This window comes from Cupriavidus taiwanensis LMG 19424 (assembly GCF_000069785.1).
Lineage (GTDB): Bacteria > Pseudomonadota > Gammaproteobacteria > Burkholderiales > Burkholderiaceae > Cupriavidus > Cupriavidus taiwanensis.
This window is the reverse complement of sequence record NC_010528.1, coordinates 844600-902081: the sequence shown is the minus strand read 5'-3', so window position 1 is coordinate 902081 and position 57482 is coordinate 844600. Positions and strand designations below refer to the sequence as shown.

The following is a 57482-nucleotide window of genomic DNA, read 5'->3' as shown; positions in this document are numbered from 1 at the left end:
GATGCGGCTGTGCGCCACCGGCCAGCCCTGCTCGCGCGCGGCGCGCAGCAGCGGCTGGGTGTTGCGGATGGCCTCGGGAATATTGCCGCCGCCGAACACTGCCGGATCGGCAAAGCCGTTGACGAAGTCGATGATCAGCAGGCCATACGGCGCCTTGAGTTCCATCGAAGCGCCGAAGCCCTGGCGCTGGTAGGTCTGCACTGCGTCATCCATGGCGCGAATCCTTGTAGAGCGATGCGGCGGGAGCCGGGTGCCCGTCCATCACCTTGCCGCGCACCACCACCGGCTCGCCGTCGAGGCTGACGGTGCAGTGGCGCACGGGAATATCGATATGGCAGGCGGTGGTGCGGCTGCCGCCGGCTTCGTTGTTGGGGCCGAACGAGCACAGGAAGTTGCCTTCATACGCGCGCGCGTCCATGCCGATGGTGGCTTCGCGGTCGTACATCGCCAGCGCCGACCAGCTCGCGCGCGGCTGCAGGCCCCAGCCGATATGCGACATCGCATACGCTTCCGGGTCGTTGAACGAGGCCATGTAGTCGGCCAGCAGCTCGGCATCGACGCCGCCTTCGATGCGGCGCACGTAGCCGGCCTCGACCGTGATGCGGATCGGTGCCTGCAGGTAGGACTTCATCGGCAGCAGGATGTCGCCGCGGTCCAGCACGATGGTGCCATCGGTGCCGCCCTCGTCGGGCCAGGTCAGCACGAAGCCGCTCGGCCAGTGGTCCCAGCGTCCGGGCTCGTCGACAAAGCCATACTCGCTGATCGCGGGGAACTCGCCCAGGCGGCAGCGCAGGTCCATGCCGGCGTCGGACACGATATGCATCTCGCGCGCCTTGCCCAGCCGCTGCGTGGCGGCCTTGACGCGGGCGCGGTCGGCCTCGGTCGGCACCAGCCGCGCCAGCACCTCGGGGGGCTCCACCGCCAGCAGGATCCTGGTGCCACCGGACAGGATCTCGTGCTGCTCGGGCGAGAACAGCAGCGTCATCAGGTCCAGCACCAGATCGCTCGCCTTCAACGCGGCAATTGCCGCGGGATTGCCGGTCAGCGGGGTGGTGCCCAGGTAGGCCAGCGCATCGCGGCTGAGCGCCTTCTCGCCGTTGACCGGCGGCAGGTCGAGCCGGTTGACGATGGCGCCCATCGACTGCGCCGCCACCATCGCCGTGCGCAATGTCTGCGGATGCGTGGCGGCGCCGGTCAGCACCGTGACGGTCTGTCCCGGCTGCAGCTTCGACAGCGTCAGCACTTGCTTCCACGCTGCCGTCAGGTCGTAATCGCTTACGGGCATGTTCGCTCCATATCCATCAATTCAGCGTTCAATTCAGCGGCGCGCCGAGGAAATCGCCGAAGGCGCGGTAGAAGCCGGCCTCGTCGTCCCACGGGATCATGTGGCCGGCACCGGCAACGTGCGCGACCAGCAATGACGGCAGCAGCGCGCGCATCTCCTGCACGTCTTCCGCGCGGATGACGTCGCCGCGGCCGGCGGTCATCAGCAGCGCCGGCACGGCCAGATGCGGCAGGTCGGCGTGGATATCGTCGTCATGGAAGCCGTTGAAGCTGGCCAGGACCGCGCGCTCGTCGCAGGTATGCAGCCATTGCGCGCGCAGGCGCAGCTGGTCTTCGGTCCAGGTCGGGCAGAAGCGGCGCATGCCTTCGGCGTCGATGCCCTGCTGCGCCAGCCGGATCGAATCGATGTACCACGGCAGTTGCGACGGATAAGCACGGCGCCCCGGGCCCGATACCGGCGGATCGACCAGCACCAGCCGCGTCAGGCCCGCGGGCTTGCCGCGGGCGGCGCGGATGCCGATGCGCGCGCCCATCGAATGGCCAACCACGGCATAGCGCTGCAGTCCAAGCGCCGCGGCAAAGGCGACCACGTCGGCGGCCTGCGCATCGAGGCCGTAGTCCAGCTCGGGGCCGGCCTGCGACAGGCCGCGGCCGCGCACGTCGAGCACATAGGTATCGAACTGCTGCCCGAAATGCTCGCCGACAAAGCCCCAGGTGACCGCCGGGCTGGTGATGCCCGGCACGATGATCACGGCATCGCGCTGCGCGCGCGCACCCGCCTGCCCGCCATAGCGCAGGTAGTGCTGGCGGATGCCGTTGGCGTGGACGTTGGCGCCGTAGAGAAAGGTGCTGTCTGCCATGGCCCGCTCCTTCAGTACGCGCCCGACAGCAGCGCGCCGGCGCCCGGCACCACCGGCTCCAGCCCCAGGCGCTTGAGCAGCGCATAGGTGGTGGCCACGGCGGCGGTGACGACCGGCTTGCCGGTCATGGCCTCGACCTTCGCTATCGCAGGCAGCGACGGCATCTGCACGCAGGCGGACAGCACGATCACGTCGGCATCGGCGGTGTTCATCTGCGCGACGATCTCCGGCAGCTTTGCGGGATCATGGCGGCCGACTTCCAGGTTGTCGGGGATCTCCAGCGCGCGGTAGTCCACGACTTCGTAGCCTTCGTTGCGGATGTAGTCGACCACCAGCTCGGTCAGCGGCTTCATGTACGGCGCCACCACGGCGATGCGCTTGGCGCCCATCACCTTGAGCGCATCGACCAGCGCGCCGGCGCTGGTGATCACCGGCGCGTCGCCGCCGTTCTCGGCGGTATGCGCCTGCAGGCGCTGCTCGGAGACGCGGTGGTAGCCGTGGCCCATCGCCATGATCGCCACCAGGCAGGCGTAGCCAAGCACGTCGACACGGGCGTCGCTCAGCTCCACCGCGCAGCGGTCGGATTCGGCGTCCATCGCGGCCAGCTCTTCCTTGACCACCTTTTTCATGCGCATCCGGCTCGAATGGAAGGTAAAGCGCTCCGGGCGCACCAGCTGGCGCGCGGCCAGCATCGCCGGGATCTCGGTTTCCATGGTGGTGTTGGAGCTCGGCACGATCTGGCCGATTCGGAAAACTTTCTGCACTGTCGACTCCGTCATCTGTTTGTCTGCCCTGGGTTGCGCTGTGGTCGCGCTGTCGGTTGGTCCGCCTGCATCGGCCCGGGGGCCGGCACGCTGCGATTGATTGTAGTGTACACACTTTATATAGGCAAACAGATTCTGCACCGGGCGCGATTCACTCGTTCAGTGCATACTGAATCAATGAATCCCCGTTTTTGCGCATTATTTCGCCATTTCAGCGCATCATTGCCAATTCATCACAACCAGATAAGGGTTTTCCATAGGATCCCGAGATTTCGCCTTTACCTTGATATTTTGAGTGTGTACACTCGTTTTCAACGGTCGGCCGCGTGGCCGCCCCAGCCCCCATCGACCTTGTGTCATTGCCAGGAGAAATAACGTGCAAGGCAAACCGCGAATCGCAGTTGTCGGCGCCGGACTCGGAGGGACGGCCGCGGCCGCCCTGCTGCAGCGAGCCGGATTCCAAGTCAGGCTGTATGAGCAGGCACCGGCGTTCTCGCGCCTGGGCGCGGGCATCCATGTCGGGCCCAACGTGATGAAGATCATGCGGCGCATCGGCATCGAGGACGCGCTCAATGACATGGGCTGCCACCCCGACTACTGGTACAGCCGCGACGGCCTCACCGGCGAAGTGATCGCGCAGATCCCGCTGGGCGACTATGCGGTGCGCCACTACGGCGCCAGCTACCTGACCGTGCACCGCGGCGACTTCCACAAGCTGCTGACCGACGCCGTCGCGCCCGGCACGCTGTTTTTCAACAAGAAGCTGGAAAGCGTCACCGACCAGGGCGATGTGGTGCAGTTGCGCTTCACCGACGGCACCGTCGAAGAGGCCGATATCGTGATCGGGGCCGACGGCGTCAACTCGCGCATCCGCGAGACCCTGCTGGGCGCCGAGCCGCCCAAGTACACCGGCTACGTCGCGCACCGCGCGGTGTTCCCGATCTCGCGCGTCAAGGGCTACACGCACGAGCGCTGCACCAAGTGGTGGACCGATGACCGCCACATGATGGTCTACTTCGACACCAGCAAGCTTGACGAGATCTACTACGTCACCGGCGTGCCCGAGCCCGAATGGGACATGAGCAAGAGCTGGGTGCCGAGCAGCATCGAAGAGATGCGCGCGGCCTTCGACGGCTGGCATGAAGGCGTGCAATCGCTGATCGAAGGCACGGTCGAAGTGACCAAGTGGCCGCTGCTGGAGCGCGACCCGCTGCCGCTGTGGAGCCGGGGCCGCCTGGTGCTCCTGGGCGACGCCTGCCACCCGATGAAGCCGCATATGGCGCAGGGCGCCGCGATGGCGATCGAGGATGCCGCCATGCTGACGCGCTGCTTCACCGAAGCCGGCACCGACGACTACGCCGCCGCCTTCGCGCTGTACGAGGCCAACCGCGCCGAGCGCGCCGGCAAGGTCCAGCTGGTTTCGCACAACAACACCTGGCTGCGCAGCAACGAGAACCCGGACTGGTGTTTCGGCTACGATGTGTTCAACGTGCCGCTGGTGTCGGCCGGGAGCAAGCCGCTGTCCGAAGCCGCCTGATCGCCTGACCGCCCTGCCCGCCGCCGCTCCTCGCCAAGGAAGGGGCGCGGCGCCGCGATGCGTGATGTTCAAACCGCCCCCAAGCCCCCGATGAACACGCCCCGCCCCCTGACCCTGCAGGTCAACCACGCCCAGCACACGCTGGACGTGGCGCCTGACACGCCGCTGCTCTACATCCTGCGCAACGACCTGTGCTGCAACGGGCCCAAGTACGGTTGCGGCCTGGGCCAGTGCGGCGCCTGCACGGTGCTGGTGGATGGCCTGCCGGCGCGTTCGTGCGTGCTGCCGGTGAAGGCCGCGGTGGGCCACGCGGTGACCACGCTCGAGGGCCTGGGCACGGCACAGCATCCCGACCCCGTGCAGCAGGCGTTTATCGAAGAACAGGCCGCGCAATGCGGCTACTGCCTGAACGGCATGATCCTGACCGCCAAGGCGCTGCTGGCACGCAATCCCGACCCCGACGAAGCCCAGATCCGCGAAGCCTTGCGCTTCAACCTGTGCCGTTGCGGCACGCATGTGGAAATCGTGCGGGCGGTCAGGCGCGCCGCGGTGCTGCAGCGGCAGGCCACGCAAGGGGCGGCGTCGTGAGCGCGGGCATCGTGCAAGCCGCCACGCAGGCGACGGCACTGGCCACCGCCCTGCCGCCGCACGCCGCCGATTGCCTGGTGGCCCATGTACTGACGCCGCCGGGCCTGCGCTGGGTGGGCGGCGAGCCGCTCGCGGCGCGCCTGCTGCACGCCGAGCGCGACGCCGCGCTGGCGCTGCCGGGCATCCGCGCGGTGGTGGTCCGCAACAACTTTGCCGGCGTGGCCGCGGTCTCGGCCGCCCAGGCCGCCGATGCGGCGCGGGCCTTGCGGGCGCGCTGGTCTGCTCCGCCGCGCGCCGACGCCACGCCCGCGGCGCGCCACACGCTGGCGCAGCGCGGCGATGCCGCCGATGCGCTCGAACACGCCCGCGCACGCCACACGCAGCACTACCAATGGCCGCTGGCAGGCACCCGCGACGATGCCTGCTGCACCGTTGTCGCCCACTGGCGCGACGGCACGCTGACCGTATGGCTGCCCGCCACGCGCCCCGGCGCTTTGCGCGCCGAGCTTGCTGCGCTGCTGGGCATTGCGCCAGCGCATGTGCAACTGGTCTGCTGGCAAGCGCCAGACGACCGCGCCGACCCCGCGCTGCTGGCGCCGCACGCTGCCGCCGACGCGGCGCTGCTGGCCCACGCCACCGGCCAGCCGGTGGTGCGCCGGCTGCGCGCCGCCGAGGTGGGCCTGGCCGATGCCGCGCTCGATATCCGCGTCGATAGCGCGCGCACCGGTGCCACCGTCGACGCCTATGCCGCCACGCTGGCGGGCGCCACGGCGCCGTCGTCACCGCTGGCGCTGTGGCTGACCCATACGCCGGCGCCGGTGGCGGACAGCATCGATGCGGGCCATGGCGGCGACGCTGCGCTACCGCCGTATGGCATCCCGCATGTCGAACTCGCCGTGTCCGGCGACCCGGCTGCATTTGCGGCCGCGCCGCTGACGGCAGCCCGCGCGCAGGTGTTCGCGCGCGAATCCCATCTCGACGAGCTTGCGGCTGCCAGCGACGCCGACCCGGTAGCGCTGCGCCTCGCGCACCTGGACGACCCGCGCGGCGCCGCGCTGGTGCGGCAGGTGGCCGAGCGCGCCGGCTGGCGCCCGGGCGCGCCGCACGCCAACCCCGCCGCGGGCAACGTGCGGCACGGCCGCGGCTTTGCCTACGCCCGCACCATCGATCACGACGCCGGCCAGAGCTGGTCGGCTTGGGTCGCGGAAGTGGAGGTCGACGGCAGCACCGGCGAGCTGGCGGTCACGCGCGTCACGGTCGGGCATGACAGCGAATCGCTGCCGCCACCGCAAGCCGCCGCGACGACGCGTTCGATCGAGCGGGACGTCGCCGCAACCGCGCTGCAGCTGACCGCCGCCACACCGGCGTTCGACACCTGGCCGGCCGACGCGCGTGTTGCTGGCGAAGCCTTGCCTGCCGTGCCGGCCCAGGCCCTGCCGGAAGTGCGGCTGGCCGGCACGCTGGCCACGCACGATGCATTGGCTGCCGGTCCCACGGACTCGATGCCGGCAGCCGCAGCCGTCGCCAATGCCATCTTCGACGCCACCGGCGTGCGCCTGCGCACGCCACCGTTCAGCGCCGAACGCATCCGCCTGGCACTGGCGGAGGCCAATTCCGGCAACAAGCGCAAGAAGCGCGGCTGGATCGCGGCAGCGGCCGCCGCCGCGGCCGGCGTGTGCGCCACGCTGTTGCCCTGGCGCGCACCGATCGCGCCGGTGGCGCCGCCCGAACCCGGCTTCTATTCCGCCGCCACGCTCGAACGCGGCCGCCTGGTGGCCGCCGCCGGCGACTGCGCGGTCTGCCATACCGCGCCGGGCGGCGTGAAGAACGCCGGCGGCCTGCCGCTGGAAACGCCCTTCGGCACGGTCTACAGCACCAACATCACGCCGGATGTGCAGACCGGCATCGGCAACTGGTCGTTCGCCGCCTTCGAGCGCGCCATGCGCGAAGGCATCCACCGCGACGGGCGGCGCCTGTATCCCGCGTTCCCGTACACCGCCTTCGCCAGGATCAGCGACGGCGACATGCAGGCCCTGTACGCGTACCTGATGTCGGCGGAGCCGGTCACATCCACCGTGCCGCCCACGCAGCTCGCGTTCCCGTTCAACGTTCGCCCGCTGCTGGCCGGCTGGAACCTGCTGTTCCATCGCAATGAACGCTTTACGCCGGACCCGACGCGCTCGGCGCAGTGGAATCGCGGCGCCTACCTGGCCGAAGGGCTGGGCCACTGCAGCGCCTGCCATTCGCCGCGCAATGCGCTGGGCGCGGAGCAAGGCGGCCGCCGCTACCTGACCGGCGGCAGCGCCGAAGGCTGGGAAGCGCCGGCGCTGACCGCGCTGTCGCAGGCGCCCGTGCCATGGACCGAGGCGGCGCTGTTCACCTACCTGCGCGGCGGCTATGCGCCGCACCATGGCGCCGCGGCGGGACCGATGGCGCCCGTGGTGGAAGAGCTCGCGCAGTTGCCCGAGGACGACGTGCGCGCGATCGCGCATTACGTGGCGTCGTTCGGCGCGCCCGCACCAGCGCCGTCGGTACTGGCGGCCCAGGCGGCGCAGGTCGAACAACGCAGCCAGCAGGCCGCGCGCACGCTGGGCGGTCCCGCCGAGCGCCTGTACCAGAGCGCCTGCGCGGTCTGCCACCAGTCAGACCAGGGCATTGCGCAGTTCGGCGTCAAGCCTTCGCTGGCGCTCAATACCAACCTGCACAGCAAGCTGCCGGACAACGTGATCCAGGTGCTGCTGCGCGGCATGCCGGCACCGCCCAACAGCGAACTGGGCGCGATGCCGGCCTATGCCGACACGCTCGACGACCAGCAGATCGCGCAACTGGCGCAGTACCTGCGCGCGCGCTTTGCGCCCGACAAACCCGCATGGCAGGACCTGGAGAACACCGTCGCGCGGCTGCGCGCGGCACCTGCCCACTGAACCACCGGAACACCGCGCGCGCCGCCGGCGGCGCCTTGCGCATCCGCGCCAGGCCCGTGGCATGGCCGTACCTGCCCGGCGCAGGACCCGCGCGGGAAAACCCCGAGGAGAGAAACCGCAATTCGGCCTTGCCCGCCAGTTTCATGTAGCTTACGCTGAACGATCATGTAGTGCGCACTACATGAGTGCCAGCGGGCACGCAGCGGTGCCTCCCCGCACAAGGATGGCGCGCCCCCAGCGGCGGACAAGAACACAAAACCATAAGACCGGCCCATTACATCACCGGACGCGCTGGCGCGGGGCTTGCATAGATCCGCCAGACCCACCGGGACACCGGGCCTGACCAAACCAAGGGTAGACAACCAGGAGTGACTATGTCGTATCAGACCCAGAAAGCTGTTGCAGGCGTGCTACCGGGTTAGTTCTAGCCTCGCCAGGTGGAAGCCATCGCCCCCGCCGCATCCCGCAGCAGCCGGCATCACGTGCCGGCCTGTTTCGATCTACGCGTGCTTCCGAGTTCCAGAACCAGCCTATAAAGACAGGTAGACCAACATGTCGTCATCCATTTCATCCATGGCCACCACGACCATCCCGGACGCAACGCTGGGCTCGGCGCCCCAGCCCAGCGCGCGCGCAGCGTCGTCGCCCCCCATCTCGATCGAGCAGGGCATCCGCGCGGCCGGCGTCGGCCGCTTCCAGTATCGGCTGTTCGTCATATTCGGCCTGGTCTGGCTTGCCGACGCGATGCAGGTGCTGTCGATCGGCTTCACCGCGCCGTCGATTGCGGCAACCTTCGGCATCCCGGTGCCGACGGCGCTGCAGACCGGCACCATGTTCTTCGTCGGCATGCTGATCGGCGCGTTCGTGTTCGGCCGGCTGGCCGACCGCATCGGCCGCCGCCCGGTGCTGATGATGGCGGTGATCATCGACGCCATCTGCGGCGTGGCGTCGGCCTTCGCGCCGGACTTCCAGTGGCTGCTGCTGCTGCGCTTCCTGACCGGCATCGGCGTCGGCGGCACCTTGCCGGTCGACTACACCATGATGGCCGAATTCCTGCCGTCGGACCGGCGCGGCCGCTGGCTGGTGTTGCTGGAGTCGTTCTGGGCGGTCGGCACCATCCTGCTGGCCATCCTGGCACTGATCGCGGTGTCGCGCGGCAATGACGCGTGGCGGCTGATCTTCCTGGTCACCGGCATCCCGGCGCTGGTCGGCGTGGTGTTCCGCTTCTTCGTGCCCGAGTCGCCGCTCTACCTGAACAAATCGGGACGCTCGGACGAGGCCCGGGCGGTGCTGCAGCGGGTGGCCGCGGCCAATCGCGTATCGGTGGAGATCGGCGCGCTGCAGCCGCAGAAGATGGAGCGCAAATCGGTGTTCGCGCTGTTCGCGGCCGGCTGCCGGCGCCGCACCATCTGCCTGCTTGCCGCCTGGATGCTGATCTCGATCGCCTACTACGGGGTCTTCGTCTATCTGCCGGTGAAGCTGGCGGGCCAGGGCTTCGGCTTCATGCGCGGCCAGGTATTCCTGATCGTGCTCGCGCTGGTGCAGCTGCCCGGCTTCGCGCTGGCCGCGCACGGCGTCGAGCGCTGGGGCCGCAAGCCGACCCTGATCGGCTTCCTGCTGCTGAGCGCGGCGGGCTGCATGCTGTACAGCCTGGGCCAGTCCGCGGCGCTGGTGATCGGCTCGACGCTGCTGATGAGCTTCTCGCTGCTCGGCACCTGGGGCGCGCTGTACGCCTTCACGCCAGAGGTGTATCCGACTGACCTGCGCGCCAGCGGCATGGGCACCGCGGGGGCGATGGCGCGTTTCGGCGGCCTGTTCGCGCCTTCGATCATCGCGCCGATCATGGCCAGCCAGTTCACGCTGGCGCTGGCGCTGCTGTCGACGTTCCTGGCCGTGGCGGCGCTGGCGATCTTCCTGGTCGATATCGAGTCGAAGGACCGCGCGCTCGACTAGCCGAAGGCGCCACGGGGCAAGCGCGGGGCAAACGCGGGGCCGCTGCCGGGCGCGGCGGCCCGCTTCCATTACAATCCGGCTGCAACGGCGCGGCGCGCGAGCCCCAACCGGCCTCGCGCGCGCGCTTCACTCGCCATCCCGCCGAGCCCTCGCCGCCAGCCATGAAACAAGACCCGCGCTTTCCCAACCTCTTCATCCTCGACCACCCGCTGATCCAGCACAAGCTCTCGCACATGCGCGACAAGGAAACGTCGACGCGCACGTTCCGCGAGCTGCTGCGCGAGATCACGCTGCTGATGGGCTACGAGATCACCCGCAACCTGCCGCTGACCACGCGCCGCATCGAAACCCCGCTGGTCGAGCTGGACGCGCCGGTGATCGCCGGCAAGAAGCTGACCATCGTGCCGGTGCTGCGCGCGGGGGTGGGCATGAGCGATGGGCTGGTCGAGCTGATCCCGTCGGCGCGCATCGGCCATATCGGCGTGTACCGCGACGAGCAGCATCGCCCGGTGGAATACCTGGTGCGCCTGCCGGCGCTGGAAGACCGCAGCTTCATCCTGTGCGATCCGATGGTCGCCACCGGCTATTCGGCCGCGCACGCGGTGGAAGTGCTCAAGCGCCGCGGCGTCAAGGACGAGGCCATTACCTTCGTCGCGCTGGTGGCCGCCCCCGAGGGCGTGGAAGTGTTCCAGAAGGCGCATCCGGGCGTGAAGCTGTTCGTCGCCTCGCTCGACAGCCACCTGGATGCCGATGCGTATATCGTGCCCGGCCTGGGCGATGCGGGCGACCGGCTGTTCGGCACCAAGAACTGACGGCACGAACGCGGGCTGGCCGGCGCTTGACCGGCCTCAATAGCCCGCCCGATGCGGCTCCCTAAACTGGCGGCAAGCCGGCGCGACCGCGCCGCCTGCCAGCGTCCACACATAAAGGGAGCCACACATGGAAGCCTTCAAGATCCTGTTCAGTACCAGCACCGGGCTGATGAGCCTGGGCGTGATCGTCTTCATCATCGGCATGGGCTGGTTCTTCGCCCGCCTGTTCGCGCGCAAGATGCGCGAGGATGCTGACGCAGCGAAAGCGCGCGACGCGGCGCAGCGGCGCTGAGCCCAGGCGGAACGCCCTTACTTCTTCTTCCCCAGCAAACTCCCCAGCACGCCGCGGATCAGCTCGCGCCCGACCTGCGAGCCGACCGTGCGCGCTGCCGACTTGGCCATCGATTCCAGGATCGAATCGCCGCGGCCGCTCTTGCCGGTGCCCTTGGTCAGCGTGCCGAAGATCTCGCCGGCAGTGCCGAGCCAGCCGCTGTCCTGCTCGCCCGCCGGCTGCCCGGCCTGCGCTCCGCCCGCGCCCTTGCCGCCATTCGCCACCGTCGGCACGCTGCCGCGCAGCTTTTCATAGGCGGATTCGCGGTCGACGGTCTTCTCATAGGTGCCCGCCACCAGCGAGTTCGCGATCAGCTGCTTGCGCTCGTCCTCGGTCGCGGGGCCGATGCGGCTGCCGGGCGCCACCACCCAGGCGCGCTCGGTGACGCACGGCGTGCCCTTGGCATCGAGGAACGACACCAGCGCTTCGCCCACGCCGAGTTCGCCGATGGCGGTTTCCAGGTCCAGCTTCGGGTTGGCGCGCATGGTGGTGGCCGCCACCTTGACCGCCTTCTGGTCGCGCGGGGTGAAGGCGCGCAGCGCGTGCTGCACACGGTTGCCGAGTTGCCCCAGCACCGTATCCGGGATATCGACCGGGTTCTGCGTGACGAAGTACACGCCGACGCCCTTGGAACGCACCAGGCGCACCACCTGCTCGATCTTGTCGAGCAGCGCCTTGGGCGCATCGTTGAACAGCAGGTGGGCCTCGTCGAAGAAGAACACCAGCTTGGGCTTGTCGAGGTCGCCGGCTTCGGGAAGCTTCTCGAACAGTTCGGACAGCATCCACAGCAGGAAGGTCGCGTACAGCCGCGACGAGTTCATCAGCTTGTCGGCGGCCAGGATATTGACCACGCCCTGGCCCTTGTCGGTCTGGATGAAGTCCTCCAGGTTCAGCATGGGCTCGCCGAAGAAGACATCCCCGCCCTGCGATTCCAGCGCGATCAGCCCGCGCTGGATCGCGCCGATCGAGGCCGCCGAGATATTGCCGTATTCGGTGGTGAACTGGCCGGCGTTGTCACCGACGTACTGCAGCATCGCGCGCAGGTCCTTGGCGTCGAGCAGCAGCAGGCCGTTGGCGTCGGCAATGCGGAACACCAGGTTCAGCACGCCCTGCTGGGTGTCGTTCAGCTCGAGCATGCGCGACAGCAGCAGCGGCCCCATGTGCGAAACCGTGGCGCGCACCGGGTGCCCTTTCTCGCCGAACACATCCCACAGCGTGGTGGGGCAGCCGCCCCAGACCGGCTCGGGCAGGTTCAGGTCGGCCAGCCGCTGCTTGAGCTTGTCCGACGGCTGCCCGGCTGCTTGTGATATGCCGGTCAGGTCACCTTTGACATCCGCCATGAACACCGGCACCCCCAGGCGGGAGAAGCCCTGCGCCAGCGTCTGCAGCGTGACCGTCTTGCCGGTGCCGGTGGCGCCGGTGATCAGCCCGTGCCGGTTGCCCATCTGCGGCAGCAGCACCAGTTCATGTTCGGCATTCTTGGCGATGAGGATGGGGTCGGCCATGATGTTCCTGGATTGCATGAGGGTCGGTTGGTGGCCGATCCGGGCGCCGATCGGAAGACGAGCGGGCGTCGGTCGGGTCCGGGCGGCGCAGGCAGGTCCGCGTGATAAAATCCTGGGCTGATTATAGCCAGCCGCCAGGCATATCCGTCACCTGGCGCGCGCTGCCCGCCCGCCTTGCGGATGCCGCCGCGGCGCCCTGGCTACCCCGCACAACATCACCGCAGATCACCGCATTCCGCTTCGGAGAGAATCATGGCCGGTCACTCGAAATGGGCCAATATCAAACACAAGAAAGCCGCCGCCGACGCCAAGCGCGGCAAGATCTGGACCCGCCTGATCAAGGAAATCACCGTGGCCGCCAAGCTCGGGGGCGGCGATCCCGACTCCAACCCGCGCCTGCGCCTGTCCATGGACAAGGCCATGGACGCCAACATGCCCAAGGACAACATCCAGCGCGCGATCCAGCGCGGCGTGGGTGGCCTGGAAGGCGTGAACTATGAAGAAATCCGCTACGAAGGCTACGGCCTGAGCGGCGCGGCGATCATCGTCGACTGCCTGACCGACAACCGCACCCGCACCGTGGCCGAAGTGCGCCACGCCTTCTCCAAGCACGGCGGCAACATGGGCACCGAGGGTTCGGTGGCATTCATGTTCACGCACTGCGGCCAGTTCCTGTTTGCCCCGGGCACGCCCGAAGACAAGCTGATGGACGCCGCGCTCGAAGCCGGCGCCGACGATGTGGTCACCAATGACGACGGCTCGATCGAAGTCACCTGCCCGCCCAACGATTTTTCGGCGGTCAAGGCGGCGCTGGAAGGCGCCGGCTTCAAGGCGGAAGTCGCCGACGTGGTGATGAAGCCGCAGAACGAAGTCAGCTTCAGCGGCGACGACGCGGCCAAGATGCAGAAACTGCTCGACGCCCTGGAAAACCTGGACGACGTGCAGGAAGTCTTCACCAACGCGGTCATCGAAGACTAAAACGGTATCAAGCTCCCCAACGGCGGCAGCCCGGCTCACAGGACCCAGCTGCCGCCTCTTTGCATGCGTTTCTTTTCTGGCAGTGGATCATGAAAGTATTGGTTGTCGGCTCGGGTGGACGTGAACACGCGCTGGCCTGGAAATTGGCCCAGTCGCCCAAGGTGCAGGTGGTGTACGTCGCGCCGGGCAACGGCGGAACCGCGCTCGACAAGCGCCTGCAGAATGTTCCGCTGACCGATCCCGAGGTCATCGCGGCGTTTGCCGAGCGCGAGGGCGTGGCCTTCACCGTGGTCGGCCCCGAGGCCCCGCTGGCCGCCGGCATCGTGGACATCTTCCGCGCCAAGGGGCTGCGCATCTTCGGCCCCACCCAGGCCGCCGCGCAGCTGGAGTCGTCCAAGGATTTCGCCAAGGCCTTCATGCAGCGCCACGGCATCCCCACCGCCGCCTACCAGACCTTTGCCGACGCCGCCCAGGCCCACGCCTATATCGACGCGCAGGGCGCGCCGATCGTGATCAAGGCCGACGGCCTGGCCGCAGGCAAGGGCGTGGTGGTGGCGATGACGCTGGAAGAAGCGCACCAGGCCGTCGACATGATGCTCGACGGCAACAAGCTGGGCGACGCCGGCGCGCGCGTGGTGATCGAAGAGTTCCTTGACGGCGAGGAAGCCAGCTTCATCGTGCTGGTCGACGGCAAGAACGTGCTGGCGCTGGCCACCAGCCAGGACCACAAGCGCCTGCTCGACGCCGACGCCGGCCCCAATACCGGCGGCATGGGCGCGTATTCGCCGGCGCCGGTGGTCACGCCCGCGCTGCACGCCCGCGCGCTGCGCGAGATCATCCTGCCGACGGTGCGCGGCATGGAAAAGGACGGCATCCCGTACACCGGCTTCCTGTACGCCGGCCTGATGATCGACAAGGACGGCAACCCGAAGACGCTGGAGTTCAATTGCCGCATGGGCGATCCGGAAACCCAGCCGATCCTGGCGCGCCTGAAGACCGACCTGGTCGACGTGATGGAAGCCGCCGTCTCCGGCAAGCTCGACAGCATCGAACTGGACTGGGACCGCCGCACCGCGCTGGGCGTGGTGATGGCCGCCCACGGCTACCCGGACGCCCCCCGCAAGGGCGATGCCATCACCGGCATCCCGGCCGAAACCGACGACAGCGTGACCTTCCACGCCGGCACCACGCTCAAGGACGGCACCCTGCTGACCTCGGGCGGGCGCGTGCTGTGCGTGGTCGGCCTGGCCGACACCGTCAAGGCCGCGCAGCGCGCCGCCTATGCCGCGGTCGAGCAGATTCGCTTCGACGGCATGCAGTACCGCACCGACATCGGCTACCGCGCCATCAAGCGCTGACAGGCCTGCGCCGGTGCCGGGCGACCGGTTCCGGCGACCGGTTCCGGCAACAAACAGGCCGCCCAGCCGGTACAATCGTGACAATGCTGTGACGCAAACGGCAGCCGACGGGCTGCCGGACTGCCATCCGGCCGGTCCATTCGTCGGTTTATCCGATTCAGCCCACCATGATCGATTCCCAGGCAGTCCGTGCCTATCTGCTCGGTCTGCAAGACCGCATCACCGATGCCATCGGTGCCATCGACGGCCAGCCGTTCCTGACCGACGCCTGGGAGAAGCCGCCCACCGAACGCCTGCGCGGCAGTGGCCGCACCCGCATCCTGGAAGGCGGCGCGGTGATGGAGCGCGCCGGCGTGGGCTTTTCGCACGTCAGCGGCGACACCCTGCCGCCATCGGCCACGGCCAACCGCCCGGAACTGGCGGGGCGCAGCTTCGAGGCCATGGGCGTGTCGCTGGTGTTCCATCCGCGCAACCCACATGTGCCCACCGTGCATATGAACGTGCGCTGCTTCCTGGCGCTCAAGCCCGGCACGGAACCGGTCTGGTGGTTCGGCGGCGGCATGGACCTGACGCCGTACTACGGCAACGCCGGTGACTGCACCCACTTCCACCGCACCTGCCGGCAGGCGCTGGCGCCCTATGGCGACGAACTCTATCCGCGCTTCAAGCAGTGGTGCGACGAGTATTTCTTCCTGAAGCACCGCAACGAGGCACGCGGCATCGGCGGGATCTTCTTCGACGACTTCTCGGCGCTCGGCTTCGAGCGCAGCTTCGCCATGATGCAGGCGGTCGGCGATGCCTTCCTGGACGCCTACCTGCCCATCCTGCAGGGCCGCAAGGACACGCCCTACGGCGAGCGCGAGCGCGAGTTCCAGGCCTACCGGCGCGGGCGCTACGTCGAATTCAACCTGGTGTTCGACCGCGGCACGCTGTTCGGCCTGCAATCGGGCGGGCGCACCGAATCCATCCTGATGTCGATGCCGCCGCTGGCGGCCTGGCGTTATGACTGGCAACCGGAGCCGGGCAGCCCCGAAGCGGCGCTGTACACCGATTTCCTGCCGGCGCGCGACTGGGCCTGACGGCTGATCCATGGCCCATCCCGAGCCCCCCCGCATGCCCGCCGACGCGGGCGCCCCGCCACAGGCCGGCGCCGCCCGCCCCTACCGCCTGGGTATCCTGGGCGGCACCTTCGATCCGCCCCACGTCGGCCACCTGGCGCTGGCGCGGCTGTGCATCGACCATCTGGGCCTGGACGAGCTGGTGTGGATTCCCACCGGCCAGTCCTGGCAGAAGGGCGACGACGTGACGCCGGCCGCCGACCGCCTGGCGATGACCGAACTGGCCGCGGCGGCGCTCGGCGACAGCGGCGCCCGGGTCCGTGTCAGCCGCATGGAAGTAGATCGCGCCGGGCCCAGCTACACCATCGACACGGTGCGCCAGCTGCGCGACGAATACGGACCCGAGGCCTCGCTGTGCTGGCTGATGGGCGCCGACCAGCTGCTGCGCCTGCACACCTGGCACGGCTGGCAGGAACTGTTCGCGCACGTGCACTTGTGCACCGCGACACGGCCGCGCTTTGCCCTGTCGGCGCTTGAGGGTCCGGTGCTGGCCGCGCTGGCCGAGCGCCAGGCCGACACGCACCTGATACAATGCACGCCCTCCGGCCGGATGTGGATCGACCAGACGCTCGCCGTCGACCTCTCTTCCACCCATCTGCGCCAGCGGCTGGCGGCCGGCCAGCCGGCAGATGACCAACTGCCGCCCGGCGTGGCACACTACATTGCCAGCCACGGGCTGTACCGCAACGCCCCGGCCCGGGCATGACCAGGGCCGCACCGTCCGCGGCGCCCACCCCCAAACCGATCTGAGCTGAACAAGAAGACACCCATGGATATTCGTAAACTGCAACGCGCCATCGTCGACGGCCTCGAGGATGTCAAAGCGCAGGACATCAAGGTGTACGACACCAGCCACCTGACGGAACTGTTCGACCGGGTGGTGATTGCCAGCGGGACATCCAACCGGCAGACCAAGGCGCTGGCAGCGTCGGTGCGGGATACGGTGAAGGAAGCGGGCGGCCATATCGTCGCGGTCGAGGGCCTGGAAACCGGCGAATGGGTGCTGGTGGACTGCGGCGATGCCGTGGTCCACATCCTGCAGCCGCAACTGCGCCTGTACTACAACCTGGAAGAGATCTGGGGCGACAAGCCGGTGCGCATGAAGCTGGCCACCGGCGCGCGCAGCCTGGCCAAGGCCAGCGAGCCCATCGACGAGGACGAGGACGAGGCCCCGGTGCGCACCGTGCGCCGTGCCAGCAACCTGCGCCCGGCGCTGGCGCGCCTGCCCGAAGGCATGAAGGAGCCGTCGCCGCCGATGGGCCACGAGGACACCGACGCGGACGCCATCGCCACCATGCGCAAGCCGGCCCGCAAGGCCGCCGCCAAGACCCCGGCCAGCAAGACCGCCGGCACCCGCGCCGCCGCGCCGCGCAAGACCGCTGCCGGCACCACCGCGCGCAAGACGGCGACCAAGACCGCCACCAAGACTGCCACCAAGACCGCGGCCAGGAAGGCGCCCGCCAAGACCGGCGCAGCCAGTCCGGCCGCGCGCAAGCGCGCCACCCGCTCGGCCTGAGCCCGTGCGCGGCCGTTCGGCGAGTCCGGGGGCTGCGCCGCATCACCACGACGTCTGACCCATGCAACTGGTGATCGTGGCCGTCGGCCACAAGATGCCCGGCTGGATCGAAACCGGCTTCAGCGAGTACGCCAAGCGCATGCCGCCCGAGCTGCGCATCGAGCTGCGCGAGGTCAAGCCCGAAACCCGCTCTTCGAGCAATAACGCCGCCACCGTGATGCAGCGCGAGGCCGCGCGCATCGAAGCGGTTCTGGGCAGCCTGTCGAAGCAGTGCCGCATCGTCGCGCTGGACGAGCGCGGGCGCGACTTCACCACGGTGCAACTGGCCGCGCAGCTGACCGACTGGCAGCGCGAGGGCGGCGACGTGGCCTTCCTGATCGGCGGCGCCGACGGGCTCGATCCCGCGCTCAAGGCCCGCGCCAGCACCCTGATCCGGCTCTCCAGCCTGACCCTGCCGCACGGCATGGTGCGCGTGCTGCTGGCCGAGCAGCTGTACCGCGCGTGGTCCGTCACGCAGAACCACCCCTACCATCGGGCCTGATTCCACTGATTTCCGGCCATCGCCGGAAGGCCCCCCGCCGCGATGCCCGACACCCTGCACGACTACCTCTACCTCGCCTCGCAGAGCCCGCGCCGCCGCGAGCTGCTGACCCAGCTCGGCGTGCGCTACGAACTGTTGCTGGCCGACGACGCCGAAGACGCCGAAGCGCTTGAAGCCGTGCTGCCCGGCGAGACCCCCGACGACTACGTCCAGCGCGTGTGCGCGCTCAAGGCCGAAGCCGCGCTGCGCCGCCGCGAACGCCGCGCGCTGCCGGATGCGCCGGTGCTGACTTCGGACACCACGGTCTGCCTCGGCGGCCGCATCCTCGGCAAACCCGCCGACGGCGCCGACGCCGCGGCCATGCTGGGCGCGCTGGCGGGCACTACCCACCGCGTGCTGACCGCGGTGACGGTGGTATCGACCACCGGCATGCGCCACGCGCTGTCGGTTTCCGAAGTCACCTTCCGCCCGCTGCAGCCCGCCGAGATCGAGCGCTACGTGGCCAGCGGCGAGCCGCTGGGCAAGGCCGGCGCCTACGGCATCCAGGGCCGCGCCGCCGAGTTCGTGGCGCGGATTGCAGGCAGCTATTCAGGTATCATGGGCTTGCCCTTGTTTGAGACGGCCGCGTTACTTCGCCAGGCCCGCTTGCGGTTCTGAGCGCCGCGGCCGGCCAACCGTATTCAGCCGCTTGCCGGGTCCGAGTATCTGGCCCGAGTATCTGGCCTAAGTATCCGGCGCGCTTATCCTGCCGATCACCCCGCCGGGGCCACCGGCGACGCGTTTCACCCGCTATGACTGAAGACATACTCGTCAACATCACGCCCCAAGAGACCCGCGTCGCCATCGTGCAGCAGGCCGCCGTCCAGGAACTGCATGTCGAACGCACGCTCACGCGCGGGCTGGTCGGCAACATCTACCTGGGCAAGGTGGTGCGCGTGCTGCCCGGCATGCAGTCGGCCTTTATCGACATCGGGCTGGAGCGCGCCGCCTTCCTGCACGTGGCCGACATCTGGCATCCGCGCGATCCGGACCGCAACAACGCCACGCCGCAGCTCGCCATCGAGAAGACCCTGTTCGAGGGCCAGGCGCTGATGGTGCAGGTGATCAAGGACCCGATCGGCACCAAGGGCGCACGGCTGTCGACCCAGGTCAGCATCGCCGGACGCACGCTGGTGTACCTGCCGCAGGATCCGCATATCGGCATCTCGCAGCGCATCGAAGGCGAGGTCGACCGCGAGGCGCTGCGCAGCCGGGTGCAGGGGCTGGTGCCAGCCGACGAGCGCGGCGGTTTTATCGTGCGCACCATCGCCGAGGAAGCGACCGACGAGGAACTCGGCAACGACATCGCCTACCTGCGCAAGATCTGGGGCGCGATCCGCCAGAACGCCACTACCCTGCCCGCGCCCAACCTGCTCTACCAGGACCTGAACCTGGCCCAGCGCGTGCTGCGCGACTTCATCAACGACGCCACCGGCGTGATCCAGATCGACTCGCGCGAGAACTACCAGATGCTGCTGGAGTTCGCCAAGGAGTACACGCCGGCGGTGCTGCCGCGGCTGTCGCACTACACCGGCGAGCGGCCGATCTTCGACCTGTTCAATATCGATGCCGAGATCGAGAAGGCGCTGTCGCGCCGGGTCGACCTGAAGTCCGGCGGCTACCTGATGATCGACCAGACCGAGGCGATGACGACCATCGACGTCAACACCGGCGGTTACGTGGGCGCGCGCAACTTCGACGACACCATCTTCAAGACCAACCTGGAGGCGGCCCACACCATCGCGCGCCAGCTGCGGCTGCGCAACCTCGGCGGCATCATCATCATCGACTTCATCGACATGGAGAATGCCGAGCACCGCGACGCGGTGCTGTCCGAGCTCAAGCGCGCGCTGTCGCGCGACCGCACCCGCATCACCGTCAACAGCTTCTCGCAGCTGGGCCTGGTCGAGATGACGCGCAAGCGCACGCGCGAGTCGCTGGCGCATGTGCTGTGCGAACAATGCCCGGTATGCCAGGGCAAGGGCCAGGTCAAGACCCCGCGCACGGTCTGCTACGACATCCTGCGCGAGATCATGCGCGAATCGCGCCAGTTCAATCCGCGCGAGTTCCGCATCCTGGCGTCGCAGGAAGTGATCGACCTGTTCCTGGAAGAGGAAAGCCAGCACCTGGCGATGCTGGGCGACTTCATCGGCAAGCCGATTTCGCTGCAGGTGGAATCGACCTTCCACCAGGAGCAGTACGACATCATCCTGATGTGACTCATCAGGAAATTTCACACCATCTCAATAAATTCCCGCCAGCCTAAGACAGGCAACGGTTTTTACCGTCATCCCGTCTCATGGCGTATCATCCGACGTAGCTGTAACGCACTGCAAATTGGTAGCTGGATTGGAAGCTACGCTTCGGAACATCGCGATGGCGAAACGGGAATCCAAGGTTCTGTCGGATGTTCAGTTGCGGCACTGGATCGCCGAGGGCTCACCCGTTGCCAAGAGCGATGGCGACGGACTGACCTTCACCCTGTCCGCTGCTGACGCGGCCTCCTGGGTGCTGCGCTTCAGCCACGGGGGACGGCGGCATGAGCTGACGCTGGGCAGCTATCCCGACCTGTCGCTCGGCGGCGCGCAAGCTGGCCGCCGCCCGGCGGGTCGAGGTCCAGCAAGGCATCAACCCGGCGACGGCGAAGCGCAACGAAAAATCGCGCAAGATCTGGTCGGTCCGCCAGCTCGCGAAGAACTATCGGGAGCTCACCCTGCCCGCTTTGGCCACCAGCACGCAACGCAGCTATGAGCGCGACCTGAAGCGGATCGAAGCCGCCATCGGGGCGGTGCCAGTCACCGAGGTCGACGCAGGCGATATCGTCGACGTGATCGAGCGGAACCATGCACTGGGATGGGTGGAAGCGCAAATGCTGCTCGTGACCCTGAAAGTGCTATTCAAGCACGCGGCGGGCCGCAAGCTGATCAAGGCCAACCCGTGCAGCGGCGTTCAGCTATCCGCGCTGCGTGGAGAGCGCACCGCGCCCAAGAAACGCCTGATGTTGTCGGGGGCGGAGATCCATGCCGTCATGACGGCCAAGATGAGCCGGGAAAATGCCTTGGCCCTGCGTGTGTTGCTGGCGACGGGCGTGCGGGTGTCAGAACTTTACACAGCGCAATGGCAGCACATCGACCTTGACGCCGGCAACTGGCACCTCCCCAGAGCAAGACCGGGCCCGAGATGGACATTCCTCTGGCGCCCACCGTCGTCGATGGTTACGGGAGCTACGGGTTCTGGCGGGTGGATCTCCGTTTGTGCTCCCCGGCAGACGAACGTCCAACGGCCACGGACATATCAGCAAGGACACGCTGGCAGCGGCAATCGCCTTCTGGATGACCGAGCACAAGCCGCCAGTACGCCGATTCACGCCGCATGACCTGCGCAGCACATTGCGCAGCTACATGAAGCCGATCGTCGTCGACCGGGATGTCGCCGAAATGTTGCGGAACCACAAGCTGCAGGGTGTCGAGGGTATATACGACCGGCATACCTACTACCAGGAACGGCGGGATGCGCCAGTGACACGCCTCTTCTTGGGCTAGAAACGAGTATCGGCGAACAGTTCTTCCGGTCCAGGTCTTGGACCATGTCGTAGTTCAGCCCTTGTCTTCGTACTGACCCTAACGCGCGCCACGCGTGGCGTGTCCCGGCTTGGCGAACATGGCGCGAGCCTGTTCCTCAGACTTGGCCTACAACCCCGGCGCCGTGCGGCGCAGATGGTGCAGGAACTCGTGGCCGATCACAAAGTGGAACGGCTTCGTGGAATTGGCGCTGAAGTAGATGGTCTTCGGATCGCTGCGCAGTGCGATGCCGTCGAAGTTCCGCCGGGGGGTCGATGCCCCCGTACCGACAAACGGCACTCGGATTCCAAAGAGTCGTGCCATTGCTGGACCCACTGCTCGTGCTCCTCCAGCAGGTGGTACGAAGGCCTGGGCTTGTTGCCGGGCAAAAGGAATGCCGGCACCCGCACGGTCGTTTTCGAGAGCATGACGCAGCGCATCGACGCTGACTGCCTCTTGGTCAGGATTCTCATCTTCAACCGCAATCCTTCGCCGGGCAGAGCCGGCTTCCTCGTGGAGCGTAGCACATCGACCCCCACCCTAGGTCGGCGGAGGCCATGCGGGCCTTGGGCTGGGCGCGGCCAACGAACGAATCCCACGCGCCCGCGTCGCGGATGGCGACCAGCGTCGACGGGCTCGGAAGTTTACCTCCCTCCTATGTCAATCAAGGGGCCAGCCAAGGCGCGGGCGATCCACAAGGTACAAAGCATGATGCCGATCCCGCCCCACTCGTCCCCAATCACGATGCGATACAACGCATAGAGGAATGCTGCCATGCCTATGATGAGGATCAGGATCAAACGGGCCAGCTTAATCATAATGGGATGCCTCCCAACACCTTCGCGTGGCCAGCAAATCATGTCCGGCCTAGTCGAGTCATGGACGAGAACCGATTGGAAACGGCCACTCCGCTGCCGGCGCATTCGTCGCCAATTTCTTGGAAGGTTTTTCAGTTTGTCTCGAGTAATCTCCGCTGAGATCGACACACTCTGTGGCTACCGCCTTACGGCGACCGGAGGCCTTTTTTTGTGCCGCTTGTACTTGCCTCTCATCTTCCTCAAGCATCGCGATTTTCTCTCTCAAACCTTTGAGAAGCAGCTTGTGAAGCATCAAGACGTCGGCTTCATCAATCGCGACATATAGGGCAGATTGCCTTTCGGCACTCTTGTCCTTTGCGATATTGATGCGAATTGTGGTGGTCCCTGTCCACGTCTCATCGCTCATTGAGAATTCGTACGTGCCGACCCCCTCATAAGAGGGATCTTCCAGGGATTTGCCTTCTGGCCCTCTAAAGAATCGCATTTGCGCCCCTCAAAATAGTGGCAGATATATTATTTTCCAACCCATTTCAATCTTTCCTTAAAGCGCTGGATTGATTTTCGCGCATCATTGATTCGTCGAATATCTTCCTTCGAATACTGTTTTCCATCTGCAATCTCAGTCCGTGCTCGTGCGTACAGAGATTCTGCTATTGCCAATACCTCGTCTGGCGGGGTACCGCGAAGACGGTCCTGAAACCTTTTGACGGCCTGCTTTTTCATTGCTTCCCCCTCAATCTACGCCCTCGCTCGGGACATAGACTTTGGACCTAAACGTATTGGTAACAGAATAGGTAGTAGTCGTCGTGTGAGCTATACACCAGATGGTTGAAGGCTAGGCGGGGACCAAAGGGCTTACATCGACTGCTGCATGCCATGCGATATTCGGGCTCTTTTGTGTGCTTTTCAGCACTGCAGTCTTTAATTTTGCTGTAAGTCAGCCACTTAGGTTACCGTGTGGGACCTAATAGCCGTAAGGCTGGCCTCGCAGCTACAACCCGCCCGCACCTGCGCCCGCGTACGCGTGGCGGCGTCATGCGCGACATGGGCAGGCTAGATGACGCCCGCCAGTTGGGCGAGCGGGGACACGCCTTTCAGCCGCGGGACTTCCGCCCATGCACGCTGCTTGGCGCCGTACATATGGAACTGGGTAACTTTGACGAGGGCCGGAATTGGTATGTTCAAGCTGAGGAGCGTGGCGCTAGCGCGCGAACCATTGACTCAGAACTGCGAGGCATCTTTATACGAGGTGACAAGATCAAGCGCGAGGCTATGAAGGCTTTCCTGCTGGCACAAGATCCGAACCGATATCGCTGGGTGCATGACAAGAGGTAGCTGACAAAGGGCCCCTGAACGACTTCCCCTCGGTGCCAGGCTTCCTTTCTTACAATCGCTCTTCGCGCGGCAAGCCACCAGCATTAACTGATGGCTAGTTGGCGCTTCGCGACCCGAAGCGGCCGCCCGCCGAAATCCATCACTTCGACCGTTTTCGGACCCGTTGCGGTCGTTCCCTCAGACAAGATCTTCTGCCCGAAATTGAGCGGTCGAATTTAGAGCCGCATCGCTAGAAGGCGAGAATGCCTTGAGTTATGCAAGCCCAAGAACGAACCATCAGGAAAGATACTGGCCGACTCCTGCTGTGCATCCACTTGCGACGGGAGATCAACGAGTAGGTCTGTGAGCGCCAGGCTGGGCGTTTCGATGGCCGTTGAGATCGCTTTCAGCACGGACAGGTCAACTCCCACAACTGGGAAGTCCCAGAGGAGATATCGACCCCCCCAAACGGATCGGTACTGACACCGAAACTTCGGCCCTCGTGTTCGAACACCAGAAACTCAGTTTCGACGGGTTGTGCTTCAAAGCCTTCTGCGACGGCGGCGCCCGGCAGGCGCATCAGACGCTCAGCGGCTTGGGGTAGACCCATCGCACGCAACCATGCGCCGTAGTTCTCGCGCATTACTTGTTCCCGGCTGAACGGCAAATCGGCAGTCTCACCGTCCTCGCCGTTGGGGTCAACGACAGACAGCGCGGAGGGAGCCCACGAGTTCTCGCGAAGGCAGGAATAGACTACATACCCGTTGCTAGGTGGTGGTTGCAGGTAGCCCATCCATGGATCAACTTGCTCCTTCAGCGCGCCTTTGAGAACGGATTTGATCGCAGTTGGGTCGTTCGCCTTCTGTGTGAAGCTCCCTTTCGATTCAATCAAAACCGTCTTGTTGTTGTCTGCAAATAGAAAGTCGGCCATGGCCTCGCCCTTGTGCATGACGCCAAGGCTTCCGGCTGGCAGCGACTCGACATGAGAACGTAAATGCGCAGTGAATTTCAAGCCCAGACGGTGCCCATACAAGATCGCCAGCCCTTGGGCAACTCGGCCCGAGAGGCTCGTCAAGGACACATCATTTAGCGCTTTCGATGCTCCGACCTTGAGTTCAATTGGCGGCTTGGAGAAGTCAATCAGATGGGAAAATTGAAGCAAGAAGCCGAGGCCGGGCATCGTCAAATTGCGCCGGTCGAGATAGTCAGCCCTGACAACTGCATGTGCCAAACTCCAGCCACTGAACGTCAAATTGGGTAGCTTTGTCGTTAGCTTGCAGAAGTCCGGTGAATTGGGTAGGCGTGCCTTCTTAACGCCTGACTCCTTCCACTCGTAAACCTCTATAGATGTATTACCTAGCGATGATCTGCAAAAATTCAGAATGTCTCCCATTAACATGGATTCCTCTCCAGACTGTTTTCGTAATACGTTATTATACGAGCCATCATCTCGACAATCCGCCCTGAAACCGCAGCTCGAATGGAGCGCCGAGCGAATCCACAGCGCTCGTAGACAGCGGCGGATTCGCATTGCACAGCGATTCGCACCGTAACGGCTTGGTAAATTCCTAAAAGGCGACCCTCTGATTGTCGATCCAGGATCACCGCGAAACATCCTGTACCTCGCAGCCGATTCAGGTCGCAAGCGCGAAGCTTGCTGCCGATCTCGCGCGATTGAACGATGCTATCTCGCGCACGTTCGAGGTCATCTGCAATCGAGAAGCTGCGCGCCTGACCGACGAAATGACCATGGACGGCACCCACGATTCCGAGGCCGTCGACGCTGGCGCGTGGGATTTGTTCGTCGGCGCAGGCCATGGCTCACGCCTCGCGGCGCCGCGCCGAGCGCCCGTGGTGATGTTCCGGTCAGGAACGGCGTCGGAAGATTCGGCGGATGCGGCTGTCGGTGGCGTCGACTTATCCCAGGGGGGATCAAGAACTCGTAGGGAGGAGTCAAGGTTTCGCCAGTCGGGCTTTCGGGGGACAAGCTGTCGCCATCACTGCCCGCGTCCTGCGCTCCTTCCCGGCACACCGTCGGGCCATGATTGAGCCGGTCGGCACGTTTGCGAAGCTTCCGCCGGAGGTACAGGCGCGATTTCAGCGCGAGCACGGCCAGGGCCGTACCGATGCAAAATCGGTTCATGGTGGTGATGTGATCAATCTGGTTGCTGCTAACCACGATGTAGATACCGAGGCCAACTGAAGTAGCACGCTGCACCTTCAGGCAGTTCCGTGCCGAGCTGGGATCGCGGTTACCGGCGCCCAAGAGATCGCCGAGGCGGCTTCGATCTCGTGGAATCGTTGATTTTCCGATTCGAGTCAACAATGTCGAAGTCCCGCTGACCGCATGTTTGCCAGCGCGTCGTGATCACTGATAGTTCACGAACGAACCGACCAACGACGAACCTACCGAAGGGACGAGACGAGGGACGGCCGCTGCATCACCATCCATTCGGAGTATGGGCGGTATGGGGCTCATCAAGTACGATACATCCACAAGGCGAAAGCCGGTGAAACGGGTCACATGAGTCCGCAGGTTGCAATATTTACGGGGAGGGGAAAATGAAAATGAAGACCACTATTATGCTTGGTGCGGTAGCCATTCTGACTGCCTGCGCAAGTCCTAAAAAACTAGTCGCCACAGGTGGCAGCAGGGCCGACGGGACGGTCAAAATGTCTTACGAATATGGCCTTTTTGAGACCCCCCAAGTGAATACGTTACAGGGTGCCGCGACAGCCAAACAACGATGCGCAGCTTGGGGCTATAAGGAAGCAGAGCCATTTGGCGGCGCAACGAAGAAGTGTATTAACTCCTCAAGCAGCGGTTGCAACCGTTGGATGGTTACAATCGAATACCAATGCACTGGCACCCCGATTGCGTCGAGGTAATACATACATTCTTCACAGGGGGTGATGATGTCTACGATTCCGACAGATATCCGAGATAGGATTCTTGCGAAGGCTAGGGTGGATTGGCCTGATGATTTTGAAATGCAGAAATACACTGTGGATAAGCAGATCGCTGCATATGCCGAGTTGCAGCAACTTCGCAATGAATTGGGTGAAAATGTCTTTGCCATTCCGATATTTCAAAGTTCGACTGCGGCTTGGCCCTATGATTTCGAAATGGAGCTTCACACAGTCAAAAATCAGTTAGACGCCGGCATCAGATTCTTCCAGTACGAATCTAATGAAATTCCTGCGGATATTTTGGAACAAATCAAGACAAGGTGTATGTCAGAATGGCCGGACGATCATGAAATGAAGCTGTATACTCTCGAAAAGCAGATCGAGGCTTGGAAGCAGCTTAATTCAATTTAAATCCGGGATTCAGCAACCACATCGGACCGACGCAAATTCAAAAGCGCTCGACAGCCCCCGCATCCGCCATTAAGTCAGCCATGCCGACCTCAAAGGGAATCCGCCAGCTTTTTCAATGTGAGGATGGCTGGCGCGTTGCCTCCTAGTTCCACTCTCCCGAGATAACTGGGACCGACCTCGGCTGTCACTCCCCCAGAGGTCGGGGACCCTGCCTCTGGCTGGTCCTGGACCGGCTTTTGAAAGCTATCAGGACGCCGCGCATCGTGCCAGCAACGTCGACGGTGAAGCACGGTTATGCCTGGCCACGGAACGTCCTAGCCTGCAACGCCGTCACTGCCCTTTGCGACCATTTGGCATTGAATCATCCGGCGCCAGCGACCGCTTGCACAGGAACGCCGGAACCTCATAACCATCGTCCAGACTGGACATTTCCAAGACGTGGCGACGTACGCGAAACCGCATGCCATTCTCGCCATAGACGCACATGGTGACGTAATCTGCGTCCTCCAGCCTGCGGGTTCTCGCTCGATCAAGATAAACGATTACCTTCCAGGCCACCCACACGCCGACCAGCACCAGCGTAATCGTGCCGACGACAATGATGACTGTACCGTGCATAGCCATGCTCCGTTCAGCGTAACGACCTTAAGCGACAAAGAGCGACGGCAAACCCCAAAGCATCCACGTGGGCAGACCTCCCTCGGTGCGAGCCAACCACGCCTAAGTGTATTCGAGAACTAGAGTCTCCCCGCGGTCGGTGGCACTCCCGGCTGTGCCCGTAGCGCCTCATACAATTGAGCCGGTCCGAGCAGAATATCCTTCAGTCCTTCGCGTACGCGCTCCGATCCCAGTGCCTGCGTACTCATGGCTGTGTGAGCTTCGAATGCATCAATGATGGCCTGCATCAGCGCGTCCTTCAGGTCGGGCGAATTGGCAAACTGCTCCTTGCTGTTGCTGGCCGCCTGCTGGACCAATGTCGGGTTTTCCAGCAGCTTGCCTTTGATCACGCCATTCACGTACGTCAACTGGTCATCGTCAGTCAGTTCGCCTTCGAAAAGGCCATTGACCTTATGGATAATTTCTTGCAACAACTCCTTCTGTTTTTCCTGCACGGCGCCACTTCCCACGCCATCCATTGGCGGCAGCTTCGGCGCTTCCCCTTGGCTCAGGGGTAGCGTCTGCTGGCCGGTATGGCGCAGCTTGTGGTGCGTCAGCACAACCTTAGACAGGTCCACGGTGTCGCGTTCGCGCCCAAAGTCGAGCAGCGGGATCAGGCGCTTGTAGAACAGGAAGCGCTTCTCAATGTCGGTGTTGCCGTAGTCGAAGATCTGCGACAGGAAGGCGTACAGGCGGCTGTAAGCGCCCATGTCGTTGCGAAACAGCACCAACGTTTCCATCGTCTCGCGGGCCGCCTCGGCCGCCTTGTCGTCGTGGCGGGACTGGGCGTCGATGCGGTCCTGCTGCGCCGTCTTGTAGCGCCTGAGCAGGCGGTCGGCCACGGGCGCGATAGCGGTGCTGAGTTGTGCCTGGGTGCCTTTCGGATCCATCTCGACCTTCACCACGCGCGCCACCTCAAAGTCGTCGTAGTGGCCTGCGGCATCCAGTTTGGCGCGCAGGTCGTAGACCAGATGCGGATCGGTGGTGGCCTCCAACTCGGCGGTCGCGTAGTAGGTCTTGAACGCCTTCAGGATCTCCTGCGCATCGTTGACGAAGTCGAGGATGTAGGTCGTATCCTTGCCGGGGTAGGCCCGGTTCAGGCGCGACAGGGTTTGCACCGCCTGGATGCCACCGAGCATCTTGTCGACGTACATGCCGCACAGCAGCGGCTGGTCAAATCCCGTCTGGAATTTGTTGGCGACCAGCAGCAGATGGTAGCCCGGATCGGCGAAGGCTTCGCGGATGTCCTTGCCCTTCAGACCGGGATTCAGGTCCTTGCTGTGCTCGCTGACCGGCTCAGCGAAACTCTCCGGGTCTTCCACCTCCCCGGAAAAGGCCACCAGCACGCCCAGCGGATAATTCATCCTCTCGATGTAGGCGCGGATGGCCTTCTGCCAGCGCACCGCCTCCTTGCGGCTGCCGACCACGACCATCGCCTTTGCCTTGCCGTCCAGCAGCGGCTGCACATTCTCGCGGTAGTGCTCCACCACTACCTGCACCTTCTGGGCGATGTTGTACGGATGTAGCCGCACCCATTGCATGATGCCCTTCATCGCGGTGCTACGCTCGACTTCCTTCTCGTCATATTCCTGGCCATCGTGGGCCAGCTTGAAAGCGAGCTTGTAGGTCGTGTAGTTCTTCAGCACGTCGAGGATAAAACCCTCCTCGATGGCCTGGCGCATCGAATAGCTGTGGAAGGGCTGCGGCAGCCCGTCCGGGCCGGGACGGCCGAAGAGTTCAAGCGTCTTCTGCTTGGGCGTGGCGGTGAAGGCTACGTAGGTCAGGCCGTTGCCGCCCTTGCCACCGCTGCGCGCCTCCATCTGCACGGCAAGCAGCCCCTCGGTGTCGATCTCGCCGCCATCCTGCAGCGCGACCCACTCCTCGGCCGACAGCAACTGCTTGAGCTTGGCCGCCGATTCGCCGGTCTGCGAGCTGTGCGCCTCATCGGCAATCACCGCAAAGCGCTTGCCCTCGGTGGCCGCCAGTTCCTGCACCGCCTGCAATGCAAAGGGAAAGGTCTGGATGGTGCAGACGATGATCTTCTTACCGTCCTTCAGCGCCTGCCCCAGTTGCGCGCTCTTGCTGCCGCTCTCGCTGGTGATGCTCTCTACCACGCCGGTGGTGCGCCCGAAGTCGAAGATGGCCTCCTGCAACTGGGCGTCGAGCACGGTGCGGTCCGACACGACCAGCACGCTGTCGAAGAGCTTCCGGTGGCTGGCATCGTGCAGATCGGCCAGGAAGTGGGCGGTCCAGGCGATGGAGTTAGTCTTGCCGGAGCCGGCGGAGTGCTGAATCAGGTAGCGCCCGCCAGGTCCCTGCGCCAGCACGTCGGCGACGATGCGGCGGGTGGCATCGAGCTGGTGGTAGCGCGGGAAGATGACCGACTTCGGCTGCTTCTGGTTGTCACGCTTGTTGATCAGGTAGCGATGCAGAATATCGAGCCAGCTGTCGCGCCGCCAGACTTCCTCCCACAGATAGGCGGTGGCAAACCCGTCCGGGTTCGGCGCATTGCCCTTGCCGCCCTGGTTGCCGCGGTTGAACGGCAGGAAATTCGTCCCAGCACCGGCCAGCCGCGTGGTCATCATCACCTCGGCCTGGCTTACCGCAAAATGCACCAGTGCGCCACCGGGAAAGGACAGCAGCGGCTCCGCCATGCCCCCCTTGGGCTGCGGGTGACGATCGAAGCGGTACTGATCGACGGCGTCCAGCACGCCCTGCGTGAAGTCGGACTTCAGTTCCGCCGTGGCCACGGCGATGCCGTTCAGAAAAAGCACCAGGTCCAGCGCGTCCTGCGGGTTGTTCGGCGAATGACGCACCTGCCGCACCACGCGCAACCGGTTGGCGGCGTAGTGCTGCTGGATGACCGGGTTGATCGCCAGCGCGGGCCGGAACTGCGCTACCGTCAGCGCCTCCTTCAGGCCCAGCATCTCGACCCCGCGCCGCAGCACGTCGAGGGTGCCGCGCTCGTTCAGGCTCTTGCGCACGCGCTCGGCCAGCCGCTCCTTCAGCGCCGGGCCATGAGTCTTGGATAGGCGCTGCCAGGCGTCAAGCTGGGTGGCTTCGATCCAGGCCAGCAGATCAGGCAGGTAGAGGGCGCTGGCGCGGTCGTAGTGGGCGGTGTCGCCTTCTGCATAGAGCCAGCCGTCGGCGGCCAGGTGCTGGCAGATTTCAGTCTCGAAATGGTGTTCCTGGTGTAGGGTGCTCATCGGAAGGCGAGGCGATTATTGTCGGCTGGGCGCGACGCGATTAGTTTTCGTTGTAGCTGCGCTCGATGAGTGGCTTGGCGCGTTCGAGGTCGGCGGGCGTACGCAGATACACCTCCAGATCGCCCGTACCCCAGTGGCCAACCTGGCTGACGTCCCGACTAAAGCCCTCTTCGAGGGCAACGGTGGCCGGATCCAGCTTGAGAGTGAGCACTAGCCGTTGCGGATAGACGAGCACGCAGGCGAAGTTCTTCAGGCGCTTGAAGGCAGTGTAGAGTTTCAGCTGTTTCTCTTGTACGTCATCGCCTAGCGAGGCCATATAACCCTTGGTCTCTGCGTAGAGGTCCCGAAGCTGCGGCGAAGCCAGTTCCAACTGCTCCATCAGCGATTTGTCCTTGCCGCCCGGTTTTACCGAAGCGGAATCGGCGGCCGACTCGGCAGTGGCGCCCCCAACAGTGTCGGCATTGCTCTTCGCCGTCGTAGCATCGGGCACGCTGTTGGCGTTCACCAGTTCCAGCAACAGAAGATCGTCACCAAACATTTTGTAGCGAAGCAGCTCGATATTGCGGGGAATCTGCTGCACTGCGTACTGGTCGTATCGCGTGAAATCCGCGGCAATGCAAAGCAGGCGCGTGCCGGCCCATTCGATTCGCTCGGCAACATCCTTGCCCAGCTTTTCCATCACCAGCCAGCGAAACTCGGCCTGGTGGTCGAGCAGCCAGTCCAGATAGAACAGCCCCTGGTTGATGACGTTCTCCTTGCTGTCCCGCTTGTACTCGATGATGACCGGGCAGTTGTTTTCATCGAGACCAAGGGAATCGATGCGGCCCTTATGGGTCTTGCCCGTGGCGTACTCGCTGGCAAGAAAGCGCACGCCAAGGAAAGTAGACATCTGCGACTCGATCAGCGTCTGCAGATGGCGCTCCAGGGCGGCTGCATGGCCGGGAAGTTCTAAGGCTGCGCCGTTGCTCAGGCGGAAGAGTTGGATGTCGCTCATGCGGCCAAAGTGTCGGGGACGGCGTTGCGGACGTCGATTTTGCCGGTGACAGCGGCAGTAATTAGCGCAGTGCGGCGCGCCTTAAGCAAATCAATGGATTTATTGGCAGCAAGCGACAGCCGTTCGAGTCTATCTAGTTCAGCATTCAAAAAATCCATGATCGCGGCTTGCTCTTCCGCAGGAGGAAGCGGGACAAGAAGGTCCATAATGACCGATTGCCCGATGTTCAGCATGGAACTGCTCGCGCCCGTTGCACCAAGCTCAATTTGGCCCCGAGCCTCACCCGTAGCAAGGTATGCTGCCAGAAACTCCGGCGTGCACTTAGCTTGGTCCAGCCGCAGCCGATAGAGCTTGTCACACAAAAGCAACCGGTGAAAATCCTTTGGTACAACGGCCGCACTGCCTACCAACTCACGGGTATTCGCCCTAGAGATGAGTAAATCACCTTTACGTAATGAATATTCCGGAAATGGCTCCAGTTCAGGAGGCAACTTCTTATTTTCTGCGGCATCGAACACGCCGCCGTTCACGCATCCCACCTTCAATACACCCCATTCGTTTTCCCCTTCGGCGGGGTAGTTTTCGCACTGGGGACTCCATCCTTGCTCAATCGAGCTTGTGAGCCATTTAACCCTTTTGGCCTGCCAATGGATTGGAATCTCACCAAGCCAGTCGGCGCCAACACTCTTGATTTGCACCTTCGGCTCAAGACCGCGCGTTACGATCCGAGAAATCGTCGCCTGCCGCTTCTCAGCCAGCAGAACAAGCAGCTTATCCTGCTCGGATATCAAGGTGTCGATCTTGCTGGTTTCGCTGTAGAGAAAGGTGACAATGGCGTTCTGCTCCGAGAGAGGGGGAAAAGCAATGGCAAAGTCGCGAGCAAAATCCTCGGGAACTCGCTTCTGACCACCGGCGCCGTACATGGCACCCTCCCCAAGTTTTCGGAAGGGAATAGAACAAAAGAGCCAGTGCAAGTACTCACTGCAGGTCACATCAGATCGCGGCCGCGCGACAATCAACTCCGTGGTCCCAAAACCAACTCCGCCGAGCAAGCCCCGCATGACCGCGCCTTTACCATTTTCAAAGCAAGGCGTGATTTTGGCAAAGGCGACGTCGCCCTCGTGGAAATAGGTATAGCCAGTCTCTACCTGTGAGACCTGGCGTACCTGCTCCAAAACGAGTGAGCCCTCTTCACCTATCGCATCCATCGGAAGGAAGGAAACAAGCGTGTCTCGATCGAGGTGACTAACTTCCGATTTTGATGGATTGAACTCCGCGGCAAATCGAAGGCGCCGGACCTGCCAATGTGCCGGCATATCGCCCAACCAGTCAATGCCGCTATCGCGGTAAGCCGCATATCGCTGGAGACTCATTCCGCCAACTCCTCCAGCATGCGCATGATATTTACCGACACTGCCTTCAATTCCTCATCGATGGTGTGCAGATCGCGCGGTGGTTCGAACACATAGAAATGACGGTTGAACGGAATCTCGTAGCCGACCTTGCTCTTGTCGTCGTCGACCCACGCATCGGGTGCATGGGGCAACACCTCGCGCACAAAGTAGGCGTCGATCTCCTCGTCAAGCGGCACGTTTTCCGTATCCCGTAGCGAGCTGTCCGCCTGCGGCTTGCCCTTCTGCTTGCCCTTCACGCCAAGCATCAATTGCCCGTTCTCGTCGCGCAGCGGCCGCTCCACCGTGATGGTCGTGTAGCCGAACTCCTCGTTGCGGAAGATTCGCGAAATCGGCGCGAGCTTGACCCGCCCGCCAACTGGCGCTTCCGGCGGCTGCGCGGTGGCCGCCACCACGTAGCGCCCAACCTCCTTGCCGTCCGCATCCAGCACCGTCGCCGTCTCGGCCTCGACGAAGTCGCCGAACAGCCGCGTCACCATCGCGATCTGCTCGTCGTTCATTTCCTTGCGCTTGCTGCCCAGGCTCTTGCGCATCTTCTGCCAAAAGCTGGAAGCGTCGATCAGCTGCACCCAGCCCTTGCGGTCCTCCGGCTTCTTGTTGGACAGGATCCAGACGTAGGTCGCGATGCCGGTGTTGTAGAACATGTCGGTGGGCAGGCCGACGATCGCTTCCACCAGGTCGTTCTCCAGCACGTAGCGGCGGATCTCGCTCTCGCCGCTGCCGGCGCCGCCGGTGAAGAGGGGCGAGCCGTTGAGCACGATGCCGAAGCGGCTGCCGCCGTCGGCGGCCGGGCGCATCTTGCTGAGCAGGTGCATCAGGAACAGCATCGAGCCGTCCGACACGCGCGGCAGCCCGGGGCCAAAGCGGCCGTCAAAGCCGCGCTGTTCGTGCTCCTGGCGCACGGCCTTCTCGACCTTCTTCCATTCCACGCCGAAGGGCGGATTGGACAGCATGTAGTCGAACTTGCGGGCGCCGTGGCCATCATCCGACAGCGTGTTGCCGGCGACGATGTTGCCCACGTCCTGGCCCTTGATCAGCATATCGGCCTTGCAGATGGCGTAGGACTCGTCGTTCAGCTCCTGGCCGTACATGGTCAGGCGCGCGGACGGATTGTGCTCACGCAGGAATTCGTCTGCCACCGACAGCATGCCGCCGGTGCCCGCGGTGGGATCGTAGATGGTGCGCACCACGGCGTTGCCGGCGGTGAGCACGTCGCTGTCCTCGATGAAGATCAGGTTCACCATCAACCGGATCACCTCGCGCGGGGTGAAGTGCTCACCGGCGGTCTCGTTGGAGATTTCGGCGAACTTGCGGATCAGTTCCTCGAACACGAGACCCATCTGGGCGTTGTCGACCGTGTCGGGGTGCAAATCGATGTTGGCGAACTTCTCAGTGACCAGATACAGCAAGTTGGCCTTGGCCAGCCGCTCGACCTGCATGTGGAAGTCGAAACGCTCGAAAATGTCGCGCGCCGACGCCGAGAAGCCCTGGAGGTAGCTGTACAGGTTCTGGCGGATGTGGTCTTGGTCGCCCAGCAGCTTGACCAGGTCCAGCGGCGAAACGTTGTAGAACGACTGCTTCGCCTTGCGCTGCAGGAACGGGTCGGGGTTTATGCCGGCCTGCGTCTTGGCCTCGAACTCCGCCAGCACGGCGGGCTTGGTGATTGCGAGCACGCAATCTAGGCGGCGCAGCACGGTGAACGGCAGGATCACGCGGCCGTATTCGGATTGCTTGTAATTGCCGCGCAACAGATCGGCGACGGACCAGATGAAGGACGACAGGGCTTGGTGGTTCATAAGGCGGAATCGGGGCGACCGTGACAAACGCCGATCGCAATGCAGCGAAATAGCGTGAATGTTATGTGTCCGACAGACGTTTGGGTAGCGAGCAGGCAACGTCCGGCGTAAATGGCAATAATCGTTCGCACTGTCGCGTGCGCGTAACACGGGTCCGGCCCATTTCAGGCAGGCACGCCACTTTCAGACCGAAAGGCTGTCCTGCATGTACCAGAAAATAGACAACTGCCCTAATATTACAGTTTGTCACAATTTCGGTAATTGTGAACAGCGAGGCATATATGGGTGCTCAGCGCCGTATGTTCCTCTGTGCGAGCTGGACGACAACGTAGAGAGTCACGGGGACGTATCACTCCGCCTCTCTAACTGGCCCCCAAGTCACTTTTTCATACGCCCATGACGACCGATTTTTTTGCCCTGCTTTCCGATGTGCTTCACTGGGGCATCGGCGGACTGCTGCTGCTGGCGCTTGCCGGCTTCGTCATGCAATTTCTCCGGCCAGCCTTGCGGACGCGCCGTGAATTGGGGCATGCCTTGGAGCGACTGGAGCAACTGAAGGCTCAGGGCCCGGTACTGGATCTGGATCGCGTGGCGAGCGACGCGATGCTGAGCCCCACCCTGCGCCACTGCTGGAACGAGTACCGCGACACCCTGCACGGGCAAAAGCAAGCCACGGCCACCGGCATGATGGAAGTGGCGCGTTGGCGCGCCACCGCGATGGCGAATGGCTTCTTCACGGAACAGGCGCTGGTCGAGTCGCCGCTGCGCTCGGAGTTCTACAAGCACCTTCCCGGTATCCTGACCGGCCTGGGCATCATCGGCACGTTCTCCGGGCTCATCCTTGGCCTGCAGAATTTCCATGTCTCGGACGATGCCGCCGCCGTGCGCGGCAGCCTGGAATCGCTGATCTACAGCGTCGGCGGCGCCTTTATGGTTTCCGGGGTCGCTATCTTTCTCGCCATGGCGGTCACGACCGTGGAGAAGATGATGCTGAACGGCCGCTACACGCAAGTCGAAGCGCTATGCGGCCTGATCGATAGCTTGTTCGACTCCGGCGCCGGAGAGGAATACCTGCAACGTCTGGTCGAGGCGTCCGAAACATCCGCCACGCAGGCGATGCAGATGAAGGAGTCGCTCGTCACGGACCTGAAGCAGGTGCTCAGCGAACTGACGCAGCAGCAGATTGCGACCATTACCTCGACCAGCGCCCAGCTGGGGCAATCGATTACGCACAGTCTGTCGGAGGGCCTTGCCGAGCCGCTGCAGCGCATCTCCCATGCGGTGGAATCGGTGGGCAACAGTCAGGGCGAAGGTGTCAGCAAGCTGCTGATGGACGTATTGGCAAATTTCACGGCGCAGATGGAGGGCATGTTCGGCACGCAGATGCGCGGCATGAATGACATGCTCGTGCAGACCGCCAACACCATCCAGACGGCCTCGCTGCGCTTCGAGCGCCTGGCCGAGCAGATCCAGGACGCCGGCACCGGCGCGGCCGACGCCATGGCCAAGCGCATGGACGAGGCGCTGCAGCAGATGCAGGCCCGGCAGGCCGAGGCCAACGACCAGATGCGGGCCTTCGTCGAAGAGCTCAGGCGAAACGTGGCCAACGGCCAAAGCGAGTCCGCCGAGCTCACGCGCAGCATGATGCGGGACCTCAGCGAAAGCACCGGCGCCCTCGTCAGGAGCTTGCAGGACCAAGCGCACGCGGCATATCAGGCGCACGCACAGCGTCAGGCCGACATGGAAGCGCAGAACGGCAGACTGGTCGCGCAACAGGCCGAGCAGCTTGCCGGCCTGACCACGGCGGTCAACGAGAGTAGCGAAGCGATGCGCCAGACCGTGGCGCGCCTCGAAGCGGCCACGAACGCGAACGTCGAGCGCATGGGTCTGGGCGCGGAGCGCCTGCAGCTGGCGGCGAATCGTCTCGGCGACAACCTCGACGCGATGCGCGCGGCCAGCGAAGGCATGGTCGGTGCCACCGGCAAGCTCGACCAGTCCGCGCGTACGCTCGATACCGCACTACTCGCCACCCAGCAGGCGCTGGGCGAGCAAAAGGCAGTGCGCGATGCCGTGACCGCCATGGTCAGCGCCTTGCGCGACACCGTCGAGAATGCGAAGCGGGAAGCCGGCCTGACCTCGGAACTGGTCGGCAAGCTGGAAGCCGCTTCCCGGCAACTTGCGCAAGCCCAGGATGATGCGGCCAACTACCTTGAGGAAGTCAACGATGTGCTGACGGGAGCACATGGTGCGTTCGCGCAGCAGGTCGAGGCAACGCTGCGCCATGGCAACAAGGTCTTCCACGAAGAACTGGCGCAGGCCACATCGCTGCTCAAGGGCGCGATTCAGGACCTCGCCGACGTGCTCGACACCGTTCCGACCCCGGCATGAGGGACGACTAAGACATGCTTGGCGTAAAAATGGCGCCCCGCCGGCGGGGGCGGGAGGAAGGCGAAAAGCCCTTCTGGATCTCGTTCTCCGACCTGATGACGGCCCTGATGGTACTCTTCCTCGTGGCGCTCAGCGTGGCGCTGCTCGCCGTGACCAAAAAGATCTCCGATGACGAACGCGAGGAGAAAGCACGCGCTGAGCAGATCAGCGGACTGATGACCGAGGTCAGGAAGGTGGCCGAGCAGTTCCCGGGCGTGCGGGTGATCGACCGCACCATCGACTTCGGCCCGCGGGGACGGTTCGAGCGCGAGGGACAGAACACACTCTCCGCGCAACAGCGGGCGCTGGTGCGCGACTTCACGCCCAGGCTGCTGGAGCAGTTGCGGACCACCGAGGCTGGCCGCCACTGGTTCAAGCGTGCCGTGGTCGAGGGCTATGCCAGCCAGACCGGCAAGTACCTGTTCAACCTGAACCTGAGCCTGGAGCGCAGCTCGCGCGTGATCTGCGAACTGCTGCGCGAGCCGCCCGCCGGCGACACGCGACTGTCCGATGCCGACCGCCAGCTGGTCGCCACGCGCTTCTTCGTGGGTGGCGCATCGTTCAATTCCCTGCGCGCGACCGCCGAGGACAGCCGCCGCATCGAGTTCAAGCTCGAGTTCAAGACCCGCCAGGAACGGCAGGAGGAACTTGCCCAGCCGGCGCCCGCCGCAGACACAGCCGCCCTGTTGCTGGCGCTCGACCCGAAAGAACGATGCCCTATCGCCGACCGATAGACGCGCTGCAGGCCCGCCTCGCAGAAGCCATGTCCGAGGCGCAAGTGTTTCGTGCGCTCGAATGGGGCCACCCGCGCGCCATGACGCAGGCGCTGCGTGAGCTCCGCCATGGCCTGGTCGACGTCGGCGAGGTCGCCCCGTCAAAGGATCAGGTCCAGGCATCGCTGCGGCGCTTCGGCGCGACTCAGCGCGTGGAGAACTTCACGGAACTGAAGTACGTGTGCCACGGCATCACGGTGCCCGTTGGCGACGAGCGCTGGCGAGTGATCGACAATGGGCCGCTCTTCAACCGGCTTCTCACCCTGGTGGACGAGCAGCAGGGGCGGCCGAAGCAATACCGGCGCTGCTATCAGGGCCTGTTGCATGGATTTTTCGGGTTTGACCGCCGCGCCAGTGCCGCCTCGCCAGCCCAGGTCAACTGGACCACGCTGCGCGGCTTTCTCGACAGCCGGCTGGACCGCCTGGTGCAGAGCGCGAACCGGCGCGGGCTCTGCCCCACCTGGCTGGGCGCCCTCGTCGACCATCGCAATCTGCTGACGGACAACCCGTGCCGCCGCTATGCCGACGCGCTGATACAGGGCAACACCGACGAACTGCGCAAGGTCTGCGCCGACCTTGGGATCGCCAATAGTTCCTGGGTGTGGGACGAAGCGCTCATGGCCTACGTGCGGACGGTCTGCGAGGCCGAGGACCGCGCGTTCCACGATCGCTTGTCGGGGGTGCTGCAACTGGTCAACGGCCGCTTGGATCTGAAACTCCCCGAGACGCTGGCGAAGCGGGCAACGGCAATGACCGTGGTGCGCTACGCGCGCTGTGGCGAGCGGCCCGAGCACCAATCCCTGCGCGATACCTGCCTTGCGCGGATCGGCAATCCCTGGATGCAGCGCGTAGCCTGGGATGCCGCCGTGGGCGACGAGCCTGCACGCAAGATGGTCGAAGGCTGGATCAAGCGCCGCCTGATCCGCGATTTCTTCGAACATCTGGCGGCCGATGGCACGGCCGATCGCCGACGCCTCGAATACTGGCTGAAGTGGGAGCCGCAGATCTCGCAGATGTGGTTCGTGCTCGGGCGGGATGCCTGGCGCGACCGCAGTGCCACGTTCCAGGCCCTGCGCAAGCGCATGGAAGGCCAGGCGCGGGAGTTGGTCGACAGTGACGACGGCAATAACGCCTTCATCATGCAAATCGGCGATCTGATTGCCATCGAGTTCGGCAAGACCAACAATGCATGCTTTGTCTACCATGCTGCCAATTTCAAGGCGGACCTCGACGCACCGCGCTTTGACACCAACCGGGACCTCAAGCAACGCCTGAATGGCGAGCGCCTGACTCACAACGGCGCCTGGGAATGGAAATTCGACGAGTCCCTGAAATCGATGCTGCGATCTACTCCATCTCCACAACGGCAGCAACCGGCCACCGACATCCGATCCGGCGCGTCCCCCTCCCTTAGCGCCGCCGACTTCCGCGAAATCGCCAAGCTGTGCGCGGACAACAGTGTCGGCTGGGAGGATAACCGGCGCCACGGCGGCGCCCTCTGGATTCTGCTCACCGAGCCCAAGCGGGTGCCTCGCCTTTCGGTCATGCTGCGCAGCCTCGGCTTTAACTACAAGGAAGGCAGGGGTTTCTGGATCAAGGGATAAAGCACACGGAACCCACCATGTTTGGCGCACTCTTTGGCAAGACCAGACCAACGCCGGCGCCGGCGACCCATCGCACCCCAGCTGTCAGCACGACTGCCGAGGGCCTGCGTTACCCGTCGCCCGTCGACTCGGCCGAAGCCTGGCTGGCAAACCCGTTCGCTGTAGCCGAGCACCAGGACCTTGGTGCTCGGCTGGCCCAGCTGCACCAGGAAGGGTTGGGCCGGTGCGAAGGGGCGGCGTTTCTGCTGCCCTGGCACGACGTCTATGCGCTGCTTCGCCACCCCGACCTGTCCAGTTACCGCAATCCGCTCGGGATTCCCGCGGACACGAACGCACGCCCGCGCCTGAGCAGTCGTGGCGCAATTGCGGACGCCGGCTTTTCGATCCTGCTGGACGAATGGGTGGACCCGCAGGGGCGGCCACTTCAGCCCTCGCCCAAGCTGATCGGGCGTAGCCTGCACGCCGGCGCGACCGTGTCGCTGCTGCCGCCGCCCGTAGCCGCCCTACTCGACCAGATCGAGGGCTTCCATGCCACGCCGGCGGCCGAGCGCACGCAGCCGTTCAAGGAGCGGGCATTCGGCAACGTGCGCCGGCTCGCCACGGCAATCGGCTGTCCCGTTTCCGACTACGTCGCGCGCACGGTCATCCTAACGCCCGAACGTCTGCAGCTCGCGCTCGCGCGACGCGGCGAGGGCGAGGCGAGCGTCACGGAAGTCGTCCCCGGCTTCGACGACGCGCCGCCCCAGTGGCTCGCCGCGTTCGACCGCCTGCCGCTGCAGGACAGCTACGACGTTCCCGACGGTCCCTCGCTGGTGCGCGTGGTGCTGACACCCGACGTGAAGGCCGTGCTCGCCGAGGTCAAGCGCATGCCCGGCCGTCGCGTCGCAGGCCGTCGCGCTGAGGCATTCGTGCGCAATCCGTTTGCCCTGCTCGGTGAACACTCCCACGCCGTACTCGATGCCGACCAGTTCGAGCAAAGCCTGAGCGCGGCGGGCATTCGCTTCAAGCGGTTCACGCCGCACGCCGTACGGGCGGAGTCGGGCCAGCTGACGGCGGTCATGCTGCTGATCGAGGAAATTGGCGAGGCGGCGTCGCCGGCCAGTGACGCGCTCACCCTGACGTTCGCCACGCCTGACGAACTGGCCCGCTTCACCGGCAAGCTGGGCCGCTGCCTCGACGATGGCTCGCAATGTGTGACTTGGGGGCCGCAAGAACTGGAGATCCTGGGCGACACCCCTGCCGACCTGGCCACGCTCGAGACCTGGCTACGCGAATGGCACCAGCCCGCGCTGTGGACGGCGGCGGAAGTGCTGGATCTGAGCCACTATTCGGAGCGCATCGAGGACATCGGCACGGAAAAGCCCGTGGTGGTTCCGGTCATTGCCAGGCAGGACGAAGACGGCGGCTGGTTCGAAGACAATGCCGCCGCGGGGCTTCGGATCGATACGGGGGAGGATCGCACGCCGACCTTCGTGCCGGTGGCGTTCAGCGAGATTCCGTCGCTGCAGGCGGCCGTCGAAGCCGCCGAGGCGGCGGGCGCGACCGACCTGCAACTGCCGGGCCTCGCCGACCCGGTCCCTGTCATCGAAGCCCGCCGCGCCGTCGACGCGCTGCTGGCCGCGCAGGCCGCGCTCAGGCGTGCCGAATTTGATCCGTCCGGCGGCGGCTCCGGCGGTAGCGCCAAGAAGCGCCTGCTAATCAAGCACAACTTCGAGGCACTCGACTACACCGAAGCGCGCGCCGACCGGCTGCAGATGCCCGACGGCCAGGCACCGGACCTGCCGCAATCGCTGAGGCCGGAGGTCGCGCTGAAGGCCCATCAGCACGTCGGCATCGCGTGGCTGCAGCATCTTTGGGATGCCTCGCCGCATCACTGCCGCGGTGCCGTGCTGGCGGACGACATGGGGCTCGGCAAGACGCTGCAACTGCTGACATTCATGGCCGCCTGCTTCGAACGCGACCCGTCGCTGCCACCCGCGCTGGTGGTGGCGCCGGTCGCCCTTCTGGAAAACTGGCGCAGCGAACTGAGCCGCTTCTTTGCGCCCGAGATTCCGGCGCTGACCCTGTACGGCGATGCGCTGCGCGCGCTGCGCGTGAGCCGGCACGAGCTGGACGAGGAACTGCAGGCGCAGGGCGTGACCCGGCTGCTCAAGCGCAACTGGATTGGTGACGCCCGGCTGGTCCTGACGACCTATGAGACGATGCGGGACCTCGAATTCGCCCTGGCGAGCCAGCAGTGGTCGATCATGGTCTGCGATGAGGCGCAGAAGATCAAGAATCCTGCCGCCCTGGTGACGCGCTCGGCCAAGAAGCAGAAGGTCCGCTTCCGGATCGCCTGCACCGGCACGCCCGTGGAGAACACGCTGGCGGACCTCTGGTGCCTGTTCGACTTTGTGCAACCGGGCATGCTCGGCGCATTGAGCCACTTTTCCCGCACCTATCGCCAGCCGATCGAAGCCAAGACCGACGCGCAGAAGGCCAAGGTGGAGGAACTGCGGGCGCTGATCCAGCCGCAGATCCTGCATCGCAAGAAGACCGACGTCGCCAAGGACCTGCCCGCCCCGGTGGAGCACACCCCGTGCAAGCAGCTGCCGATGTCCGGCTACCAGCACCGCCTTTACGAAGGCGCCCTGGCGACGCTGCGCGAGCAGCGCGACACCAACCCGTCGGCGCAGTTGCAAGCGCTGCACGCCATCCGGCAGATCTGCTCCGACCCGCACGGGTTTGCCGAAGCCGGCACGCGCGACCTGGCGATCGAGCGGCTGGTCAACGAATCGCCGAAGATGGGCTGGCTGATCGAGCGGCTGAAGGCGCTGGCGGCCGAACGCTCGGGCAACCACAAGGTCATCGTCTTCTGCGAGTTTCGGGAACTGCAACTGCTGCTGCAGCGCGTGATCGCGGCCTTCTTCGGCTTCGCGCCGGATATCGTCAATGGGGATACGTCGGCCGACCCGCGCGTGGCGCACAGTCGCCAGCGACTGATCGACCGCTTCCAGGACCAGCCCGGCTTCCACGCGATCATCCTGTCGCCGCTTGCGGTCGGCTTCGGCGTGAACATCCAGGCCGCTAACCACGTCGTCCATTTCACGCGCACTTGGAACCCGGCCAAGGAGGACCAGGCCACGGCGCGCGCCTATCGCATCGGCCAGACCCGCACGGTCACGGTGTACTACCCGGGCGTGATCAGTGCGCAGTTTCCGAGCTTCGATGTACGGCTGGATGCGCTGCTCGGGCGCAAACGGGAACTGGCAGCCGACATGCTCAACGGGTGCAGCGATCTGAAAGCGGCGGACTTCGCGGACTTCGGTTGAATGCAGGATTGGCACACGTTGTCGCACCGGCGCTCGCGACAGGCCCCACCACAAATGTCCGGCAAGATTCTCACCGAGCTAAGGAACAGCCAGTCGTCTGCTGCGCAGACCGCGTGCCATATCGTCCCGCGCTGATTGGTTCGGTGTTGCGCGCCCTTTGGCACACCACCAACGGGTGGAATCGCCCCGAACCTCACCGCTTAACTGGGGCAGCATCGAACCGGCGCATTGGGATGCGTTTGATAGGGATCGATAAGGGCCTGGACACGCTCCGCCGTCGACGGCCGAAATCGGCTGCGGGTCCAAACAGTCGTTGCAAACGGATTATGGAATCGCTAACCAGCAGCCGTGCACTCGGCTCGTGTTTAATAGCCCGGCGCACTGTGAGGCCCACCCTATATCTGGGCCGGTCACCATGGGTGGCCCTCTCAACCCGGCATGTCAAGTTCTTCTTACGAAGGGCGATGGTGCCCGCTTTCAGCATTCAGAATGATGACGTGTCCCCACAGATCGCTCACCGACTAGACCCAGGATATTGGAAAAGGATGAAGATATGAGCCTAGTAGTACTCGCAATTGGCGCTGCTCACGCTATTCCTCCCATTCTGGGTGCAGCCCTGGGCAAGTCTAGGACTGGCGTAATGATTGGAGCCGCTGTAGGCACTCTTATTGCGTTCGCCTCGGGAAATCCCGCTTTCGTTTTTGTGGACTTGCTTGGGCTCGGACTCGGGACAAAGTTAGGTCTATCTATCGTCAAAGGGGCAAAGGCCGACGCGCAATCTCACAGGGATCTCAGCCGGGCCACCGACGACCTCGCGGCACTTGCGATGGACGGGGCCAAGGTTGTGGTGGCCGGCGCCACGGTCGCCGGCCGTAAACTTGGGAGGGGCCTCGTAACGGTCGGCAAATGGGGCCTCTTCACTGTGATAGTGGTTCTGATGTTCGTCGAGCGCGGGGTCATTAAGGATGTGATGACACATCGCGACCCACCTCCTGCGGTGCGCCCAACGAGTTACAGCTCGCCAGCGCCAACGCCCGTTTCGCCAGATACAAGTGCCTCGATTGACTCCTACAATGCGGCGGTGTCACGGCTGGAGCGGCAATATCCGAAAATCGACCCAAATTCGCCTCTCTATCAAGCAACGGCCACCAAGCAAATCCGAGCCAGGAGAGACGAACTCATGGTGTTAGGCATGCCGAGAATCGTCGCACTAGAGCAAGCGGTTAAGGAAGCCTTTGGCGCACCCACTGTCAATAACGCACCGGCTACAGTCAGGCCCAGTGTAGTAAAAAAAGAAACCGCTGCCGATCGAGCTGAGCGGCAGCGAAAAATCTATGAGGCTGTGGACGGCCTTGGCACCTATCACGGCTACTGAAGGGGCTGAACCCGGCTGTCGAACAAGGCCCCCGGGCAATTGGCGATGAAGCAGCGATCGGATCCTGTTCGATGGCGGGCCCGGTGCTGAACACTAGTCCCAACGCTCGCATCATTGCGTCGATACATGACCCCGAATGCGCGCGGCGATATCGATAACATCCTCTCGGAACGAGAACTTTTCCCCGTTCTCAAGGCCCATTCCGCTCAAATGTGGATAAGCAAGAAACAACGTGCCGCCGAAAAAAACGTCTTGTAGAAAGACAGGTTGTCGTCGGTCCAGATTTAGCCCGTAGACGCTCTCGGCAAATCCGATAGCTGGGTTACCGTGAAATAAAATCGCTTTTGGTCGACAAAATTGGATGAGAAGCCGCAACGCATCATGATGACGAGTACGCTCTTCCATAGGAATCGCTTGGCGCCGCTTAGTCGGATACCAGCAGGCATTGGTGACCAGGCAGTCCTCTCTGCCGAGCAGATTGAGCAGGACCTTTAAGTTGACCGTGGTACCCTTCGACTTTGCCGGGCCGCGAGCTGACGTGTAAATTTTCTGGAATTTTTCCGTATCGCGAGTCAAGCAATCCCAGTAGCTATCGTAACTTTCGAATTGGTCTCGCAATGGCGTAGCTGGGTTGGTACCCACGATGAAAATTGTCGCGGCCTTCCAGTTCCTGTTGGGAGCGAAGGGGCGCAGATAGCCGCCCGTCTCCCTACGACAGTACTTCTTGAGTTGGGTCTCGAAGTCAGTCGATAGCGCTGCTAGCGCTGGAGAGTTTGAAGGGACTGTGGATGACTTCAATGTCTTGCTCTGTGGTTGAATTGCACTTGCGCATCATACAGAAGACAGGCGGTAGACCGGGCGACGCCAAGTAAGCCGTCGCCTGCCCGGATATTGCCGAATCGAACGTCCGCAACGTCGAACACACCGAAGCGAGACTCGGTAGATTGACTGACCGTTTGCGTGGCAGTCGACCCTAGTTGGAACTAGCCCGCATGAGACAGTAAGCCTGAAAGCGGTCATTCGATCGTTCCGGATGCATTTTTGCCTCAAGAACACAAGCCGCCGATTCACTTCTTCAGCGCGAGCTCCTTCGTCACGGGATTGCCGATATCAAATACGGTGTTGACGCCCGCTCTTTTCTGCTTGCGCAGCTCTTCCTTTCTGACGAACTCCCTTCGGTGCATCTCAAGATATTCAGCTTGAGCGGCGGTAGGCGTCACGCGCAAGCCACCGATGAATCCCAGCTTGTGTAGGTCTTCGGCGCTCAGCGACTCGGACACGAGGGCCGCCCCGGAGGGCGTGTATGAGATGAGATATCGGTCGTATAGCGCATCCAAGTTTGCTGACAGGAGCAGCCCATTGTTCTCATCAACGCGCTGCTCATCGGTTTCGCACCGGCCCCATGCGAGTGAATGTGAAGCTCGTAACGCCGCAGAAAGGCCCAGGCCGCTCACCGCGCACTGGCCCCCAAAGAGCCGCATCAAATCATCACGATAGCGCCCCTGCCCCCTTCTCGCCTTCGAGACCCTCTCGTACATCGCTGCGCCTAAGCTTGGCCGGCGCTTCTGCAGCTCAGCCCATACACGCTCCTCAAGGGCCTCTTCCGAGTCAACTTCGGGCGGCTGGTAGGATGAACACAGGGCAGCCGTAATGGCGCGCACCAATACCATCGCAGAGTGGTGCTCGCTCACTCGAAGATATTGCTCTTCAACCCCATCTTCTCGCTGCCCCTTAGGTTTCTCAGGAGTCAAATGAAGATGTGCGACAGGTAGGCCTGTGGCTTGGGCCAGCGCAGCAAGGTCAAACCCAATCGTCTTGCGATTGCGGGAGCCACCTTCCGACATCAGAAACGGGATTCCGAGGAGAAAGTCCATTCGCTGCATATCGTTGGGCTCGTACCCAACATAGTGGCACTTGCCTGGTCCTTCTTCCCATTCGACAACAATAGTCTTGCCGTTCTCTGAAAGGCCGCGGCCGCTCGACCGAATCTTGAAACCCTCGCGAGCGAGTGCGGCCAGTAATCGGCGAGTTCGTGAACAGGCGGCGAGCCGGTCTCCGTTGTACCCGCGAGACGTAAGGCGGGCGAGAAGAGCAAGACCTTCAGCTTCAAGGTCATCGTCTAAGTCTGAGTGTTCTAACATGGAGTGCGTGGGAACGGGAATATGTGAGCATATCGTGTTGCCAACACATTCGGTCGTGTGGCCGATGCTACTGTCCAACGCTCGAACCGTTGCAACTTCGCTAGGCAGCGCGCAAAGCACGGCCTAAATTGGGATACAGCCGCCTTGGTGCGACCGCTTCTATAAGGCCGGTATTAGTGTCGAGAATAAGCCATTTCGACAACAGCAATAGCCGTCAGGCGTATGTCCTCAGCCCGGACGCCGCCATGGGAAAATTCGGAGTCCTTCGGCGGCAACCGCAGATCAGTGCCTAGGGTCGAATCAAAATTCGCCACCCGACTTCAACGGATCGATTTGATCGGCGATGGCAAGGGCCCAAGCGGCCCATGCTTTGCGGTCGCCGTTGAACGCCCGGCCTGCCACGGCTGCCGGCGTGTCGTTGACCTGCTGGACGTAGTGTCGGATCTGGTCGGCTTGCTGATGCGCGCTGACCTGCGCGAGCAACCGTGCCACCCGATCGGCTTCCGCCTGCGCGAGGCGGTCGCGCTCGCGTTGCTCCGCCGCCTCGCGACGCTGGTGTTCCTGCTCGAGCGCTTGCTGGTAGCTCCGGCAATCCATTTCGTAAAAGAACTGGCGTCCTTTCCGAAGCTGCCGTTCGCCCGCCCAGACGATGGCGATCGCGATCTCGCGGAGCTGGCTTTCGAGCTTGCCCGTGGCGCCGTCGCACCAGAACAGGCGCTCTTCCGCTTCGCCGTGTTGCCATCGGGCTATCTCGATTTCCATCGCCATCGGTTCGCGATCCGGGTCTTTCGCCGCCGCGCGCCCACGGGGTCGCAGCTTGATGGCGGCATCCACCGACATCGCGATCGCGAATCACCTACGCGCACATGAGTCTCGCGTGCCTCCCGGCCACGGATCGTTGGTTGCACATCGAATTGAAACAGCACTGTCAACAGGTTACTGAGGAAACATAGGCGGCGCCGCTCGAAGCGACTGCAAAGCGTGGGCCATCCCAGGAAGAGCCGGATTTCGCTTGCTGCTTGCGGCGCGCCTCGTCTTCCAAGAGCAGGAGCGCAATCATTGGATGGGGGTGATCCAGCGTCGGGTCGAAACGAAACCGCTTCGGAAAGGCCGCGACAATTCGCGCTTTGACCTGATCCAAAGTCTCTTCGTAAACCGGCGGCGCAGGCGGGGTGGTGGCAACGGGCCTATTACCCGCGTCGGGGGGAGCGTGCCGAGATCCCGAACCGACTTTTATCAAGTCAGAGGCACCGGGTCCACGGGGTGGCAGGGGCGTGGGGCTCACGTGTTTCCCCGCGTTTCGTTTGGCCCAATAGCCGCGGGGCGGCAGCGGGACCCCGCCACGACGGCAGGCTTTCGCCAGACCCACGTCGGACACCTGCAAGGTTTTCGAGACCACCGTGATCGGCTCGGCCCAGATTCGCTCGTAGAGCTGCTGACGCGTGAAAAGATAAGCCATGGTTTACTCCGCCTTACCCGCGATCTCGCGGGGGATCGCGCCATCCCCCTACTTGATGGTCGTCCCCGGCGTTAGAGGCCGGGAGTCTGGATGTGGATTTCAACTGGATGCAGCTGCTGCATGATCCACTCCTTCAGGTATCCAGCATGTCCCACTCGTCTCCGAGAATCCAGCGGAGCGCCGACAGCTTGCCGTTGATCATTCCCCACTCGAAGTCGTCCCACGGACCGAGATTTTCGCTTCCGACCTCGTCTTCAGTCCTTTTCGCAGCCGCGAGGGCACCTCCCCAGACCGAGGCGAGTATCTGGTCGGACCGATACGGGTTGCGGCTGTAGCCCTCGTTGGGCACGACCTGGACCTCGCCGGTTTCGACTTGATGTCGAAGATTCCAGTGACGGTTGTACCAAACCTGCCGGAACAGGAGGTGCTCGGCCTCCAGTATCTCTTGCAGGCGTCGCGCCTCCTGGGAGTAGTTGAACTCGAAATCGTGGTCACCGAGCAGCTCAGCACTGTAATCCTTCAAGAACTCGACCATCGAGATCCAGTAGGCGGACTTTGGCGCTTCGAACAGGTGCACGAGGTCGACGTGCGGCTTGCGGAAGTCGCCCTCCGCGTCGCTGAAGTCCTTTGTGTTATGAGTGACGAAGGCGCACGACGTGTCGTCAGGCGCCGCCGACACGACGTCGGCGTACATCTCGACGAGGATGGCATCGCCCACGCTGTTCTTCGCGCGGTGATATGGGGCCCGCTTCGCCAGCGCACGCTCCGTGACGCGCTGCTTGACGGCGTCGCTGGCCACGAGCGCGGGAGCGCGGCGCAGAAGCCGGTCGATGCGTCCCATCAATTCGCCCACCGCGTCGCCATCGACGCCGATCCGGTGGTCAACCTCGTTCAGGCCAGCCAGCAGGCTGGGTTTGCGCTCGGCATCCCCGAACTGATTGACGGCCTGCCTGACCAGCCGGAAGTGCGACTGCAGACCGCGCCTGGCGTCCTCGATGACGCGAGCCTGGTTTCGCTCGAACTCGTCCAGCACCAGCTGGGGCACGACCAGTTCCACCTCGCCACGTCGGACCAGATCTTCGAGTACGCCGATGACTGGCTGCTCGCGAAAGTTCTTCGCAAGGTCCAACCAGACGCAGGTATCAACCAGAAGCCGGATTGCCATGCCGTTCCTCGTTCAGGGGAGAAAGCGGGGATTCTACGAGAGGCTGGGGGCCTGCCGCATCACCTCATGCCAGCGCGACCCAAATTGGTAGCCCCATCGGTAGCTGGAACCAATTTGCCTCGATCAATCCAGGCAGAAAGCCAAGCCTGGCAAGGGTTTCAAGGCATTCCCCGGAACAGTACGACATCATCCTGATGTGAAGCGGCCGGCGCGCTTTTCCGCCACCGCCATAGCGAAACAGCCCGCCAACTGGCGGGCTGTTTCGCTTTACGGCCGGATCACCACGTGCGGGCTGATCACCAGCGCTGGTTCGGGCTGGTAATACACCGGCGGAGGCGGCGGCGGCTGGTACACGACCGGGCGGTCCTTGCACTTGCGCTCTTCCTTGTATTCGCCATTGCCCTTCCACTTGCGCTTGATCTTGCAGTTGCCGACCCAGAATTCTTCCTTGTAGTCGTCGCCCTTGTAATAGCGGCCATGGTGCCGCCCATAGTACCGGTCGTCGTCGTCCCAGTCGTCGTCGGCATGGGCGGTGGCGCAGAAGGTGCCAAGGAGCACGGGCAAGACCACGAGGGATACCAGGAGGCGGGGTTTCATGTCGGAACGGGCAAGAACAGGTTGGGGCGAGGCTAGCACGCGGGTGCGCATCGCAGTGTTTCAAGCTGTTTAAGAACGTAACCGCAATGCATGGAGGCACCTGTCCGATGCTGCGGGCTCCGGCATTCTGGACTCGGGAATGGCCCTAACCCATTTCCGTTTGCCATCCGCTATAACTAAACGGAGGTAGTCAGCGGCCTCCGCGCGGAGGCCGCACCCGGCTGTGCGCAAGAGCGGTTCCGGTGCGGCACGGCCGGTCGGCAAGCAAGGAGTCCGGCATGAACGCCACGAACCATGGGGCCTGTGTGCTGGCCCTCCTGTTATCGGTGGCGTGCGCGCCATTGCCGATCGCCAGGCGCGCACCGGCGCCGCCGCCCCAAGCCAGGGTCGAAGTCCCCGAGGCGCCCAAGGAGCGCGCCACGCCGATCGCCCCCAAGGTCATCAACCTTGCCGCGGCGTGCAAGCGCACCGAGGAAGACGGCTTCCGCGAAGACGCGCTGATGGACGTCCAGGCCAACGAGGTGCGCGCGCTGAAATGGAAGCTGTGGGTATCGCGGCGCGGCAGCTGCGAATTCAACCTGGTGCAGTTCCGCCAGGTCCGCCAGACCCCGCACATCGAGCTGCAGGCGATCGACGGCAGCCAGTGCAAGCTGCTGGTCTGGCAGGATCCGCGCCGCGTCACGCTGGCGCATAACCGTTGCGAGAAGTACTGCACGCCCGGCATCTACGAGCAGGCGTGGCCGGTGCTGTTCGATCCCAAGAGCGGTGCCTGCGCCGAGGTGCGCTGAGCCCGGGCGCCGCGGCATCGCGGCGCCACGGCCGCTACTTCGCCTTCGGCACCCGCCCCATCAGGTAGAACTCGTCGTTCGGGCGCATGCCGATGGTATTGGCCATGCGGTTGGACAGGCCGAAGAACGCGGTGATCGCGGCGATATCCCAGGCATCCTCGTCGGAAAAGCCATGCGCGCGCAGCGCATCGAAATCGGCCTCCCCGACTTCATGCGACGCGGTGCAGACCTTCATCGCAAAGTCGAGCATGGCGCGCTGGCGCGGCGGGATGTCGGCCTTCAGGTAGTTCACCGCGACCTGGTCGGCGACCAGCGGCTTCTTCTCGTAGATGCGCAGGATCGCGCCATGCGCCACCACGCAATACAGGCACTGGTTGGCGGCGGACGTGGCCACCACGATCATCTCGCGCTCGCCCTTGGTCAGGCCGCCGTCCTTGAGCATCAGCGCATCGTGATAGGCGAAGAAGGCGCGGAACTCGTCGGGACGGTGCGCCAGCGCCAGGAACACGTTGGGAACGAAGCCGGCCTTTTCCTGGACCTCCAGGATGCGCGCGCGGATATCGTCGGGGAGGTCGGCCAGCGGCGGGATGGCGTAGCGGCTGATCGGGAATGCCGTGTCTGACATGGTGGTCTCCGGTTTGGGATTGGCGTCATCGTCGTGAGGCTTCTGCCACCAATACTAACGGATCGCGCGCAAGCCGGCGGACCGCATGTCGCCCATCCATCGCACGGACAGATGTCCGCCGGATCAGGCATACTACGCACCTTCCGAACCAGGCGGGCCCCAGACCGCGCTACTGTTCCCGATGAAACGTATTCTGATCGTCAAGCTGACCTCGCTCGGCGACATGGTGTTCACCCAGCCGCTGGTGGCTGACCTGCAGCGCGCCTTTCCCGGCGTCAAGATCGACTGGATCGCCGACTCCTACTGCGCTGACGTGCCGCGCTGGAACCCCAACATCGATCGCGTGATCGCCGCGCCGCTGCGCAGCTTCAAGAAGGCGCGCAGCTGGGCCGGCCTGCGCGAGATCTTCGCTGCCCTGCGCGCCTTGCGCCGCGAGAAGTACGATGCGGTGCTGGACGTCCACGGCGTCTACAAGAGCGCCATCGTCAGCTTCCTCGCCCGCACCCGCCATCGTTATGGCCTGCCGGTGCAGGAACTGGGCGAGAGCGGCGCGCGCTTCGCCTACAACCATGTGTTCCAGCCCTTCGTGGAAGAGGATTGCGCGCGCAACCGCATGCGCCGCGCGGTCAGCCGCGCGTTCGGCTACGAAATGACCCGGGAGATGGAGTACGGCCTGGAAATGCCGGCGGACACGCCCGCTGCCGCCGCCAAGGGCCCGTACGCGATGCTGTTTCACGCCACGTCCAGCGAGGAAAAGAAGTGGCCGGTTGCCGACTGGATCAGCGTCGGCAGCGCCATCTCGGCGCGCGGCCTGCGCGTGCTGGTGCCCTGGGGCAATGATGCGGAGCGCCTGGAAGCCGAGACCATCGCCGCCAGCGTGCCCGGCGCCGAGGTGATGCCGCGCATGAGCATCACCGGCGTCGCGCAGATGGTGGGCAAGGCGTCGCTGGTGGTCGGCATGGACACTGGCTTCGTGCATATTGCCGACGCGCTGCGCCGGCCGACGGTAATCCTGTTCACCAACACCTCGCGCCACCTGTACGGCGTCGATGCGCCGGGCCGCGCGGTGTCGCTGGGCGGCGGCGGCGTGGTGCCGCAACGGGCCGAGGTGCTGGCGGCCATCGACGAGGTGATGCCGCGGGTCACTTCGAACAACTGATCCCCCGGGCACGGGAATGAAAAAGGGCCGGCGCAAATGCGCCGGCCCTTTTGCTTGATGAGCGCCGCCCGCCTAGTGGCTGGCGAACTGGATCCGGTGCAGCCCGGCGTACAGGCCATTGGCCGCGAGCAGCTGCGCATGGGTGCCGGTCTCGGCCACGCGGCCATGGTCGAGCACGGCGATGCGGTCGGCATTCTCGATGGTCGACAGCCGGTGCGCGATCACCAGCGTGGTGCGGCCCTTCATCAGTTCCTCCAGCGCTGCCTGCACCTGCCGCTCCGATTCCGAGTCCAGCGCCGAGGTGGCCTCGTCCAGGATCAGGATCGGCGCATCCTTGTACAGCGCGCGCGCGATCGCCAGGCGCTGGCGCTGGCCGCCGGACAGCTTCATGCCGTTGTCGCCGATATTGGTCTGCACGCCCTCGGGCAGGCCCTTGACGGTTTCCGTCAGGTAGGCCGCCGCCAGCGCGCGCTCGACGCGGTCCATGTCGATCTCGCTGCCGGGCTGCGCGCCATAGGCCACATTGGCCGCGACCGTGTCGTTGAACAGCACCACGTCCTGGCTGACGAAAGCGATCTGGTTGCGCAGGTCCTTCAGCGCCAGCTCGGTCAGCGGCACGCCGTCGAGCAGGATGCGGCCGGAAGTCGGATCGAAGAAGCGCGGCACCAGGTTCACCAGCGTGGTCTTGCCGCTGCCCGACGGGCCCACCAGCGCCACCACTTCGCCGGGACTGACGCGCAGGTCGATGCCCTCCAGCGCGGCGCGCGGCGCCTCGCCATAGCGGAAGCCGACCTGCTCGAAGGCCAGTTCGCCGCGGGCGCGCGCGAGCGGCTTGCCGCCATCCTGCGGCTCGACCGGTTCGTCGATCAGCCGGAAGATCATCTCGGCGGCGGTGATGCCGCGCGTCAGCGGCTGGTTGATGTCGGTCAGGTGCTTGAGCGGCGAGATCAGCAGCAGCATCGCCATCACGAAGCCGGTAAAGCCGCCCACCGTGGTCTGGTTGGCCTGCGCCTGCACCATCGCGATGGTGATGATCACCGACAGCGCCAGCGCGGCCAGGAAGGCCGTGACCGGCTGGTTCAGCCCGCCCGCCACCGCCATGCGCATCGAGTAGTTCTTGAGCCGCTCGGCCACGGTGCGGAAGCGCTGCAATTCGTAGGACTCGCCGCCATGCAGCTTGACCACCTTGTAGCCGCCCACGGCCTCTTCGACGACATAGGCGGCATTGTTGGTATAGGTCTGGTGATCGCGGTTGAGCTTGCGCAGCCGGCGGTTGATCTTCGACATCAGGTAGCCGATCACCGGCAGGATCACCGCCACGATCAGCGTCAGGCGCCAGTTGGTGTAGAACAGGTAGATCAGCAACGCGACCACCGTCAGCGAATCCCGCACCAGGGTGATGAACACGCTGGTCAGGATCTGCAGCACCTGGTTGACCTCGAAGATCACCGCATTGATCAGCGACGCCGCGGTATTGCGGTGGTAGAACGATGCCGGCGCCTGCAGCAGGCGCTCGAACATCTGCAGCCGCATCTTCAGCAGCACGCGGTTCGAGATCAGGTTGAGCAGGTAGCCCGAGGCAAACTGCGCCACGCCCCGGATCAGCGCCACGCCGGTCAGGATCGCCGGCACATGCCACAGCGTGCCCGCATAGTCGCCGCCGAAACCCTTGTCGAGCAGGTCGTTGACGACCTTGGGGATCACCCCTTCGCTGGCGGCCACTACCGCCATGGCGAGGATGGCGCCGATAAAGATGCGCAACTCGGGGCGCAGGTAGGACCAGAGCCGGCTGGCCATGCTGGACGGCACGGCGGCACCTGGCGAAATGGGCGGTTTGGATGTGGTCACTGAGTTTTCTTCTGGGTGAAGGCGGCGTTGCTGCGGCAGGACACGGCGCTAGCCCGGCCGTTTCTGGCGCGCAACGCGCAAAAAGGGCCTGACGAAGACCTGGAACAGGAAACGCTGGTAGACATAGCGGCGCAGATAATAGCCGACGCTGCGGCGCGCCTTGTCGGTGGCGTCGAGGTCAGCGCGATGCGTTTCCAGCGACGAGGCCTCGGCCAGTTCGGTCAGGCCGATGCAATAGGGCACCACGGCGCGGACCGAGACCAGGCCGCGGCGCTCGAACGCGGACCAGTAGTCGGCGGCGCACCAGGTCGGCTGCAGCCCCGCGACCAGTCGCTCGGCCGCGGCACGGGTGACGACATAGCCATGCGCGCGCCACCATTCGCCATAGCGCCGCACCAGCTTGCGCTGGCCCAGCGGCTTGATGCCCCAGCGGGTGAATTTGTCGACATGCGACAGCAGCACCACGTCGGCACTGTCGGGATCCATCTTCGAGGCCAGGGCCTCCAGCACCGCCGGCACGTCGTCGCCCAGCAGCGCGTCGTCTTCCAGCACCAGGGCCAGGCTGGCGCCGTCTTCGAGCATCTTGCGGTAGACGCCCAGATGGCTCAGCGCGCAGCCGATCTCGCCGCGGCTCATCGGACGATAGCTGGCGCTGGCGGCCTGCGCGTCGTAGCGGCGCGCGACCTCGTCCTCTGCCAGGGCGCGCCCGTTCACGGCGGGGAACACCTGGAACGGCACCCCCAGGCGCGTCAGCTGGCCCGCGATGCGCTGGCGGCGCGCCTCGGCGGCTTCGAGGTTGATCACATAGGCGCCGATCATGCCGGCACCGCCCATGCGTCCTTGCCGCGCCGGCGCCAAAGGGAGATCGATGCGGCACACGCCACCAGGGATACAACGGTTTCCATCCCTGTGAATCGGGACCAATGTGCTCGTGTCATCAATTTGGCAACTGAGATTTCGCTTCGGCGGGCCCGGCGCACCCGGTGCGGACCGGCCAGGAAGCGCCAGGCGGCTGCTGGGCCACTGCGCCGGTGCGGTAGAATACGCGCTCTTCCATCAGCGCCCGGCTGGCGGCGACGCCGGCGGCCTGCCGGGCTGGCCCGGACGGGGCGCGCCCCTACGTTCCATGAAAGTCTCCGCCGTCATCATTACCAGGAATGAAGCTCACAATATCGGGCCATGCCTTGAAAGCGTGTCCTGGTGCGAAGAGGCGATTATAGTGGATTGGGCCAGCACGGACGACACGGTGGCGATCGCGCGTGCCGCGGGCGCCACCGTCATCCAGACCGAGGACTGGCCCGGCTTCGGCCCGCAGAAGAACCGCGCGGTCCAGGCTGCCAGCGGCGACTGGATCCTCAGCCTGGACGCCGACGAACGCGTCCCCCCCGCGCTGCGCGATGAAATCCTGAAGCACTTGCACCAAGCCGAGGCCCAGGCGCTGGCGCTGCCGCGCCTGTCCGCATTCTGCGGCACCTTCGTGCGCCATGCCGGCTGGTATCCCGACTACGTCACCCGGGTCTTCCGCAAGGGCCGCGGCCGCTTCACCGACGATCTCGTGCACGAACACCTGAAGGTCGACGACCCGGTCACGCGGCTGCGCGAGCCGCTGATCCACTACAGCTACCGTTCGCTGTCGGACGTATTGCGCAAGATCGACAGCTATTCCAGCGCGGGCGCGCAGCAGGCCTACGCCCGCGGCAAGCGCAGCTCGGTGGCGTCGGCGGCGGGCCACGGCCTGTGGGCGTTCGTGCGCACCTACCTGCTCAAGCGCGGCTTCCTCGACGGCAGCGCCGGCTTCGGCGTCGCGCTGATGAATGCGCAGGCCAGCTACTACAAGTACGCCAAGCTGGCGCAGTTGCACGCCGCCGCGGAAAACAAGGCCGCCGGCTGAAGCACGCAACCCGGCCGCGCCGCCCTACCCTCTACCTTCTCGATCAATGAAAGTTGGCATCTCCTGCAATCGCTTCGGCGCCGGCGGCGGCCTGGAGCGCTACGCGCTCGACATCAGCCGGGCCATGGCGAAGCGAGCCGATACCGAAGTCTCGGTCTACGCGCGCCGTTTCGACGCCGGCGTGGCGGCGTCGGCGGGTGTTGCCGCGCATCGGATCGTGGTGTCGTGGCTGCCCGGCAAGCTGCGCGACCGCTATTTCTCGTGGCGGCTGCAGGCGCACCGCGATGCCGGCGAAGTGCTGATCGGATGCAACCGCGTGCGCGGCTCCGATATCGCCATCTGCGGCGGCACGCATCGCGGCTACCTCGCCGCGCGCGGCACGCCGGCGCGGCGCTCGGACCAGTGGCAGATCGATCTCGAAAGCGCGCAGTATGCCGGCGCGCACCGCGTGGTGGCGCATTCCGCGCTGATGCGGCGCGAAGTGATCGAGCTGTACGGCATCGCGCCCGAGCGCGTCGAGCTGGTCTACCCGCCGGTCGACACGCAGCGCTTCACCCAGGTCGATGCCGCCGCGCGCGCGGCGCTGCGGCGCGAATTCGGCTTCGGCAACGACGAGATCGTGTTCCTGTTCCCGTCGTCGGGCCATGCGCGCAAGGGCTTCGACCTGCTGGCCGATTATTTCTCCCGCTCGGACCTGCCGATCACGCTCGCCGTGGCCGGCCGCCCGGTCGGGCGCACCATCCCGCGCGTGCGCGAACTGGGCTACAGCAGCCGCATCGACGCGCTCTACCGCGCCGCCGACTTCACCATCCTGGCGTCGGGCTATGAGCCGTTCGGGCTGGTTGGGGTGGAATCGGTGCTTTGCGGCACGCCGCTGGTCTTTGCCGACAATATCGCCTGCCTGGAAGTGATCCGGCCTCAAGCCGTGCACGCGTTCTCGCGCGAGCGCGGCGAGACCCTGGACCAGGCCATCCGCGCCGCGGTGGCGTCGGTGCGCGGCGGCCAGGCGCGGCTGTCGAACCCGCTGGCGCTGCTCGACTACGATCCGGATATCGAAGTCCACGTCGACACCCTGCTGCGGCTCGCTGCCGACGCGCGCGCCGCCCGGCACGCATGACGCAGCGCGCGACGGG

Annotated in this window: 52 protein-coding genes (1 of these 52 running past the window's edge); 28 read left to right on the top strand and 24 right to left on the bottom strand. The window is 64.5% G+C overall.

Annotated elements, in window-relative coordinates:
- The 4 genes in view from RALTA_RS04130 to RALTA_RS04115 are tightly spaced (at most 28 nt apart) and all read right to left on the bottom strand, a layout consistent with a single transcriptional unit that may run on beyond the window.
- On the bottom strand, positions 1-213 hold the beginning of the coding sequence (locus RALTA_RS04130; RefSeq protein ID WP_012352173.1) for an N-carbamoylsarcosine amidohydrolase. 423 nt of this gene lie to the left of the window's left edge; the window shows 213 of its 636 coding nt (coding positions 1-213); the start codon lies at positions 211-213; the stop codon falls past the left edge of the window.
- Complete coding sequence (locus tag RALTA_RS04125) at positions 206-1285, bottom strand: M29 family metallopeptidase (protein WP_012352172.1); 1080 nt, start codon at positions 1283-1285, stop codon at positions 206-208. Before RALTA_RS04125 ends, RALTA_RS04130 begins: the two co-directional genes overlap by 8 nt.
- Before the next feature lie 28 nt (positions 1286-1313).
- The gene (locus RALTA_RS04120) at positions 1314-2144 is read right to left on the bottom strand and encodes an alpha/beta fold hydrolase (protein WP_012352171.1); all 831 of its coding nucleotides are present in this window, start codon (positions 2142-2144) and stop codon (positions 1314-1316) included.
- 11 nt (positions 2145-2155) lie between these two features.
- Complete coding sequence (locus RALTA_RS04115; protein WP_012352170.1) at positions 2156-2908, bottom strand: maleate cis-trans isomerase family protein; 753 nt, start codon at positions 2906-2908, stop codon at positions 2156-2158.
- Between the two features lie 376 nt (positions 2909-3284).
- Between RALTA_RS04115 and RALTA_RS04110 the strand changes: the two genes are divergently transcribed.
- The 6 genes from RALTA_RS04110 to RALTA_RS29000 all read left to right on the top strand — a co-directional run bounded on the left by RALTA_RS04110 (position 3285) and on the right by RALTA_RS29000 (position 11014).
- A complete protein-coding gene (locus RALTA_RS04110; protein WP_012352169.1) occupies positions 3285-4445 on the top strand; it encodes an FAD-dependent monooxygenase in 1161 nt (386 codons plus the stop codon).
- 90 nt (positions 4446-4535) lie between these two features.
- Positions 4536-5033, top strand: a complete 498-nt coding sequence (locus tag RALTA_RS04105) for a (2Fe-2S)-binding protein (RefSeq protein ID WP_041232077.1) — start codon at positions 4536-4538, stop codon at positions 5031-5033.
- Positions 5030-7957, top strand: a complete 2928-nt coding sequence (locus tag RALTA_RS04100; protein WP_012352167.1) for a cytochrome c — start codon at positions 5030-5032, stop codon at positions 7955-7957. Before RALTA_RS04105 ends, RALTA_RS04100 begins: the two co-directional genes overlap by 4 nt.
- 552 nt (positions 7958-8509) lie before the next feature.
- The gene (locus RALTA_RS04095; RefSeq protein WP_012352166.1) at positions 8510-9910 is read left to right on the top strand and encodes an MFS transporter; all 1401 of its coding nucleotides are present in this window, start codon (positions 8510-8512) and stop codon (positions 9908-9910) included.
- Positions 9911-10071: 161 nt separating this feature from the next.
- Entirely contained in the window at positions 10072-10722 is a 651-nt protein-coding gene (upp, locus tag RALTA_RS04090; protein WP_012352165.1) for a uracil phosphoribosyltransferase, read from the top strand.
- Between the two features lie 127 nt (positions 10723-10849).
- On the top strand, positions 10850-11014 hold the full coding sequence (locus RALTA_RS29000; protein WP_012352164.1) for a DUF3149 domain-containing protein: 165 nt from the start codon (positions 10850-10852) through the stop codon (positions 11012-11014).
- A gap of 17 nt (positions 11015-11031) precedes the next feature.
- Here RALTA_RS29000 and RALTA_RS04085 read toward each other — a convergent pair whose 3' ends face one another.
- On the bottom strand, positions 11032-12558 hold the full coding sequence (locus RALTA_RS04085; RefSeq protein WP_012352163.1) for a helicase HerA-like C-terminal domain-containing protein: 1527 nt from the start codon (positions 12556-12558) through the stop codon (positions 11032-11034).
- Between the two features lie 252 nt (positions 12559-12810).
- On the opposite strand from RALTA_RS04085, the gene RALTA_RS04080 reads away from it, so the two are divergent.
- The 10 genes from RALTA_RS04080 to RALTA_RS28860 all read left to right on the top strand — a co-directional run bounded on the left by RALTA_RS04080 (position 12811) and on the right by RALTA_RS28860 (position 21484).
- Complete coding sequence (locus RALTA_RS04080; protein WP_012352162.1) at positions 12811-13536, top strand: YebC/PmpR family DNA-binding transcriptional regulator; 726 nt, start codon at positions 12811-12813, stop codon at positions 13534-13536.
- Between the two features lie 89 nt (positions 13537-13625).
- Positions 13626-14894 carry a phosphoribosylamine--glycine ligase gene (gene purD / locus RALTA_RS04075; RefSeq protein ID WP_012352161.1) on the top strand — a complete coding sequence of 423 codons (1269 nt, stop codon included), beginning with the start codon at positions 13626-13628 and terminating at the stop codon, positions 14892-14894.
- A gap of 167 nt (positions 14895-15061) precedes the next feature.
- Positions 15062-15973, top strand: a complete 912-nt coding sequence (hemF, locus tag RALTA_RS04070) for an oxygen-dependent coproporphyrinogen oxidase (protein ID WP_012352160.1) — start codon at positions 15062-15064, stop codon at positions 15971-15973.
- A 10-nt stretch (positions 15974-15983) separates the two neighbouring features.
- Complete coding sequence (locus RALTA_RS04065) at positions 15984-16718, top strand: nicotinate-nucleotide adenylyltransferase (protein WP_012352159.1); 735 nt, start codon at positions 15984-15986, stop codon at positions 16716-16718.
- A 63-nt stretch (positions 16719-16781) separates the two neighbouring features.
- The gene (gene rsfS / locus RALTA_RS04060; protein WP_012352158.1) at positions 16782-17528 is read left to right on the top strand and encodes a ribosome silencing factor; all 747 of its coding nucleotides are present in this window, start codon (positions 16782-16784) and stop codon (positions 17526-17528) included.
- A gap of 61 nt (positions 17529-17589) precedes the next feature.
- Entirely contained in the window at positions 17590-18069 is a 480-nt protein-coding gene (rlmH, locus tag RALTA_RS04055; RefSeq protein ID WP_011614787.1) for a 23S rRNA (pseudouridine(1915)-N(3))-methyltransferase RlmH, read from the top strand.
- Positions 18070-18111: 42 nt separating this feature from the next.
- Positions 18112-18726, top strand: coding sequence for a Maf family protein (locus RALTA_RS04050; RefSeq protein ID WP_012352157.1), 615 nt, complete (start codon positions 18112-18114; stop codon positions 18724-18726).
- A 134-nt stretch (positions 18727-18860) separates the two neighbouring features.
- On the top strand, positions 18861-20327 hold the full coding sequence (gene rng, locus RALTA_RS04045) for a ribonuclease G (protein WP_012352156.1): 1467 nt from the start codon (positions 18861-18863) through the stop codon (positions 20325-20327).
- Between the two features lie 157 nt (positions 20328-20484).
- Positions 20485-20859, top strand: a complete 375-nt coding sequence (locus RALTA_RS30210; protein WP_157877114.1) for an Arm DNA-binding domain-containing protein — start codon at positions 20485-20487, stop codon at positions 20857-20859.
- Positions 20831-21484, top strand: a complete 654-nt coding sequence (locus RALTA_RS28860; RefSeq protein WP_012352154.1) for a tyrosine-type recombinase/integrase — start codon at positions 20831-20833, stop codon at positions 21482-21484. The genes RALTA_RS30210 and RALTA_RS28860 overlap by 29 nt, the downstream gene beginning before the upstream one ends.
- Before the next feature lie 313 nt (positions 21485-21797).
- Here RALTA_RS28860 and RALTA_RS30200 read toward each other — a convergent pair whose 3' ends face one another.
- The 5 genes from RALTA_RS30200 to RALTA_RS30185 all read right to left on the bottom strand — a co-directional run bounded on the left by RALTA_RS30200 (position 21798) and on the right by RALTA_RS30185 (position 25618).
- A complete protein-coding gene (locus RALTA_RS30200; protein WP_157877112.1) occupies positions 21798-21992 on the bottom strand; it encodes a hypothetical protein in 195 nt (64 codons plus the stop codon).
- Positions 21993-22312: 320 nt separating this feature from the next.
- Entirely contained in the window at positions 22313-22486 is a 174-nt protein-coding gene (locus RALTA_RS30195; protein ID WP_157877111.1) for a hypothetical protein, read from the bottom strand.
- Positions 22487-22544: 58 nt separating this feature from the next.
- Positions 22545-22892 carry a hypothetical protein gene (locus RALTA_RS30190; protein ID WP_157877110.1) on the bottom strand — a complete coding sequence of 116 codons (348 nt, stop codon included), beginning with the start codon at positions 22890-22892 and terminating at the stop codon, positions 22545-22547.
- 1314 nt (positions 22893-24206) lie between these two features.
- The gene (locus tag RALTA_RS04025; RefSeq protein WP_157877109.1) at positions 24207-25199 is read right to left on the bottom strand and encodes a hypothetical protein; all 993 of its coding nucleotides are present in this window, start codon (positions 25197-25199) and stop codon (positions 24207-24209) included.
- Positions 25193-25618 carry a hypothetical protein gene (locus tag RALTA_RS30185; protein ID WP_157877108.1) on the bottom strand — a complete coding sequence of 142 codons (426 nt, stop codon included), beginning with the start codon at positions 25616-25618 and terminating at the stop codon, positions 25193-25195. The genes RALTA_RS04025 and RALTA_RS30185 overlap by 7 nt, the downstream gene beginning before the upstream one ends.
- 223 nt (positions 25619-25841) lie before the next feature.
- On the opposite strand from RALTA_RS30185, the gene RALTA_RS30180 reads away from it, so the two are divergent.
- From RALTA_RS30180 to RALTA_RS04020, 3 genes are all read left to right on the top strand, one after another.
- On the top strand, positions 25842-26003 hold the full coding sequence (locus RALTA_RS30180) for a hypothetical protein (protein WP_157877107.1): 162 nt from the start codon (positions 25842-25844) through the stop codon (positions 26001-26003).
- Between the two features lie 359 nt (positions 26004-26362).
- On the top strand, positions 26363-26689 hold the full coding sequence (yecR, locus tag RALTA_RS31070) for a YecR family lipoprotein (protein ID WP_081479465.1): 327 nt from the start codon (positions 26363-26365) through the stop codon (positions 26687-26689).
- Positions 26690-26713: 24 nt separating this feature from the next.
- Positions 26714-27121 carry a hypothetical protein gene (locus RALTA_RS04020; protein WP_197536822.1) on the top strand — a complete coding sequence of 136 codons (408 nt, stop codon included), beginning with the start codon at positions 26714-26716 and terminating at the stop codon, positions 27119-27121.
- A gap of 330 nt (positions 27122-27451) precedes the next feature.
- Here the strand turns inward: RALTA_RS04020 and RALTA_RS04015 are convergent, their stop codons facing one another.
- The 5 genes from RALTA_RS04015 to RALTA_RS03995 all read right to left on the bottom strand — a co-directional run bounded on the left by RALTA_RS04015 (position 27452) and on the right by RALTA_RS03995 (position 35186).
- A complete protein-coding gene (locus RALTA_RS04015) occupies positions 27452-27739 on the bottom strand; it encodes a hypothetical protein (RefSeq protein WP_041232073.1) in 288 nt (95 codons plus the stop codon).
- Between the two features lie 119 nt (positions 27740-27858).
- Positions 27859-30984 carry a type I restriction endonuclease subunit R gene (locus RALTA_RS04010; RefSeq protein ID WP_012352143.1) on the bottom strand — a complete coding sequence of 1042 codons (3126 nt, stop codon included), beginning with the start codon at positions 30982-30984 and terminating at the stop codon, positions 27859-27861.
- A 40-nt stretch (positions 30985-31024) separates the two neighbouring features.
- On the bottom strand, positions 31025-31978 hold the full coding sequence (locus tag RALTA_RS04005; RefSeq protein WP_012352142.1) for a DUF5655 domain-containing protein: 954 nt from the start codon (positions 31976-31978) through the stop codon (positions 31025-31027).
- Positions 31975-33351 (bottom strand): restriction endonuclease subunit S, encoded by a 1377-nt coding sequence (locus RALTA_RS04000; protein ID WP_012352141.1) that lies wholly within the window; start codon positions 33349-33351, stop codon positions 31975-31977. Before RALTA_RS04000 ends, RALTA_RS04005 begins: the two co-directional genes overlap by 4 nt.
- Complete coding sequence (locus RALTA_RS03995; protein WP_012352140.1) at positions 33348-35186, bottom strand: type I restriction-modification system subunit M; 1839 nt, start codon at positions 35184-35186, stop codon at positions 33348-33350. Before RALTA_RS03995 ends, RALTA_RS04000 begins: the two co-directional genes overlap by 4 nt.
- A 396-nt stretch (positions 35187-35582) precedes the next feature.
- Between RALTA_RS03995 and zorA the strand changes: the two genes are divergently transcribed.
- The 5 genes from zorA to RALTA_RS30175 all read left to right on the top strand — a co-directional run bounded on the left by zorA (position 35583) and on the right by RALTA_RS30175 (position 44676).
- Positions 35583-37574, top strand: a complete 1992-nt coding sequence (gene zorA / locus RALTA_RS03990) for an anti-phage ZorAB system protein ZorA (RefSeq protein ID WP_012352139.1) — start codon at positions 35583-35585, stop codon at positions 37572-37574.
- Positions 37575-37588: 14 nt separating this feature from the next.
- Positions 37589-38347, top strand: a complete 759-nt coding sequence (locus RALTA_RS03985) for a flagellar motor protein MotB (RefSeq protein WP_012352138.1) — start codon at positions 37589-37591, stop codon at positions 38345-38347.
- Positions 38326-39990 carry an EH signature domain-containing protein gene (locus tag RALTA_RS03980; RefSeq protein WP_012352137.1) on the top strand — a complete coding sequence of 555 codons (1665 nt, stop codon included), beginning with the start codon at positions 38326-38328 and terminating at the stop codon, positions 39988-39990. Before RALTA_RS03985 ends, RALTA_RS03980 begins: the two co-directional genes overlap by 22 nt.
- 17 nt (positions 39991-40007) lie before the next feature.
- Positions 40008-43301, top strand: coding sequence for a DEAD/DEAH box helicase (locus tag RALTA_RS03975; RefSeq protein WP_012352136.1), 3294 nt, complete (start codon positions 40008-40010; stop codon positions 43299-43301).
- 640 nt (positions 43302-43941) lie between these two features.
- The gene (locus tag RALTA_RS30175; RefSeq protein ID WP_157877106.1) at positions 43942-44676 is read left to right on the top strand and encodes a hypothetical protein; all 735 of its coding nucleotides are present in this window, start codon (positions 43942-43944) and stop codon (positions 44674-44676) included.
- A gap of 111 nt (positions 44677-44787) precedes the next feature.
- Here the strand turns inward: RALTA_RS30175 and RALTA_RS28990 are convergent, their stop codons facing one another.
- The 6 genes from RALTA_RS28990 to RALTA_RS03955 form a co-directional block, all read right to left on the bottom strand.
- Positions 44788-45318: a uracil-DNA glycosylase family protein gene (locus RALTA_RS28990; protein ID WP_157877105.1), complete on the bottom strand. Its 531-nt coding sequence runs from the start codon at positions 45316-45318 to the stop codon at positions 44788-44790.
- A gap of 425 nt (positions 45319-45743) precedes the next feature.
- The gene (locus tag RALTA_RS28855) at positions 45744-46550 is read right to left on the bottom strand and encodes an HNH endonuclease (protein ID WP_157877104.1); all 807 of its coding nucleotides are present in this window, start codon (positions 46548-46550) and stop codon (positions 45744-45746) included.
- Positions 46551-47117: 567 nt separating this feature from the next.
- Positions 47118-47657: a hypothetical protein gene (locus RALTA_RS03965; protein WP_012352131.1), complete on the bottom strand. Its 540-nt coding sequence runs from the start codon at positions 47655-47657 to the stop codon at positions 47118-47120.
- 88 nt (positions 47658-47745) lie between these two features.
- On the bottom strand, positions 47746-48276 hold the full coding sequence (locus RALTA_RS30170) for a hypothetical protein (protein WP_012352130.1): 531 nt from the start codon (positions 48274-48276) through the stop codon (positions 47746-47748).
- Positions 48277-48409: 133 nt separating this feature from the next.
- Positions 48410-49441 carry a PIN domain-containing protein gene (locus tag RALTA_RS03960; RefSeq protein WP_012352129.1) on the bottom strand — a complete coding sequence of 344 codons (1032 nt, stop codon included), beginning with the start codon at positions 49439-49441 and terminating at the stop codon, positions 48410-48412.
- A 267-nt stretch (positions 49442-49708) separates the two neighbouring features.
- Positions 49709-50038 carry a hypothetical protein gene (locus RALTA_RS03955; RefSeq protein ID WP_012352128.1) on the bottom strand — a complete coding sequence of 110 codons (330 nt, stop codon included), beginning with the start codon at positions 50036-50038 and terminating at the stop codon, positions 49709-49711.
- Between the two features lie 278 nt (positions 50039-50316).
- Between RALTA_RS03955 and RALTA_RS03950 the strand changes: the two genes are divergently transcribed.
- Positions 50317-50826 carry a hypothetical protein gene (locus RALTA_RS03950; RefSeq protein ID WP_012352127.1) on the top strand — a complete coding sequence of 170 codons (510 nt, stop codon included), beginning with the start codon at positions 50317-50319 and terminating at the stop codon, positions 50824-50826.
- Positions 50827-50860: 34 nt separating this feature from the next.
- Here the strand turns inward: RALTA_RS03950 and RALTA_RS03945 are convergent, their stop codons facing one another.
- Positions 50861-51451: a peroxidase-related enzyme gene (locus RALTA_RS03945; RefSeq protein WP_012352126.1), complete on the bottom strand. Its 591-nt coding sequence runs from the start codon at positions 51449-51451 to the stop codon at positions 50861-50863.
- 181 nt (positions 51452-51632) lie between these two features.
- Between RALTA_RS03945 and waaC the strand changes: the two genes are divergently transcribed.
- Entirely contained in the window at positions 51633-52610 is a 978-nt protein-coding gene (gene waaC / locus RALTA_RS03940; protein WP_012352125.1) for a lipopolysaccharide heptosyltransferase I, read from the top strand.
- 72 nt (positions 52611-52682) lie between these two features.
- On the opposite strand, the gene msbA is transcribed toward waaC, so the two are convergent.
- Together msbA and RALTA_RS03930 are read right to left on the bottom strand one after the other, a co-directional pair.
- Positions 52683-54407 (bottom strand): lipid A export permease/ATP-binding protein MsbA, encoded by a 1725-nt coding sequence (msbA, locus tag RALTA_RS03935; RefSeq protein ID WP_172583139.1) that lies wholly within the window; start codon positions 54405-54407, stop codon positions 52683-52685.
- 99 nt (positions 54408-54506) lie between these two features.
- A complete protein-coding gene (locus RALTA_RS03930) occupies positions 54507-55277 on the bottom strand; it encodes a glycosyltransferase family 25 protein (protein WP_012352123.1) in 771 nt (256 codons plus the stop codon).
- 307 nt (positions 55278-55584) lie between these two features.
- Here RALTA_RS03930 and RALTA_RS03925 point away from each other — a divergent pair, with 307 nt between their 5' ends.
- Together RALTA_RS03925 and RALTA_RS03920 are read left to right on the top strand one after the other, a co-directional pair.
- Entirely contained in the window at positions 55585-56349 is a 765-nt protein-coding gene (locus RALTA_RS03925) for a glycosyltransferase family 2 protein (protein ID WP_012352122.1), read from the top strand.
- Between the two features lie 46 nt (positions 56350-56395).
- On the top strand, positions 56396-57466 hold the full coding sequence (locus RALTA_RS03920) for a glycosyltransferase family 4 protein (RefSeq protein ID WP_012352121.1): 1071 nt from the start codon (positions 56396-56398) through the stop codon (positions 57464-57466).
- Positions 57467-57482: the final 16 nt, after the last annotated feature.

Coding starts and splice junctions, on each gene's coding strand:
- rsfS (WP_012352158.1), top strand. CDS start 16,782: ATGGATATTCGTAAACTGCAACGCGCCATCGTCGACGGCCTCGAGGAT.
- RALTA_RS04105 (WP_041232077.1), top strand. CDS start 4,536: ATGAACACGCCCCGCCCCCTGACCCTGCAGGTCAACCACGCCCAGCAC.
- RALTA_RS04005 (WP_012352142.1), bottom strand. CDS start 31,978: ATGAGCGACATCCAACTCTTCCGCCTGAGCAACGGCGCAGCCTTAGAA.
- RALTA_RS30210 (WP_157877114.1), top strand. CDS start 20,485: ATGGCGAAACGGGAATCCAAGGTTCTGTCGGATGTTCAGTTGCGGCAC.
- RALTA_RS04050 (WP_012352157.1), top strand. CDS start 18,112: ATGCCCGACACCCTGCACGACTACCTCTACCTCGCCTCGCAGAGCCCG.
- RALTA_RS30185 (WP_157877108.1), bottom strand. CDS start 25,618: ATGGCCTGCGCCGACGAACAAATCCCACGCGCCAGCGTCGACGGCCTC.
- RALTA_RS03995 (WP_012352140.1), bottom strand. CDS start 35,186: ATGAACCACCAAGCCCTGTCGTCCTTCATCTGGTCCGTCGCCGATCTG.
- zorA (WP_012352139.1), top strand. CDS start 35,583: ATGACGACCGATTTTTTTGCCCTGCTTTCCGATGTGCTTCACTGGGGC.
- RALTA_RS04065 (WP_012352159.1), top strand. CDS start 15,984: ATGGCCCATCCCGAGCCCCCCCGCATGCCCGCCGACGCGGGCGCCCCG.
- RALTA_RS30190 (WP_157877110.1), bottom strand. CDS start 22,892: ATGAGCGATGAGACGTGGACAGGGACCACCACAATTCGCATCAATATC.
- RALTA_RS04015 (WP_041232073.1), bottom strand. CDS start 27,739: ATGCACGGTACAGTCATCATTGTCGTCGGCACGATTACGCTGGTGCTG.
- RALTA_RS30180 (WP_157877107.1), top strand. CDS start 25,842: ATGATTGAGCCGGTCGGCACGTTTGCGAAGCTTCCGCCGGAGGTACAG.
- RALTA_RS30175 (WP_157877106.1), top strand. CDS start 43,942: ATGATTGGAGCCGCTGTAGGCACTCTTATTGCGTTCGCCTCGGGAAAT.
- RALTA_RS03955 (WP_012352128.1), bottom strand. CDS start 50,038: ATGAAACCCCGCCTCCTGGTATCCCTCGTGGTCTTGCCCGTGCTCCTT.
- RALTA_RS03950 (WP_012352127.1), top strand. CDS start 50,317: ATGAACGCCACGAACCATGGGGCCTGTGTGCTGGCCCTCCTGTTATCG.
- RALTA_RS03980 (WP_012352137.1), top strand. CDS start 38,326: ATGCCCTATCGCCGACCGATAGACGCGCTGCAGGCCCGCCTCGCAGAA.
- RALTA_RS03925 (WP_012352122.1), top strand. CDS start 55,585: ATGAAAGTCTCCGCCGTCATCATTACCAGGAATGAAGCTCACAATATC.
- RALTA_RS04020 (WP_197536822.1), top strand. CDS start 26,714: ATGATGTCTACGATTCCGACAGATATCCGAGATAGGATTCTTGCGAAG.
- hemF (WP_012352160.1), top strand. CDS start 15,062: ATGATCGATTCCCAGGCAGTCCGTGCCTATCTGCTCGGTCTGCAAGAC.
- RALTA_RS30200 (WP_157877112.1), bottom strand. CDS start 21,992: ATGGCACGACTCTTTGGAATCCGAGTGCCGTTTGTCGGTACGGGGGCA.
- RALTA_RS29000 (WP_012352164.1), top strand. CDS start 10,850: ATGGAAGCCTTCAAGATCCTGTTCAGTACCAGCACCGGGCTGATGAGC.
- purD (WP_012352161.1), top strand. CDS start 13,626: ATGAAAGTATTGGTTGTCGGCTCGGGTGGACGTGAACACGCGCTGGCC.
- RALTA_RS04010 (WP_012352143.1), bottom strand. CDS start 30,984: ATGAGCACCCTACACCAGGAACACCATTTCGAGACTGAAATCTGCCAG.
- rlmH (WP_011614787.1), top strand. CDS start 17,590: ATGCAACTGGTGATCGTGGCCGTCGGCCACAAGATGCCCGGCTGGATC.
- RALTA_RS03960 (WP_012352129.1), bottom strand. CDS start 49,441: ATGGCAATCCGGCTTCTGGTTGATACCTGCGTCTGGTTGGACCTTGCG.
- RALTA_RS03965 (WP_012352131.1), bottom strand. CDS start 47,657: ATGTCGGTGGATGCCGCCATCAAGCTGCGACCCCGTGGGCGCGCGGCG.
- RALTA_RS03985 (WP_012352138.1), top strand. CDS start 37,589: ATGCTTGGCGTAAAAATGGCGCCCCGCCGGCGGGGGCGGGAGGAAGGC.
- upp (WP_012352165.1), top strand. CDS start 10,072: ATGAAACAAGACCCGCGCTTTCCCAACCTCTTCATCCTCGACCACCCG.
- RALTA_RS30195 (WP_157877111.1), bottom strand. CDS start 22,486: ATGATTAAGCTGGCCCGTTTGATCCTGATCCTCATCATAGGCATGGCA.
- RALTA_RS04120 (WP_012352171.1), bottom strand. CDS start 2,144: ATGGCAGACAGCACCTTTCTCTACGGCGCCAACGTCCACGCCAACGGC.
- RALTA_RS04085 (WP_012352163.1), bottom strand. CDS start 12,558: ATGGCCGACCCCATCCTCATCGCCAAGAATGCCGAACATGAACTGGTG.
- yecR (WP_081479465.1), top strand. CDS start 26,363: ATGAAAATGAAGACCACTATTATGCTTGGTGCGGTAGCCATTCTGACT.
- RALTA_RS03975 (WP_012352136.1), top strand. CDS start 40,008: ATGTTTGGCGCACTCTTTGGCAAGACCAGACCAACGCCGGCGCCGGCG.
- RALTA_RS04095 (WP_012352166.1), top strand. CDS start 8,510: ATGTCGTCATCCATTTCATCCATGGCCACCACGACCATCCCGGACGCA.
- RALTA_RS03945 (WP_012352126.1), bottom strand. CDS start 51,451: ATGTCAGACACGGCATTCCCGATCAGCCGCTACGCCATCCCGCCGCTG.
- RALTA_RS04080 (WP_012352162.1), top strand. CDS start 12,811: ATGGCCGGTCACTCGAAATGGGCCAATATCAAACACAAGAAAGCCGCC.
- rng (WP_012352156.1), top strand. CDS start 18,861: ATGACTGAAGACATACTCGTCAACATCACGCCCCAAGAGACCCGCGTC.
- RALTA_RS03930 (WP_012352123.1), bottom strand. CDS start 55,277: ATGATCGGCGCCTATGTGATCAACCTCGAAGCCGCCGAGGCGCGCCGC.
- RALTA_RS30170 (WP_012352130.1), bottom strand. CDS start 48,276: ATGGCTTATCTTTTCACGCGTCAGCAGCTCTACGAGCGAATCTGGGCC.
- RALTA_RS28855 (WP_157877104.1), bottom strand. CDS start 46,550: ATGGACTTTCTCCTCGGAATCCCGTTTCTGATGTCGGAAGGTGGCTCC.
- RALTA_RS04125 (WP_012352172.1), bottom strand. CDS start 1,285: ATGCCCGTAAGCGATTACGACCTGACGGCAGCGTGGAAGCAAGTGCTG.
- RALTA_RS04000 (WP_012352141.1), bottom strand. CDS start 33,351: ATGAGTCTCCAGCGATATGCGGCTTACCGCGATAGCGGCATTGACTGG.
- RALTA_RS03920 (WP_012352121.1), top strand. CDS start 56,396: ATGAAAGTTGGCATCTCCTGCAATCGCTTCGGCGCCGGCGGCGGCCTG.
- RALTA_RS04025 (WP_157877109.1), bottom strand. CDS start 25,199: ATGTTAATGGGAGACATTCTGAATTTTTGCAGATCATCGCTAGGTAAT.
- msbA (WP_172583139.1), bottom strand. CDS start 54,407: ATGGCCAGCCGGCTCTGGTCCTACCTGCGCCCCGAGTTGCGCATCTTT.
- waaC (WP_012352125.1), top strand. CDS start 51,633: ATGAAACGTATTCTGATCGTCAAGCTGACCTCGCTCGGCGACATGGTG.